This window comes from Bacteroidales bacterium (assembly GCA_014860575.1).
Classification (GTDB): Bacteria; Bacteroidota; Bacteroidia; order Bacteroidales; family JAAYJT01; genus JAAYJT01.
Window position 1 is genome coordinate 57,672 of the sequence record JACZJK010000021.1, and the last position, 57,671, is coordinate 115,342.

Annotated in this window: 46 protein-coding genes and 1 tRNA gene (1 of these 47 only partly in view); 15 read left to right on the forward strand and 32 right to left on the reverse strand. The window is 42.8% G+C overall.

Annotation, left to right across the window (positions count from 1 at the left end):
* Positions 1-126: 126 nt before the first annotated feature.
* The 6 genes from IH597_05955 to IH597_05980 form a co-directional block, all read right to left on the reverse strand.
* On the reverse strand, positions 127-663 hold the full coding sequence (locus IH597_05955) for a hypothetical protein (GenBank protein MBE0661994.1): 537 nt from the start codon (positions 661-663) through the stop codon (positions 127-129).
* On the reverse strand, positions 663-2,855 hold the full coding sequence (locus IH597_05960; protein MBE0661995.1) for a bifunctional (p)ppGpp synthetase/guanosine-3',5'-bis(diphosphate) 3'-pyrophosphohydrolase: 2,193 nt from the start codon (positions 2,853-2,855) through the stop codon (positions 663-665). Before IH597_05960 ends, IH597_05955 begins: the two co-directional genes overlap by 1 nt.
* 195 nt (positions 2,856-3,050) lie before the next feature.
* Positions 3,051-4,061, reverse strand: coding sequence for a flotillin-like protein FloA (gene floA, locus IH597_05965; protein ID MBE0661996.1), 1,011 nt, complete (start codon positions 4,059-4,061; stop codon positions 3,051-3,053).
* Between the two features lie 6 nt (positions 4,062-4,067).
* Complete coding sequence (locus IH597_05970) at positions 4,068-4,535, reverse strand: NfeD family protein (protein ID MBE0661997.1); 468 nt, start codon at positions 4,533-4,535, stop codon at positions 4,068-4,070.
* Between the two features lie 217 nt (positions 4,536-4,752).
* Positions 4,753-5,547 (reverse strand): M48 family metallopeptidase, encoded by a 795-nt coding sequence (locus IH597_05975; protein MBE0661998.1) that lies wholly within the window; start codon positions 5,545-5,547, stop codon positions 4,753-4,755.
* A 21-nt stretch (positions 5,548-5,568) separates the two neighbouring features.
* Positions 5,569-5,841: an ATP-dependent Clp protease adaptor ClpS gene (locus IH597_05980; protein MBE0661999.1), complete on the reverse strand. Its 273-nt coding sequence runs from the start codon at positions 5,839-5,841 to the stop codon at positions 5,569-5,571.
* 210 nt (positions 5,842-6,051) lie between these two features.
* Here IH597_05980 and IH597_05985 point away from each other — a divergent pair, with 210 nt between their 5' ends.
* Complete coding sequence (locus tag IH597_05985) at positions 6,052-6,708, forward strand: CoA pyrophosphatase (GenBank protein MBE0662000.1); 657 nt, start codon at positions 6,052-6,054, stop codon at positions 6,706-6,708.
* Here the strand turns inward: IH597_05985 and IH597_05990 are convergent.
* From IH597_05990 to IH597_06005, 4 genes are all read right to left on the reverse strand, one after another.
* Entirely contained in the window at positions 6,702-7,115 is a 414-nt protein-coding gene (locus IH597_05990) for an OsmC family protein (GenBank protein MBE0662001.1), read from the reverse strand. The two genes, IH597_05985 and IH597_05990, sit on opposite strands and share 7 nt — an antisense overlap.
* 151 nt (positions 7,116-7,266) lie before the next feature.
* Positions 7,267-9,666 (reverse strand): TonB-dependent receptor, encoded by a 2,400-nt coding sequence (locus IH597_05995; GenBank protein ID MBE0662002.1) that lies wholly within the window; start codon positions 9,664-9,666, stop codon positions 7,267-7,269.
* A gap of 174 nt (positions 9,667-9,840) precedes the next feature.
* Positions 9,841-10,224 carry a hypothetical protein gene (locus IH597_06000; GenBank protein MBE0662003.1) on the reverse strand — a complete coding sequence of 128 codons (384 nt, stop codon included), beginning with the start codon at positions 10,222-10,224 and terminating at the stop codon, positions 9,841-9,843.
* Between the two features lie 242 nt (positions 10,225-10,466).
* On the reverse strand, positions 10,467-11,381 hold the full coding sequence (locus IH597_06005) for an NTP transferase domain-containing protein (GenBank protein MBE0662004.1): 915 nt from the start codon (positions 11,379-11,381) through the stop codon (positions 10,467-10,469).
* Positions 11,382-11,514: 133 nt separating this feature from the next.
* Here IH597_06005 and IH597_06010 point away from each other — a divergent pair, with 133 nt between their 5' ends.
* Entirely contained in the window at positions 11,515-12,435 is a 921-nt protein-coding gene (locus tag IH597_06010; GenBank protein MBE0662005.1) for a radical SAM protein, read from the forward strand.
* Between the two features lie 88 nt (positions 12,436-12,523).
* Here the strand turns inward: IH597_06010 and IH597_06015 are convergent, their stop codons facing one another.
* The 10 genes from IH597_06015 to ffh all read right to left on the reverse strand — a co-directional run bounded on the left by IH597_06015 (position 12,524) and on the right by ffh (position 22,510).
* Complete coding sequence (locus tag IH597_06015; protein MBE0662006.1) at positions 12,524-13,000, reverse strand: nucleoside deaminase; 477 nt, start codon at positions 12,998-13,000, stop codon at positions 12,524-12,526.
* A gap of 12 nt (positions 13,001-13,012) precedes the next feature.
* A complete protein-coding gene (locus tag IH597_06020) occupies positions 13,013-13,711 on the reverse strand; it encodes a leucyl/phenylalanyl-tRNA--protein transferase (protein MBE0662007.1) in 699 nt (232 codons plus the stop codon).
* 295 nt (positions 13,712-14,006) lie between these two features.
* A complete protein-coding gene (locus tag IH597_06025) occupies positions 14,007-14,222 on the reverse strand; it encodes a hypothetical protein (protein MBE0662008.1) in 216 nt (71 codons plus the stop codon).
* Entirely contained in the window at positions 14,209-14,586 is a 378-nt protein-coding gene (locus IH597_06030) for a phage holin family protein (protein MBE0662009.1), read from the reverse strand. Before IH597_06030 ends, IH597_06025 begins: the two co-directional genes overlap by 14 nt.
* A gap of 23 nt (positions 14,587-14,609) precedes the next feature.
* Positions 14,610-14,894, reverse strand: coding sequence for a YtxH domain-containing protein (locus IH597_06035; protein ID MBE0662010.1), 285 nt, complete (start codon positions 14,892-14,894; stop codon positions 14,610-14,612).
* Positions 14,895-15,142: 248 nt separating this feature from the next.
* Positions 15,143-17,317 carry a PAS domain S-box protein gene (locus tag IH597_06040; protein ID MBE0662011.1) on the reverse strand — a complete coding sequence of 725 codons (2,175 nt, stop codon included), beginning with the start codon at positions 17,315-17,317 and terminating at the stop codon, positions 15,143-15,145.
* Between the two features lies 1 nt (position 17,318).
* Entirely contained in the window at positions 17,319-19,265 is a 1,947-nt protein-coding gene (locus IH597_06045; GenBank protein MBE0662012.1) for a PD40 domain-containing protein, read from the reverse strand.
* A gap of 54 nt (positions 19,266-19,319) precedes the next feature.
* Positions 19,320-19,952: a 7-carboxy-7-deazaguanine synthase QueE gene (locus tag IH597_06050; GenBank protein MBE0662013.1), complete on the reverse strand. Its 633-nt coding sequence runs from the start codon at positions 19,950-19,952 to the stop codon at positions 19,320-19,322.
* A gap of 169 nt (positions 19,953-20,121) precedes the next feature.
* On the reverse strand, positions 20,122-21,000 hold the full coding sequence (folD, locus tag IH597_06055) for a bifunctional methylenetetrahydrofolate dehydrogenase/methenyltetrahydrofolate cyclohydrolase FolD (GenBank protein MBE0662014.1): 879 nt from the start codon (positions 20,998-21,000) through the stop codon (positions 20,122-20,124).
* Between the two features lie 169 nt (positions 21,001-21,169).
* A complete protein-coding gene (ffh, locus tag IH597_06060) occupies positions 21,170-22,510 on the reverse strand; it encodes a signal recognition particle protein (protein ID MBE0662015.1) in 1,341 nt (446 codons plus the stop codon).
* Between the two features lie 257 nt (positions 22,511-22,767).
* Here ffh and IH597_06065 point away from each other — a divergent pair, with 257 nt between their 5' ends.
* Both IH597_06065 and IH597_06070 read left to right on the forward strand, forming a co-directional pair.
* Positions 22,768-23,583, forward strand: coding sequence for an ion transporter (locus IH597_06065; GenBank protein MBE0662016.1), 816 nt, complete (start codon positions 22,768-22,770; stop codon positions 23,581-23,583).
* Positions 23,584-23,700: 117 nt separating this feature from the next.
* Positions 23,701-24,936 (forward strand): threonine ammonia-lyase, encoded by a 1,236-nt coding sequence (locus tag IH597_06070; GenBank protein ID MBE0662017.1) that lies wholly within the window; start codon positions 23,701-23,703, stop codon positions 24,934-24,936.
* Between the two features lie 50 nt (positions 24,937-24,986).
* On the opposite strand, the gene IH597_06075 is transcribed toward IH597_06070, so the two are convergent.
* Positions 24,987-30,155, reverse strand: a complete 5,169-nt coding sequence (locus tag IH597_06075; GenBank protein MBE0662018.1) for a DUF4397 domain-containing protein — start codon at positions 30,153-30,155, stop codon at positions 24,987-24,989.
* A gap of 340 nt (positions 30,156-30,495) precedes the next feature.
* Here IH597_06075 and IH597_06080 point away from each other — a divergent pair, with 340 nt between their 5' ends.
* Positions 30,496-31,728 carry an MFS transporter gene (locus IH597_06080; protein ID MBE0662019.1) on the forward strand — a complete coding sequence of 411 codons (1,233 nt, stop codon included), beginning with the start codon at positions 30,496-30,498 and terminating at the stop codon, positions 31,726-31,728.
* 98 nt (positions 31,729-31,826) lie between these two features.
* On the opposite strand, the gene IH597_06085 is transcribed toward IH597_06080, so the two are convergent.
* The 3 genes from IH597_06085 to IH597_06095 all read right to left on the reverse strand — a co-directional run bounded on the left by IH597_06085 (position 31,827) and on the right by IH597_06095 (position 34,028).
* Positions 31,827-31,900, reverse strand: a tRNA-Met gene (locus IH597_06085).
* A 59-nt stretch (positions 31,901-31,959) separates the two neighbouring features.
* A complete protein-coding gene (locus tag IH597_06090) occupies positions 31,960-33,093 on the reverse strand; it encodes a saccharopine dehydrogenase NADP-binding domain-containing protein (GenBank protein MBE0662020.1) in 1,134 nt (377 codons plus the stop codon).
* Positions 33,090-34,028, reverse strand: coding sequence for a DMT family transporter (locus IH597_06095; GenBank protein ID MBE0662021.1), 939 nt, complete (start codon positions 34,026-34,028; stop codon positions 33,090-33,092). The genes IH597_06090 and IH597_06095 overlap by 4 nt, the downstream gene beginning before the upstream one ends.
* Positions 34,029-34,418: 390 nt before the next feature.
* Between IH597_06095 and IH597_06100 the strand changes: the two genes are divergently transcribed.
* From IH597_06100 to IH597_06135, 8 genes are all read left to right on the forward strand, one after another.
* Complete coding sequence (locus IH597_06100; GenBank protein ID MBE0662022.1) at positions 34,419-34,886, forward strand: sigma-70 family RNA polymerase sigma factor; 468 nt, start codon at positions 34,419-34,421, stop codon at positions 34,884-34,886.
* 15 nt (positions 34,887-34,901) lie between these two features.
* Complete coding sequence (locus IH597_06105; protein ID MBE0662023.1) at positions 34,902-35,423, forward strand: hypothetical protein; 522 nt, start codon at positions 34,902-34,904, stop codon at positions 35,421-35,423.
* A 26-nt stretch (positions 35,424-35,449) separates the two neighbouring features.
* On the forward strand, positions 35,450-36,505 hold the full coding sequence (locus tag IH597_06110; GenBank protein MBE0662024.1) for a DUF4097 family beta strand repeat protein: 1,056 nt from the start codon (positions 35,450-35,452) through the stop codon (positions 36,503-36,505).
* A 266-nt stretch (positions 36,506-36,771) separates the two neighbouring features.
* Entirely contained in the window at positions 36,772-37,353 is a 582-nt protein-coding gene (gene nrfH, locus IH597_06115) for a cytochrome c nitrite reductase small subunit (GenBank protein MBE0662025.1), read from the forward strand.
* Positions 37,354-37,516: 163 nt separating this feature from the next.
* Positions 37,517-38,992: an ammonia-forming cytochrome c nitrite reductase gene (gene nrfA / locus IH597_06120; GenBank protein ID MBE0662026.1), complete on the forward strand. Its 1,476-nt coding sequence runs from the start codon at positions 37,517-37,519 to the stop codon at positions 38,990-38,992.
* Positions 38,993-39,051: 59 nt separating this feature from the next.
* Positions 39,052-40,032 (forward strand): lipoate--protein ligase, encoded by a 981-nt coding sequence (locus tag IH597_06125; GenBank protein MBE0662027.1) that lies wholly within the window; start codon positions 39,052-39,054, stop codon positions 40,030-40,032.
* Positions 40,033-40,111: 79 nt separating this feature from the next.
* Complete coding sequence (locus IH597_06130; protein MBE0662028.1) at positions 40,112-40,921, forward strand: DUF1338 domain-containing protein; 810 nt, start codon at positions 40,112-40,114, stop codon at positions 40,919-40,921.
* A 286-nt stretch (positions 40,922-41,207) separates the two neighbouring features.
* The gene (locus IH597_06135) at positions 41,208-44,153 is read left to right on the forward strand and encodes an FAD-binding protein (GenBank protein MBE0662029.1); all 2,946 of its coding nucleotides are present in this window, start codon (positions 41,208-41,210) and stop codon (positions 44,151-44,153) included.
* A 115-nt stretch (positions 44,154-44,268) separates the two neighbouring features.
* On the opposite strand, the gene IH597_06140 is transcribed toward IH597_06135, so the two are convergent.
* From IH597_06140 to IH597_06175, 8 genes are all read right to left on the reverse strand, one after another.
* Entirely contained in the window at positions 44,269-45,186 is a 918-nt protein-coding gene (locus IH597_06140) for a ribonuclease Z (GenBank protein ID MBE0662030.1), read from the reverse strand.
* A gap of 116 nt (positions 45,187-45,302) precedes the next feature.
* Complete coding sequence (gene rpsA / locus IH597_06145; protein ID MBE0662031.1) at positions 45,303-47,288, reverse strand: 30S ribosomal protein S1; 1,986 nt, start codon at positions 47,286-47,288, stop codon at positions 45,303-45,305.
* A gap of 426 nt (positions 47,289-47,714) precedes the next feature.
* Positions 47,715-49,649 carry a membrane protein insertase YidC gene (yidC, locus tag IH597_06150; protein MBE0662032.1) on the reverse strand — a complete coding sequence of 645 codons (1,935 nt, stop codon included), beginning with the start codon at positions 49,647-49,649 and terminating at the stop codon, positions 47,715-47,717.
* Between the two features lie 104 nt (positions 49,650-49,753).
* Positions 49,754-51,370 carry a CTP synthase gene (locus tag IH597_06155; protein ID MBE0662033.1) on the reverse strand — a complete coding sequence of 539 codons (1,617 nt, stop codon included), beginning with the start codon at positions 51,368-51,370 and terminating at the stop codon, positions 49,754-49,756.
* A gap of 187 nt (positions 51,371-51,557) precedes the next feature.
* Positions 51,558-51,920 carry a response regulator gene (locus IH597_06160; GenBank protein MBE0662034.1) on the reverse strand — a complete coding sequence of 121 codons (363 nt, stop codon included), beginning with the start codon at positions 51,918-51,920 and terminating at the stop codon, positions 51,558-51,560.
* A 175-nt stretch (positions 51,921-52,095) separates the two neighbouring features.
* Positions 52,096-53,571: a glyceraldehyde-3-phosphate dehydrogenase gene (locus IH597_06165; protein ID MBE0662035.1), complete on the reverse strand. Its 1,476-nt coding sequence runs from the start codon at positions 53,569-53,571 to the stop codon at positions 52,096-52,098.
* A gap of 199 nt (positions 53,572-53,770) precedes the next feature.
* Entirely contained in the window at positions 53,771-54,634 is an 864-nt protein-coding gene (locus IH597_06170; GenBank protein ID MBE0662036.1) for a sigma-70 family RNA polymerase sigma factor, read from the reverse strand.
* A gap of 138 nt (positions 54,635-54,772) precedes the next feature.
* On the reverse strand, positions 54,773-56,257 hold the full coding sequence (locus IH597_06175) for a trypsin-like peptidase domain-containing protein (GenBank protein MBE0662037.1): 1,485 nt from the start codon (positions 56,255-56,257) through the stop codon (positions 54,773-54,775).
* A gap of 301 nt (positions 56,258-56,558) precedes the next feature.
* Between IH597_06175 and IH597_06180 the strand changes: the two genes are divergently transcribed.
* Both IH597_06180 and IH597_06185 read left to right on the forward strand, forming a co-directional pair.
* On the forward strand, positions 56,559-57,347 hold the full coding sequence (locus tag IH597_06180; protein MBE0662038.1) for a diaminopimelate epimerase: 789 nt from the start codon (positions 56,559-56,561) through the stop codon (positions 57,345-57,347).
* 1 nt (position 57,348) lies between these two features.
* Positions 57,349-57,671, forward strand: partial view of a GNAT family N-acetyltransferase gene (locus IH597_06185; protein ID MBE0662039.1) — the 5' portion only. Its footprint extends 229 nt past the window's final position; 323 of the gene's 552 nt are visible here — the first part of the coding sequence; it begins with the start codon at positions 57,349-57,351; the stop codon falls past the right edge of the window.

Below are 57,671 nucleotides of genomic sequence, written 5' to 3' on the forward strand. Positions count from 1 at the left end.
GGCTGTTATCCGCGTTCAGGTGGCTGCCTTTTATCCCTGGCTTGGTCGAACAAAGGTATGTCAAACAGGGTAGGGCTGTCAAGACTTTTTTGCCTGCAAAAGCGCACAACTTTCAAACGGCTGTTATTAACAATTGTTAAGAACTTCTATTTCCTTTAGAATCAATACTCCTTTGCGAGTGCCGACAAATATTGCGCTGATTAATGCCCCAGCCTGGGCTGCTTGACGTGTGTCTATCGTGGCAATGCTTTCCTCTTGACTTGGTCCGACTGCAATAAACCTTGTAATACTGCGTCCTTTTCGGTCAGTGAATTGTTCACTTCCAATCACGTGAAATAAGTATCTATTCCCGGCTTCGTAATAAGGATGCGCTGGTTCGAGGTAAATTTTTCCTGAGCAATTGATTTTGTCAACAAGGCATTTTATGGTAGTCCCAGGAATAATACCATAGCCGTCATAATATTTTGCAGTCATTAGTATTCGGTTCCCCTGCAGACTTTCCAGCAAATAGTACACGTTCTCTCCTGGTATTTGCATTAGCTTCAGTACTTTGAAGCTGTGCCACTCACCTTCGGAAAATGTTTCAGTGAAAATATGTATGCTGCGGGCATTGCGTTTCCCTGAAGGTAATTGTTGAGTTTGATCCATTTTAATATTCAGCATCACAATGCAACTGCTTTAAGAACTCCTTTAACCTTGGCAATACGGTGCAATAATGAATCGAGGTGTTTCTTATCGCCGACAAAAACCTTGATTACACCTTCAAAATTGCCGCCTTTCGAGTCAAGCGAAACGGATCGCATATTTACTTTCAGGTCATCGCTGATGATGCGGGTAATATCGTTGAGAATACCAAGACGATCGGTTCCCGATATATGGAGTTCAGATACTTTTCCTGATGATTCTTCGCGTTTGACCCATTCTGCTTTTACGATGCGGTAACTGTATTTTTCGCGCATCTGTAATGCATTAGGGCAATGAATGCTATGAATTTTTATGCCTTCGCTCACTGTAACAAAACCAAAAATATTTTCCCCTACAACAGGCATACAGCATTTGGCTAATTTGTAATCCGCAAAGCCCGGGCTTCCTTCAATTAACATTGCATACTGGTGAACTGCTTCGGAGCTTATCTTTTTAGCGATTTTTTCCTTGATCTTGTCGCGTAATTCAAAATCAGGTTTTGGTTGTGACCCCAGCAATACAATTTTGATATCGGCCACATCAATTTTATCTTCAGCGATCCATTGATATAATTCGAGGGGCTCATTTGTAGTGAAGTGCGACATGAGTTTATTGAGCACCTCATCGTTGAACGGCAGATCAAGCTGGCCTAATTTCCTTCGCAAAATATCCTTGCCCTCCTCGCTTCGATTGAAGCGGGCTTCGCGCAGGTAGCGTTTGATTTTGTTCTTTGCACGGCTGGTTACGACCCAACTCAGCCAGTCGAGATTTGGTTTCTGATTACGCGAAGTAATAATCTCTACCTGGTCTCCATTTTTGAGAATATGCCTGATTTGAACCTGCTGGTTATTTACACGGCCACCTGCACATTTTTCGCCTAATCCGGTATGAACCTCAAACGCAAAATCCAGCACGGTAGAATCACGCCGCAGTTTTTTCAGGTCGCCTTGAGGAGTAAACACAAATATATGCTCTGCCGCTTCCTTATCAGTTGATGATGCTGGCTGCGAACTCACTTCATCAGGTGGTTTCTCAAGCATCAACCGAAGGTGGTTGAGCCATTCATCTGTTTTGTTTTGTTTTGACGAACCTTTATACATCCAATGCGAAGCATGGCCTTGTTCGGCATTTTCGTCCATGCGCTGGGTTCGGATCTGTACTTCAACAAAGCGTTTTAACGGGCCAATCACTGTGGTATGCAGTGATTCATAACCATTTTCCTTGGGTGTGGTCACCCAGTCGCGCAAGCGTTTCGGATCAGGTTGGTAAAGGTTCGAAACCAGGGAGTAAACTTTCCAGCAATCCGATTTTTCGTTTTCGAGTGTGTTATTAAGAATAATGCGTACGGCAAAAAGATCAAAAACCTCTTCGAATTCCACGCCCTGATTTTTCATTTTGGTCCAGATAGAAAAAATGGATTTGGTTCGCCCTTTAATAGAAAACTTAAATCCATTTTCAAGCAAGATGCGACGGAGTGGCAAGGTGAAACCATTCAGGTATTCTTTGTGTTCTTTTTCTGTTTCTTTCAGTTTGTGGGCAATGGATTGATAAATGGCTGGCTCAGCATAACGCATTGAAAGCTCTTCAAGCTCGGTTTTTATTTTGTATAGACCCAGGCGATGAGCCAAAGGAGAATACAGGATTGAGGTTTCTGCTGATAGGCGGGCTTTGTCATCGGCATGCAACACTTCAAGATTTCGCATATAGTGGAGGCGGTCAGCCAGCCGGATCATGATCACGCTTACATCATCAGTAATGGTAAGCAGCAGGCGGATAAAATTTTCGGCATGTAATGAAACCTTGTCGGTTCGCAGCCTGGCTATTTTACTGAGTGTTTCAAGCATTTGCCTGATTGCCGGGTTAAACGTTTTCTCAATTTGTCCGGGTTTTATATCGGTATCGTTAAGTACATCCTGAAGCAATGCGCCGATAATGGATCTGATGCCAAGGCCAAATTCAGAAGATACAATTTTAGCGACCTCAATGGAATGTATAAAGAAAGGCTCACCGGTTTCACGCCTGAAATCTTTATGAGCATCAAGCAAAAGTTCAAAGGCCTTTCTCAATTGTTTTACATCACCCTGTTGAAGATAAGGCTGGGTGATGTATAGCAACTCCTTGTATTTGCTGATAATCTGAGGAGTGTATGTTGGTTCAGATTGTTGTTCCATAGCCTGTTTATACAATGCAAAGGTAGGACATTTGGGAGGCTATTGCGTTCGGCCGGATACGGTTTGAGTAATCAAAACAGAATTCGCATCAAGTATACCCTTAATACACAAAAAAGATGAAGGGTCAGCATTGATGCAGACCCTTCGCGCCATGAAAACACAAAATAAGCCATCAGGCTTATAAAGTGCCTTTAATTACTTTTTGTTGTTGTTGTCGTCTTTCAGCTTTGCTCCGGTTGTGGGGGGTTCTGAAATTGACTCACGCATTTTTGTATCGGCCTGGATGTTCTGGAATTTATAATAATCCATGATTCCGAGATTTCCGCTACGGAAAGATTCTGCGATAGCCAGTGGAATTTCAGCTTCAGCAAGAATAACTTTTGCACGGGCATCCTGTGCTTTAGCTTTCATTTCCTGTTCTACGGCAACAGCCATTGCACGGCGTTCTTCCGCTTTGGCCTGGGCAATGTTTTTATCGGCATTGGCCTGATCCATCTGGAGATAAGCGCCTATATTCTTGCCAACATCAATATCGGCAATATCAATGGATAGAATCTCAAATGCAGTACCGCTATCGAGTCCTTTTGCCAACACAGCTTTTGAAATGATATCGGGGTTCTCAAGCACTCTTTTATGCGAATCGGCCGAACCAATTGAGGAAACAACACCTTCGCCAACACGGGCGAGAATTGTTTCTTCGCCGGCGCCACCAACAAGTTGTTTGATATTTGCGCGCACTGTGACCCTGGCAGTGGCAATTAACTGGATTCCATCCTTTGCCACAGCAGCTACCTTTGGAGTTGTAATAACCTTTGGGTTAACTGACATCTGAACAGCTTCGAACACATCACGTCCTGCGAGGTCAATAGCGGTTGCCATTTTAAAACTCAGGTCAATATTGGCTTTATCGGCTGAGATCAGTGCGTTGATCACCTGTTTAAGCCGGCCACCGGCAAGAAAGTGGGCTTCGAGGTCGTCGCGGTAAACGGTAAGCCCGGCTTTTGTGGCAGCAATCATGCTGTTGACGATAACGGTAGGAGGAATCTTTCTCCAGCGCATGAGCACAAGTTGCAATAAAGAAATGCGCACACCGGAAACCAGGGCTGAGAACCAAAGACCCACCGGAATGAAATAAAAAATTATCCACAGGCCAAACAGTGCGGCCACGCCAATAGCAATAATGATCAGGAAATTAGGATCGTCCATGTTTAATCAGGTTTTAGGTTTTACAATTATTTTACTATGATCTACGCTGATAACCACGATTTTTGTTTGTGGTTCAATATATTCTCCAAGAGAATCAACTTCGTAAAATTCACCATTAATGATCGCTTTTCCCACCGGGGCAAGCCTGGAAACTGTTGTTCCCTCATCTCCGGCCATTACTTTGTCCAATTCGATAGTATTTACTCTTGAATTTACTTCAGTGCTGAGCATTACTTTATTCCATGTTTTTGACTTTAAAGCCAGAACCAAAAGCAATATCGTGAACAATATTGCACCGAGCAGGAAGTAATGACCTTCAGGTGTACCGTGGCTAGCATAGGCCTGCCATACACTCACACCAATTGCTACGAATCCAAGTATTCCAAATACGGTAACTCCCGGAACTACAAGGATTTCAAGCAGCATAAACAATAGGCCGGCGAGAAGGAAAATGATGATTAGAGTCCAGGACATGGGGGAGGTTGTTCAAAGTTCAAGGTTCAAGGTTCAAGGTTCAAGGTTCAAGGTTCGGAGTTCAGGATTCAAGATTCATAATTGGTAATTGGTAATTGGTAATTCGTAATTCGTAATTCGTAATTCGTAATTCGTAATTCGTAATTCGTAATTCGTAATTCGTAATTGGGTTACTTGGTTGAGGAAACAAATGTACGTTATTAATCACTTCAAAAGTCTAGTTGGGTTTTTTATAATATTTCATAGCTTCGGGCAGAAATTCCTGAATAGCTTTCACTCGGTCTTCACTGCCTGGGTGAGTGCTTAAAAATGTGGGTGGTGTGGGCCCGCTAATTTTGGCCATTTCCTGCCAGAACTCTAAAGTTCGTTCGGGATTATAGCCTGCCATTGCCATGAATATCATTCCTAACTTATCAGCTTCATATTCATGCTGACGCGAGTAAGCAAGGGTTCCTAACGTGCCGCCGATTCCGTATGCCAGCATAAATATATCCTTGGTTTCCTGCGGTTTTTCACTCAGTGCGACATCAAGTGTGACTGCTCCCAGCATCAATGCCATTTGCTGGCTCATACGTTCGTTGCCATGATTGGCAACTGCATGGGCAATTTCATGGGCCATCACAACGGCAATACCTGCTTCATCTTTGGTGTAAGGGAAAATCCCGGTATAGAATACTATTTTACCTCCCGGCATGCACCAGGCATTTACTTCATCGTTTAGAACCGTGTTAAATTCAAAGTCAAAAACGCGGTTTTGAATTTTTGAATCCTTGATATAGGTGATTACTGCATCTGCAACCCGGTCACCAACCTTATTCACAAGCATGGCATTTGGATTGTCAGGAGGTAAAACCGGGTTTTCGGCTAAGAACTCACTGTACGAAGTCAAACTCATATTAATGAGCATGTTTTCCGGAAGCAATTTTAACTGACGCCGGCCACTTAATGGCACAGTGGAACAAGAGGCAATAAAAAGTGTTACCAACAGAAATGCAATTTTCTTATGAACCATTACCATAGTATTTTCAATTTGTTAGGTGATGGAAACAGTTAGCCCACGCAGTGAAAGTTGATCGTGCTGAGGCTTCAATTCGTACCAGGTTCCCATACTGATAGTGCATTTTCCTTTCAGGTGTGTGATGAGTGCACATTGTTCAGCCTGTTCCGCATCGTGACGACAGATGTCAACCAGACTTTTAATGACAAAGTCAAAGGTATTATGATCATCATTAAACAAGATCAGATCCTTCTGATCAGATTTAATTTCTTTAGTCTGCCCGGTATGCTGCGGATTCTCGGAAGACATTTTCATAAGATTTGGTTTCTTTGAGAGTGTAAAAATATATAATTTCCATTCAACATAAACGCGGGTGTCATAATTTTTTAGCTTCATAGTATGGCTTTGTTAAGGTGTGTTGATTTACTCTTTTCAATGACTTAAAAAAGCCTTAAATTCCCAGGTTCAAGTGCCTTTATCTTTCCATTAACTTTATCTTCGCAAACTTGTTGATTGTTTATGGAACTTAAAAAACTTGGTTTAGTTCTAAAGAAACGATTGGAAAACTCCTTGCCAGGACAGGATTCGCATTGGAAAATGCTGCCGATTGAGCGCAGGCCGGCAATGAAGTATATTGATGGAAATCCGGTCCCCAGGCCCAGTAGCATACTGATCCTGCTTTATCCAATGGGTAATTATTTTGGAACAATTCTGATCAGACGAACCCAGGATCTGAGTGTACATAGCGGACAAATCAGTTTTCCCGGTGGGAAACAGGATCCAACCGATCTATCACCCGTCCACACCGCATTAAGAGAGGCGGAGGAAGAAATTAACCTGCAATCCGGAAGGGTTGAAATACTCGGTAAATTGAGCCCGCTTTATGTCAGTCCAAGCAATTTCGAGATCACACCGGTTGTTGGTTACATTGATGATCCGGGCAAGCTCACAGCAAATCCAACAGAGGTGGACGAAATCATTGAAATCCCTTTGAACGATCTGGTGTCGTTTCGCACCAACGTTGATATTTCGGTTCGCGAGTTTCTGTTAAAACAAGTTCCTTGCTTCAACATTCATAGCAATATTGTTTGGGGCGCCACAGCCATGATCCTGCAGGAACTATTGGATGTGCTTGCAGATATTCAGGAGCCAGGTCCGACAATCAATAATTATTGAACCACGATTTCAAAAGTCAACTCAGTTGCTTTAGCCATCATTGCTGACACGCCGCAATATCTTTCCTGTGAAAGGTTGACCGCTTTTTCAAGCTTTTCCATAGGAAGATCTTTGCCGGTGAATATGTATTTCACATGAAGGTTTTTATAAACCTTAGGATGTTCTTCAGTGAGCTCTCCTTCAACATCAACATGGAATGAGTCAGGTTGAACACGCATTTTCCCAAGCATTGAAACAACGTCCATGGCTGTACATCCGGCCAGCGCCAGCAGCAATAGTGGCTTTGGGCGCGGTCCCTTATTTTTACCGCCAACAGATTCGTCGGCATCAATAATTATTTTGTGGCCGTTGATTGTTGATTCAAACGACATGGCTTCGTTCCAGTTCAGGCTTATGCTTTGTTTCATAATATTAAGATTTGGGCAAAATTAGTGAAAATATTATCTTGCCAAGATGCTAAGAATGTTTAGAGGTTTAGAGGTTTAGAGGTTTAGGGTGTTTAGAGTTAAGGAAGTTTAGAGAGATGAGCATTTAAATTAGTGACTTAGACTGTAAGGATCAGAACAAATTATTTCCGAATTTAAAGCCTACATAAACCATGCGGGGCGCCGATGGGCCATACACATAGCTTGGATCGCGATCAATACCATAATCAAAATCGGATTGGTAAGAATTGAGCAGATTTTTCATACCAACATAGAAGTTCATTTTTGTTTCATTGATCCTGAGGTTGTAGCTGAGCTTCAGCCCTAAATCCAAAAACTCCCTGCTTTGCCTCAACTCACCATCTTCAGGATTTTCGAGATCAGGGCCAAAGTATGGCACCAGCATACTCCCTGTGTGCGAACCACTGGCTGAAACCGACCAATTTCTATCAAGCTTCCAATCAACCGAAAAGAATCCATAATTATTGGGCGTTCTGAGGAAACTATTTTCATCAAACTCCTGGGCTTCTTCATACCTGCTCGATTGAATATTATAACCTGCTGTTAGATTAAATTTCTGCCAGGGACTCATGTTTAACTCAATATTAACACCTTGCACGGTTGCAGACTTTTCTGAATTGCCTCTAAAATATGTTACAGTTCCAGCTTCATCCGGTTCGCCAAACTCAATATTGAACGGATTGGTCAATTGTGTATAAAAGCCTTCAACCAAAAGGCCAACGCTGGTTTTTCTGATCATTTTATTGAAATCCAGCGAAGCCGTCAGCCCATTGCTGTTTTCCTGTTTCAGGCCGGGTTGGTTTTGATACATAACCTTTCGCGAACCTGAAGCAGAAAGATGCAGGTCTTCATCAAAAATCTGCGGGGCCCGGTAGCCGCGTGCATAACTCAACCGTCCCTGAAGATATGGGCTGATCGTGTAAAGAAAACTGATTTTAGGAACGAAAACGCCTCCGGTATTGCCAGCATCATCGCTTACCTCATTGTTTATCTGATAATAATCAAACCGGCCTCCGGCTGAAACCTTCAAGCGCTCAAAGTTGCGGTCGTATTGAACATAAACACCAGAGGTCATACTGTTTTGTTTTGCCAGAGTTCTGTTTTCAACTTGAGGGATTGAGATGATAGAGTCGTTTTCGATGATGGCATTGTCAACATCGGGATAACCCAGTTTCTGGTCGTTGAGTTTACCAGCAGTAAGATCGGCTCCAAAAATCAGTGTTCCGTTATTTACATCGGCCCTGTAGTTGGCACCGGAATTCATGGTTATATCTTCGGTGTAGCCGTAATCAGCGAGTGAACGTTCAGCTCCATAATATGAATCGCGCTCAATATGCTGTGCTGAAACAAACATTGAAACCATATCCGACTCGCGCAAAAACTGCTCGAAAGTTAATCCGCCTGTAGTAATGCGATGGGCCAGAGATTCTGCGATATCACTTTGGTGTACCGGATAATCGAAACGATTTCCTCCACGGCGATACTCATTTACACGAAAAAAGTCCGCTGTCAGTTTGCTTCTGTTGCTCAACCTCTGATAAACGCGGGTTCCAAAAGTTGTGTTTTTAAGCAACACCAACTCTGTGAACCCATCATCATTGGCATCGAAAGGCTCGCGGTTGCGCGAAAACCCAAAGATTGACAAGCCGGTTTTATGGTTGGCTGAAACAACTGAAACATTTGCATTCAGGCTTCTGTCAAGTGCAGGGCCTGCCGCCTCTTTAAGCCCGGTTCCTACCATGCCAATGTCAGAACCTATTTCATACACATTTGAAACCGGATCTTTAAGTCTGAGGTTTATGGTTCCGGCAATAGCATTGCTTCCATACAATACTGAACTGCCGCCACGCACAACCTCTACACGATCAATCATATTAGCTGGGATTAATTCAAGTCCGTAAACTGCAGCCAGCCCACTGAAAATGGGTCTTCCGTTTATAAGTATCTGCGAGTAAGGCCCTTCAAGCCCATTGATGCGAACCTGGTTAAAGCCACAATTTGAACAATTTGTTTCCATCCTCAGCCCGGGTGTGTAATTAAGGCCTTCGCCGAGAACCAATGCCTGAACGTTCGAAAAAAGCAATGGAGTCAGGCTGCTTGTAATGGTTGGGGATTCGCTGCGCCGCTGTGCATATCTGCTGCCTGTGACCACTACCTCATCAAGGCGCAACATATCTCTTTCAAGCTCAAAATCAGCTTCAATGGTTTTGCCTTTTTCGGTGGTAATTAACTTTTCAATGGTTTTATAACCTGTGTAACTTGCCTGTAAGATGTAGATGCCAACCGGGGCATTGATAATTGTAAAATGCCCGGTTTGATCTGTTGTTGTGCCAATGGATGTTCCTTTGATCCCGATGCTGACAAAAGGAAGGTGTTCGCCTGTTTCAGCATCCAGCACATGACCGAAAATATTAGCGTCAGTCACCGGCCGCGTACCTGGCCCAGGCTCCACCGCAAAAAGTGTTTGTATGGATAGATGAATCAAAAATAATAGTAAGAAAAGGTTTTTCATTGTAAAATATTATTAGTGGAAGTTTTATACGATTTATTATAAGCTGGTTTGAATGCAGCTTGCTTGCTGAAGCTTTGCAATATCACCTGTTCTTACAAGATTGATGATTAACCAACAATCATGTAAGAAATAAAATACAAGGTGGATTGTTTCAGAACCGGAAAACTGAATAAATCAAATACTAAAAACCGCAGGGGGAGCACGCAATGGTTGCAAGGAAAGATATAGTTGCCGGAGAAAAGGAAATCGGAATCCTGATAACCACAAAACGGCATAAATGCCGAAAACAAATACCATAGCCAACGAGGCAAAAGCAATGAGCAAAGCCAGACCTGCAAGTTGCGCAAGAATAAAGTGTTCAAATTCTGAATGCTTGTGGTTGCTTAGTGGATTTCCCGGATTTTCCGCTTTATTATAAGGATGTGAATGTTTTATGACAATGCCATTATTCAAAACATGGTAATGCCAGTTTGATAAATGATTCTGGAATAAGAGAATCGCAACGGGAATCATTGCCAGGATTAAAACCCTCGAAATAATATTTTTCTTGAGCATCATGATTGTTTGCTTGTGATCTTGCAATTCGTAAACATGATTATAATGTCAGGCAATAATTAAACTATTAACCAAGATAACGGGAAAATGTTGAACATGTGCAATGCATATGCATGGATTGGTTTCTTAAAATCTGCGATTCCAACAAAATTTTGGACGAACTGATCGTATTGTTAAAGCAAAACAGATCCCTGCTAAAGTCATCATCTGGATGCTTCAGCAAAATTTCTGACAACTAGTTTACATCAATCTGCAATCCCTGACCATAAATCGGCTGGGTAAACACCCTGTGATGTAAGTTGCTGAAGCTGTTGCACAGCATATTCGCGATCTTCACGATAGGTAACTCCAAACCATTTGGCGGAACTTTGCAAGACTTTTACAATAGCCTGATTTGATTTTATTAAGTCGTTCACGACAACAGGAATGTAAAACTCGCCTTTTAAGGTTTGGGCATTATGTTGGATAAAATCATCAAATGAGGTTTGAAGATGGGAAAAGAATCCGGGTGTAAATCCCCAGCAATTCATTGAAACAATGGTTTTTGGATCCAGAATGTGAGCAATGCCTTCATCATCAACGTAATTGATTGTGCTCCCATTACCGGCAATTTTGGTTCGCTCTGTGATGCTTTGCAGTTCGAGGTTGTCATCGCTTTCGCAAATTCCCCTCGAGACCGTTCCATTTTCAGAAAGGGTGTTTTCAAGCTGATAGCCTACCATTGCATAATTGCCTTCAGAAGCGATTTTCAGATGATCACATAAAACATGAAATGCATCAGCGCCATAAAAATCATCGGCATTGATGACGGCAAATGGTTCTTTAACCACATCTTTGGCCATTAGAATAGCATGGCCTGTTCCCCAGGGTTTAACGCGTTCAGGATGTACTTTTATTCCTTCCGGGACTTTTTCAATTTCCTGCAGCACATAATCCACTGCAATATGAGCGCTAAGTTTCTTCATCAAAGTTTCCTGGAACTCTTGTTCCATACTTTGCCGGATCACAAAAACAACTTTCCCGAAGCCAGCCCTTTTGGCATCAAAAACAGAATAATCTATGATGGTTTCACCACCGGGACCAAGTTTGTCGAGCTGCTTGAGCGAGCCATAACGGCTGCCAATTCCTGCAGCCAGTATGAGTAGGGTAGGCTTTGTCATTGAAGAAGAAGTTAAGATTTAGTGAAATTGCGCGGGGCAAAAATAGCGTTTTTAAAACACCTGGCAGATTATGATCGGTTTCACAGCCATTCGCTACTTTTGCGCGAATAGAAAATTAACATTTGAATTTCTTATGCCCGGTTTAGCAGCATTGGATGCTTGTTGCTCCTGCCCCCGATTATGCAATGCAATGCGTGATAATGGTGAAACAGGATATTGTAATACAGATAACAGATTTCATATCAGCAGCATTTGTTTGCACCACGGTGAGGAACCCACTATTAGTGGGCCTAATGGTATTTGCAATATTTTTTTTAGCCGTTGTAACTTACAATGCATTTATTGCCAGAATTACCAGATCAGCACTACCGGATCTGGTGTTCAGGATGCGGTCCTCTCCCTTGATGAAATAATTAACAAGGTTGAGCAATATCTCGATAATGGCTGCACCCACGTGGGATTTGTTTCACCCTCGCATGTAATCCTCCAGGTGAGAGAGATTATTGGTGCTTTGCACAAGCGTGGCAGACAAGCAGTTTTCGTATATAATTCAAACGGGTACGACAGTGTTTCAACAATTAAAAGTCTTGAAGGGATGATTGATGTTTATCTGCCCGACCTCAAGTATATGGATACTGAAATAGCTGAAGCCTATTCCGGCGCAAAAGATTATCCGCAAATTGCTTCGTCAGCGCTAAGGGAAATGTATCGCCAGAAAGGAAGTACGCTCATTTTGTCGGAAGATGGTTGTGCATTGTCGGGTTTGATTATCCGCCACCTTGTTTTGCCTGGCCATATTGAAAATAGCAAGGCTGTGCTCAAATTCATTGCCCAGGAATTATCTCCTCTGATCCATGTTTCATTGATGTCGCAGTATTATCCCATTCCACAGGTAGAAGACCATCCAAATCTTGGACGTTTGCTTAATCACACGGAATATCAGCAGGTAGTTGATGAGATGGGATTACTTGGAATATTCCGGGGTTGGATTCAGGATATTGAAAGCCATGACAACTACAGGCCTGATTTTGACAAGAATCATCCGTTTGAATGAAAATGGATCGTAGAATGGACCTGAAGCTTGGTTCAGACTACTATCATGTTGTGTAAACTTTAGCAAGTGCTAATTCAACCTAAAGAACTCAATAGGGAATTTTATTTCCACTTTCCTTCCATTTCTCAAATGCCTTCAAAGAATTTTCATGAGCAATGTGCTGTGTTAGTATTTGCCGTTCTTTTAGTGGGGAACAAATCTCTTCATAGATGTGTGCATCGTCAAAACCTGATTTTGCAGCATCTTCGCGGGAAGCGGCAAAATAGATTGCCCTGGGCCGTGACCAGTAAATTGCCCCAAGGCACATAGGGCATGGCTCGCAACTGCTATAGAGTTCGCAGTCTTTTATTTCGAACCACCCGAGGAATTCACATGCCTTACGGATAGCAACAACCTCGGCATGGGCTGTTGGATCGTTGAGCGCTGTAACCATATTTACACCCCTCGCGATGATTTCACCATTACGAACCACCACGGCACCGAAAGGCCCACCGTTGCCGCTATGTACATTATCTGCGGCCAGCCGGATGGCCTCGTCCATAAATTCTTTGCTGTACTTATTCATCTTCGTGGTTCTTTAGCTATTTAATTCAGGCCCAAATTTAGTCCATTTACCTCTGATTGTTTCAAACTTAAGGGCTTGGTTCAATAAATCCAGAAATTTGGCCCTTGCCAGGGATTTTGCGCCCATGCTTTTGAGATGGCTTGTTTCTTGTTGAACATCAATGAAATGGAAGTTAAGTTGTTTCATTAAACGGGTAAGGAAAACCAGGGCAATCTTTGAAGCATCTGTTTTCTGATGAAACATTGACTCGCCAAAGAAAGCCCGGCCCAGGCTCACACCGTATAATCCTCCAACCAATTCATTGTCATTCCAGGTTTCAAACGAGTGAGCGTAACCCTTAAAGTGGAGTTCGCTATAAGCTTCTATCATTTCCGGTGTGATCCAGGTACCCATATCGCTTCTATGCCCATTTTCAGCGCAACGCTTTATAACTTCCTCAAAAGCAGTGTCAATGCGAACTTCAAATTTCTTTTTGTTGAGCCTTTGGCGCAGGCTGTGCGAAATGATGATGTCTTCAGGAAATAAAATCATCCGAGGATCGGGCGACCACCATAAAACAGGATAAGGTTCTTCATACCAGGGGAAAATACCCTTCGCGTACGCCAATAATAATCTTTCGGAACTCAGGTCTCCACCAATGGCTAAAAGTCCATCCTCATCAGCTTCAGTAACATCAGTAAAAGCAATAGAGGAAGATAAAAATTGAGGCATTGAAATAGTTTATTTTTATGGCTCAAATATATGAAGAATGCGCCAGTAGAGAATCTGGCGCACTTTAAAAGCTTAAAAATCTTGACTAAAGTATGAATCTTTCACTCCATTTTTAGGTTGGAAAAGCTTATGTTCCGGATTGGTTTCAACGATTGTCTTAGAAATTGTGACTTTATAATAGTGCTTTTAAAAAAGCGACTGCTTTGATGAATCATCCTGAATTTATATTGGGTAAAGAAATCAACACATAAGTCGTCAATATGTGGTATGAATGCCACCATTGAATGAATTGTGGCTATTTGCCAAATATGCGCATTAAGAGTCTTTTTAGATACCTGGTTAAAAAGGATTGGCCATACATCACCAAATTGGGAAGTGTAAACAATCGTCTTGTAAACCTTAACTGCTGTGACAGTTCAAGTTCGGTGCGAAGAGCCAGGTAGCGAAATCTTTCTTTCTCAAGCTGTAATTCGCGCAGGGATCGGATTTTAGCGGGTCTAATTCTCTTCATCACTATCTATATTTTTTTCTTCGAAAAATATCTCTGACAAATGGCTTATGACTGCGCCAAGAAACAACCGTCGCCTAAGAATTAGGGTCAGCAGACCCACAATCAGATAAAACCCGGCAACACATAGATAACCCAACGCCTGGCTTTGCAGCAACTCGCCTACCCAAAGGGCTGCAGCGAAGGAGATAAAGATGAGAAAAAGCATAAACAGCGTCAGAAGAAAAACGGCTGCAATAATCAGTGAAATAATTCTAGCCGTTTTTTCCATGACTTCCAGCTTAACCTGTGTAAACCGGATATCGAAATATCTTCTGATGCTGTTTATCAGGTCAGTGATTGACTGACTGAAAAATGATTTTGCCATAGGGTCTGATGCTTAGAATCGCTTTACTTTGCTGCTTTCCTCACTTCAGCTTCCACGGCCTCAACTTTTTTTTCGGCCTTTGAAAATTTGGATTTCACATCATTAACACTTTCATTAACGTAGTCTTTGAGGTCATCCACTTTCGCAGAGAAATCCTTTTCAAGGTCATCCTTGATCTTTTTTGCCTTTTCAGTTACTTTTTTCCTGGTTTCACTTCCCTTGTCTGGGGCTAATAAAACGCCAGCTAAAGCACCGGCTATTGCTCCAGAAATAAATCCGATTAAAAAATTTCCACTTGAACTTTTCATAATTTGTAGTTTTTAAGGTTAACATCAAAGGTTCTTTTCAATCTATGTAATTGATAGATTATTAAAATATACAAGAACTTTTTTCAAACGAAGTTCAAATATACAATTTTTAAGCCAAATAGCCAAGCCGAAGAATGTAAAAGAATAGGGTAAGAATAAGAAAATAGTCCTATTTGCCTGAAATACTGAGATGTAGTAAGACGAGAATAACTTGTAATATTATTATCAAACTATTTGATTGTTTGATATTATTCGGGTTGAGAAACTTCCCTGACCAACGAAGCCATTCCAATTATATTTTCTGATTCATTGTAGAGGGGAGTATTAAACCATTCACAAAGTATTTTTTTCCCTTCCCTGGTAAGGCAGCGATTTACCGTACGGACAGGCTTTCCGCTTTGGATGATCTTAGGGAACAATCCAAGCACTTCATCTCTAAGCTCGAAAGGGACAAGCTTTTCAACCATGTTTTCAACCATGGCTTGTGTTTTATTGTAACCGAATATTTTTTGTGCAGCCGGGTTCCATTCAATTACTTCAAATTTATTGTCCCATTCAATGTAACCCATGGGTGTATTTCGCAGATGTTGTGATAATCTTGACTGAGAATGCTTCAAGGCTGATTCAATATTCTTTTTCTCGGTGATATCGCGGTCAACACCGCGATATCCAATAAAACCTCCCTTGGCATTATAGATGGGAATTCCACTGGTTTCCAGGAAAACTTTTCGTCCATTTTTATGTAGGGCAATATTCTCCTGGTTTTTGAACGATCTTTTCGATAGGGCCATGTTTTTGAAGAACTTAACGACTTGTTTCTTATTTTCAGGATCTAAAAATTCGCTGAATGATCTGCCGATAACCTCTTCTGTTTTATAGCCGAGTAGTGATTCGCAAACGGGGCTAACATAAGTGTAAATTCCTTTAGCATTTACTTCCCAAATCCAATCGCTGGTATTTTCCACAAGTGATTTAAACCTTTCATTGCTTTCCCAAAGGTCATCTTCAGCTAATTTACGTTCATGCACATTGCGGGTTATGCCATGTATTCCGATTGGGTTACCTTTGGCATCAAACAAAAAATTGAAACTAACTTCGCCCCATACAAGTTCCCCACTCTTATTCTTATGGAGCATTTCAAAAATGACCGAATGCTCACCAGGCTTCCGCTCACCACTTTTAAGCATTGCTAATTCTTCACTGAATGTCTCTTTGACTTTTTTCAGTGATTCGGGTGGGATCCTTTCTTCGACCGGCATCGCAAGATATTCCTCAGCGGTAAAGCCCAACTGCTTGAAAACAGATGGGCTCATGTAGGTGGTGTGAAGATTCATGTCCATTGTCCAGATCACATCATTACTGCTTTCAGCAACTAATTTTAATTGCTTGTTGGCGCTTTCGAGCTCGAGCGTGCGCTCTTCAACAAGCCTTTCGAGGTGTTTGCTGTTTTCAATAATCTTTTGCTCAGTTTCCTGATAGTTGAGAATGTTGGCAAAAAGACTTGCAGCGATGTTTAAAAGCTCGAGAGTGTCGTTGTTAACCATTTTGCGATCGCGAACCATATCAAAACCCAGGAAACCTATAAGCCGGTAATCGAAAAACATGGGTACAGCAAATAAAGACTGGATATTCTGCCGTAAAAAAATCTCCTTTTCGTTTTTAGCCAATTCGGGTAATTCACTAACATCGGGTATGATAATGGGCCTGTTTTTCTTAAGGTTGTTCATCCACCAAGGAAAGTCAGAAGTTGTAAGTTCCTGAAGTTCATTAATTACTGAAGTAGTGTTCTCGGTAACCGATTCGTGCGTATTGCTCATAGTGCGCATATCGTCATCAAAAAGGAATACATACGAACGGTCGGCTCCGATAAAGCTTCCAATGCTTTTTAGCGAAAAAACGATTTGATCATCAATATCAGCGAGCCGAATGTTGATGAACGAACTAGTAAGGTTCAGGATAAGTTCTTTGAAACTGTATAGGAAAGCAATGCGCTGATGATCGCGTTTTTTGCCGGTTATGTCAATGACAATACCTTCATAAAACAATACATCATCATTATCATCTTTGTAAACTTTAGCATACTCTTCAACAATAATTTCTTTTCCATCATTACAAACCAGGATAGATTCCTTTGCAAAAACTTCTCCTTGTTCTTCTATTTCCCTCATGAATTGCAGTCTGGCTTCAATGTTTTTATGCGTTTTGCTCAGGTCAATGCCTTCAAGATCATCAAGATGGTTACATCCTATGAGAGCTAAAAAAGCAGGATTGGCAGTGAGTATTTTTCCATCGGGTGTGGTTCGGTAAATACCAATCGGAAGCCTGTTAAAAAGGTCAATGTATTTTCTTACAATATCCTGGTTAACAGAGGAAGCGTCCTTCTTGTCACTCATCCTGGAATTGAGGTTGTCAGGCTTAATCATATCATTCGTTTTTATAATTCACTATTCTAAATTCTGTTCTGCGGTTATTTGCTCTGCCCTCTGGGGTTGAGTTAGTATCCACCGGACTTTTGTCGCCCATGCCCGTATATGAAATCCGGTTTTCTTCAATGTTTTTATCAACCAGGTAATTAAATACCGCTCTGGCCCTATTATTTGAAAGTTCAAGATTGTAGTTAACGGTGCCGGTATTGTCAGTATGTCCAAGAATTTCGAGTCCAATTCCGGGATTTTCATTTAAAAGATCTACAAGTAAATTGAGTTCAGCCAATGACGAACTTTCAAGCTCATAGGAATTATGTGCAAAGAAAACATTTTTTAGGATAACTGTCTGACCCAACTCAACGGGTTTTAAGAAAATATCCAAAATAACAGGCTCAACGATGCCAGTTACTGTGTCAAGTGGGAAATGATGTGAGTAAAACAGGTATCCTTTGCGGTTCACATTAAGGGCATAGCTTTTACCGGTTGGCAATACAAGCAAGAACTCTCCATTGCTGGCATCAGATATTGATTGAATATACAGGCGGCTGGTTTCCAAATCAATCAAGTCAATGTTTGCATCAAGTGGCTTTAATGATGTGCTACTGCGTACAATACCTTTAAAATAAGAAACCTGCAATGGCTTTATGTTTTCATGCAATTCAAACTTATAGATGTCATAACCCCCCTTTCCCTGTGGCAGGCTGCTTGAAATATAGCCATGCATTCCCTGAGGATCAATGATAATATTGATTTCATCTGAAGTGGTATTGATGGGATATCCAAGGTTCATCGGTTCTGACCACGACAAAGTCGGTTGAAGGCGACTGATAAACAAGTCGGCTCCACCCAGCCCGGGATGACCTTTTGAAGAAAAATACAGGGTTTGGCCATCAGCATGAATATACGGTGACATTTCATCTTCAGCAGTGTTAATTACATCGCCCAGGTTTTCCGGCCTGCTCCAGGTTCCATCGGTTTGCAACACACTCTTCCAGATATCCGAACCGCCAAAACCACCTGGGCGGCTGCTTGCGAAATACAACGTTCGCCCATCCGATGACAGTGAAGGTTGTGATTCCCAGGACGAACTGTTTATTATTGGCCCCAGATTCTGAGGTTCTGACCATAAATCACCCTGTCGTTTACTATAGTAAAGATCGCAACTTCCGAAACCATCAGGCTGATGGCAGGAAGTAAAGAAGATGAATTTATTATCGTATGAGAGAGCAAGAGCACCTTCGCTGACCGAGTTTGCTGTGATAAACCGCAAGGGTTTGGCTTTTTGCCAGTTATAATTTTCAAGTTGAGAAACATAAAATTCTTCCCTGAACTGTTTGAGTGATCTGGGTTCCTGATTTGGAGTTCTGACAGTAAAAATCAAACTTTGCCCATCGGCAGATATTGCGTTTACGTATTCATCATTTTCGGTGTTGATATTGTGGCAAAGATTCACCGGTTCAAAAAGTACCGGCCTGCTTTTCAGTTCAAGAGCTTGCTCCGCCAATTCGATGCGTTTCTGCACAAGCAATTTCTCATCAGCGGACAATCTAAAGCCAGCATAGTATTTGAAACTGCTGAGCGCTTTGTCGTATTGACTCGTGTTGTAATAAAGGTTTCCAAGAATATAATTCGCTGGAGGAAAGTGGCTGGGATTTAAGTTAATGGCTTTTTCGTAGTATGTAATCGCTGAGGACTGATCTTTCATCTCCAACGAAATGTCACCTGCCAGCAGGTATGCCTCAATAAATTTATTGTCAGAACGCAACGCCTTTGATACACTGATTAGCGCCTGGCAGAAATCACGTTTTGTGTAAGAGTCTATGGCATTTTGATATGAACGGGCTGCTTTGCGGGAGGATGTCAACCGCTTCACTTCCTGCGGATGAACGTCAAAAGCGAATGCTGACAAAATACCGAAAATGAGGAGGATTTTTTTGATGCACATTTCCCTGCGAGTAAAATTGATGTGCACAAGATACAACAATTCAGGTTTCACAAGCTATGGAATTTCCATATACTTATGGCTTTGTAAAGAAATCATCCACCTGGGATTGTTTTTAACGTACTCGATTGTAATCGGCAGCGATTTGCTTTTCAGGCTCCACTCGGGCTGCAGATAAAGCAAAGTGGATGCAGGCACCTGACTGGCCAGTTCTTCGGCAAAGCTGAAATATGTTTCATCAAGTACAACTACTTTAAGTTCGCTGGCATTTTGAAAGAGTTCTGGTTGGACCGGGATGTCTTTTTTGGGTGAGAGGCAAATCCAGTCCCATTCACCGCTCAGCTTATCCGAACCTGAGGTTTCAAGAAAAAGCCTGACACCTTGTTCGCGAAAAGTTTTGCATAAGAGATCAAGGTTATACATCAGGGGTTCCCCGCCAGTTACTACAACAGCCCGTGAGGGGTATACCATTGTCCGTTCCAGAAGTTCATCAATACTGCGTAAAGGAAACATGGCTTCAAACCACGATGCTTTCACATCGCACCAATGACAGGCATTATCGCAACCTCCAATGCGAATGAAATAGGCCGGTTTGCCGGTATGATGTCCTTCGCCCTGGATGGTGTAAAAATCCTCCATCACCGGAAGCCATTCACCCGAAATCACCCTTGGATCGTCTTTTATTTGCATAATTAATTAATTGTGGATTCAAAATTCAAGATTTAAGATTCGTAAATCTACAAATGACAGCAATTTTGAATTTGAAATTTTGGGATTTGGGTTTTTAGCTTTAGATTTTGGACTTTGTACTTTGGTTTTGGGTCTTGGGGCTTGAGACTTGAGACTTGGGGCTTGGGCCTTATTTATAAATTTCCTTTTTAGCCGCTTTGAGCGTGTTTTGAAGCAAGCCTACAATTGTCATTGGTCCGACCCCACCCGGAACCGGAGTAATGAAGGATGTCTTGCTGGCAACTTCATCAAATTTTACATCGCCAACCAGGTGATAATCTCCTTTGTCATTGTCTTCGATCCGGTGAATGCCGACGTCAATTACAACAGCGCCTTGTTTGACCATTCCTGCTGTTATAAACTCTGGTTTGCCGATTGCGGCTATAAGGATATCAGCCTGACTGGTTATTGATGGAAGATCTTTGGTTTGGCTATGACAAAGTGTTACTGTACAGTTTCCCGGTTTATCCTTTCGGGAAAGCAGCAGACTCATTGGTGTACCTACTATTTGGCTCCGACCAACTATAACACAATGTTTTCCTTCGGTTTCAATTTTGTAGTGCTCGAGCAATTGCAAGATTCCAAAGGGTGTAGCAGGCAGGTAGGAGGGAAGGTTCTGAACCAGACGGCCTGTATTAAGCGGGTGAAAGCCATCTACATCTTTGGCGGGATCAATCCGTTGAATTACTTTCGAGGAAGAAATATGCACAGGCAGGGGTAGCTGAACGATGAAACCATCAACATCTTCATCTGCATTCAGGAAATCAATAACTTCCAGCAATTCTTTTTCACTTATGGTTTCGGGATAGCGATACACCGATGAAGTGATTCCAACACTTGCCGCTGCTTTTTCTTTGCTTCTGACATAAGTCATACTTGCCGGGTCCTCACCAACAATAACGGCAGCAAGGTGCGGCGCCCTGATCTCATCGTCAATCATTTTGGCTACAACTGCTGCAATCTCTTCTTTTTTCTTTTTGGCTACCGCCTTCCCATCAATTATTTTCATAGTTTATATTTTATTCCCTTTCAGAATCCTTTCATGTAAAAGTTAGCAGTTGGCAGTTAGCAGTTGGCAAAAACCCCGTACTGTATCACTCCATCACTCCATTACTCCACCACTCCAATCAACCATTTCACCACTCCAACCAATTAACCAATTAACCAATCACCACCCCCTACCTTCGCCTTCCCTTTTGCTGCTGCATCATCTTCATCATATTCCGGGCGCCTTCACCTGCAACAGCTTTCATCATTTTGCGCGTATCTTCAAACTGCTTCACCAATCGGTTCACCTCCTGTATATCATTTCCACTTCCAATGGCAATCCTTTTACGACGGCTTCCATTCAGAACCGCAGGATCACTCCTTTCCTGCGGTGTCATGGATTGTATGATGGCTTCAATTCCTTTGAATGCATCATCACCAACATCAAGATCTTTTACTGCTTTACCCATTCCGGGAATCATAGCCATTAAATCTTTCACATTGCCCATCTTCTTGATCTGCCTGATTTGCGAAAGGAAATCATCAAAATTAAATTGATTTTTAGCCAGTTTTTTTTGCAGTGAGCGGGCCTGATCTACATCAAACTGTTCCTGTGCGCGTTCAACAAGCGATACTATATCACCCATGCCAAGGATACGGTCAGCCATACGTGAAGGGTGGAAAACATCAATGGCATCAAGCTTTTCGCCAATGCCAACAAACTTGATGGGTTTGTCCACAATTGACTTAATTGAAAGAGCTGCGCCACCACGTGTGTCACCGTCAAGTTTGGTAAGAACCACCCCATCGAAATCGAGAAGGTCGTTAAAAGCTTTTGCTGTATTTACGGCATCCTGACCGGTCATCGCATCCACAACGAAGAGAATTTCATGCGGGTTCAGTGCCTCTTTCAGGGCTGCGATTTCACGCATCATTTCGTCGTCAATGGCGAGGCGGCCGGCGGTATCGACAATCACAACCTGATGGCCCATCGTGCGTGCATGGGCAATGGCTTTCTTTGCTATTTTTACAGGTTCGCGGTTATCTTCTTCTGTGAAAACCTCAACGTTGATCTGGCCTCCAAGAACTTTTAATTGTTCAATGGCAGCCGGTCGGTAAACATCGCAAGCTACAAGCAATGGTTTTTTGCCACGTTTTGACTTGATATGACTGGCAAGCTTGGCTGAGAGTGTCGTTTTTCCAGAACCTTGTAGCCCGGCAATCAGGATTACCGATGGGTTTCCTTTCAGATTAATGTCAGTGCTTTCACCGCCCATCAACTCCGCAAGTTCATCATGCACAATTTTTACCATCAACTGCCCCGGCGAAACAGCTTTGAGCACGTTCTGCCCCATGGCTTTTTCTTTCACCGTATCAGTAAACTGCTTGGCGATCTTAAAACTAACATCGGCATCAAGCAGTGCACGGCGCACATCTTTTAACGATTCGGCAACATTGATCTCCGTTATATATCCCTGGCCTTTGATGATCTTGAAGGCAGATTCCAGTCTTTCGCTTAGGTTTTCAAACATAATCAGTAAAAAAATTAGATCGGCAAAATTAAGGATTAATCCTGAATGGGCATGATAAAGCAAAAGCCGCTTGACAGAATGTGAGCATCATCAGCATACTCCCTGTGCCATGAATGTATTATTTGCAACTTTCCTCTCGAAATATTGTCGGTGCGCTGCACATTAGAATCTCAAAATGATCGGATCGTGTGGCTTATAACAGATTTCAGAAAAATCATTAAGTTTACCGTCCTGTTTTACAACAAAAAAATAAAAATATGCGTCCTGATCCAACACCAGCATGGCGTTCGAAAATGTATGATGTAATTTTTGAAGCCGATACTTTTGAAGGCAAACTATTTGATGTGATTCTCCTGATAGCAATTGCCGGGAGTATTATCATTGTTTTGCTTGAAAGCGTTAAGGGAGTCCGTATCAGAATTGGCGAAACTTTAAGAGTGATTGAATGGACTTTCACTTTCCTCTTTTCCCTTGAATATATACTTCGCATCATTGTTGTAAGAAGACCACGGGAATACATTTTCAGCTTTTACGGTATTGTTGATTTTGTTGCCATAATCCCGACTTATCTCGCGTTCATATTTGTTGGAGCTCAATCACTGTTGATTTTTCGTGCTTTACGTTTACTCAGAATTTTCAGGGTGTTTAAAATGGGAAGGTATGTTAGTGAGGCCAAAGCGCTTGCTATGGCCCTTCAGGCCAGTATAAGAAAAATCCTTGTTTTCTTTGCAACTGTGTTGGTGTTGGTTCTGATCCTTGGCTCAATTATGTACCTGGTTGAAGGCGAAGATCATGGATTCAGCAGCATACCCATGGGCATCTATTGGGCTATTGTAACGCTGACAACAGTTGGTTTTGGCGACATCGTTCCACTTACTGTTGCCGGAAAACTGATAGCAAATTTTACAATGCTGCTTGGTTATGCCATCATAGCCATTCCGACCGGGATTGTAACAGTAGAAATGGCCAGAACCCGTACCATTAAGGTTTCGCGAAAAGTTTGTGATAATTGTGCCACAGCTGGACATGATATCAATGCCAAATACTGTAAACATTGCGGAGAAGAGTTGTAAGTTCTTCCAATAAGCTCTGGTTATTGTTATTCGATCCATATTCTCAGGCTTGGCAAATAACCCTTTTGCTTTGGGAAATACTACCTTTGCAGGCTGTTGAATACAATCCTGATTTCAATGACAACAACAAATCAAACCCCGGAACTCCCGCATTTATCAGATATCATCAAAGCCCAGTCTGTTTTAAAAGGCGTAGTGAAGAAAACACCGCTGGAGCCCAGTAAGTCTTTTTCAGCCATGTCGGGTGCAAAGGTTTTTATGAAGCTTGAGAATCTGCAATCCACAGGTTCTTTTAAGGTTCGCGGAGCATATAACAGGATCAGCAGCCTTTCAAGTGAGGAACTCAAAAATGGTGTAGTATGTGCATCAGCCGGCAATCATGCGCAGGGCGTCGCATATGCAGCAACAAAACTGAAAGTGAAAAGCACTGTTTTTATGCCCGTTTTCACTCCACCGTTGAAGGTTATTGCTACCAAAGCTTATGGTGCGGAAGTTATACTAACAGGTGATAATTTTGACGATGCGCTCGCCGCTGCAATGCAACACCGCCAGAAAAGCGGAGCTCATTTTATTCATCCTTTTGATGACCCATTTATCATAGCAGGACAGGGTACTATTGGCCTGGAGATATTCGATCAATTGGAAACAGTTCAGGATGTTCTTGTTCCTATTGGTGGTGGTGGGCTTATAGCTGGCATTGCCATTGCACTTAAGAATCTAAATCCAGAAATTCGTATTATTGGGGTGGAAGCAGAAGGTTCACAATCAATGAAGCTTTCGATTGAGAACAATCAGGTTACGTCCTTGAAATCCGTTCACACCATTGCTGATGGTATTGCTGTTAAAACACCTGGTCATCTGAATTTCAAGGCAGTAAAAGAATTGGTAGATGAGATCGTGATTGTAAATGATGCCGAAATTGCCCGGACAACTTATCTTTTATTGCAGCGGGCGAAGATTCTTGCTGAACCGGCAGGTGTTGCTGCAATGGCAGCGGTGCTGTATAAAAAAGCAAAAATAGAAAAGCGAATCGTTGTGCCTGTTATCTGTGGAGGTAATATCAACATGGGATTGCTTCAGCAGGTGCTGGAAAAAGGGATGATGGATGAAGGTTTGCGCGCAAGAATTCAGGTTTTGATCCCAGACCAGGCAGGTGAGCTTAAATCCATTGTTTCGATCCTGGAAAAGGTCAGGGCCAATATTTTCGATATTTCTCATGAACGATCCATCACTTCTGTTCCAGTCGGTTTTGTGATGGTAACAATAACATTCAACCTACAAGATATTAATCAACTGGATACAATAAAAGAGTTGCTGGATTCCAGGCATATGAAGTACAAAGTTCTCAAATAAAAAAAGCGGCCCTTGCGGGCCGCTCTTCCCAAATAACCATCCTAAGCAACTTATCTTGAGATGATCAGTTTTTCAATATAGTTCATGTTGTCCGCTTCCACCTTGAGGAAATAAATCCCTTTTGGCACATAGCTGACATCAATTCTATAGTTGTTGATTGAGTATTGAAACCCTAGATCTGTAGCATTGATAGTCTTACCAAGTAAATCGAGCATCTCAATTTTAACATTACCTGGGTTATTCAAATTCATATTTAAAGTTACGAACTCACCGGCAGGATTCGGGAAAAATGTCAGTGCTTCGCTTCCTGAAATTTCTTCCACGCCTAATGGATCAGAAATTGGTAGAGCGATTAAATCTCCACCATTGGCCAGGGCTACATATAATCCAAAGGAGGGGCCATTGCTATTCTGACCCGGTGTTAAGAAGCCTGAAGCCAATACTGTTAAAGCCTCACCGCTAAGTCCCAGACCTGCGAGTGGTGTATAATATGAGGCTACTGTTACAGTGCCTGTTTCATCTCTGACATCAATTGTGTAGTTGTTTACAGGTAGCTCAAGGTAACCAGCAAAGTCGCCATAAGAGAAGGTGAAGAGTTCACCTGCGCCAACGCCAGTTTCCCAGATGCTAACGGTTGGGGCATCGGTTGAGCCGTGGAATACGAGCACGTCAGTATTCGAAGCCGAAGTTGATGTTTCGCGACCCATATCATACACGTAAAGGTTGAATGGTTGGTCAGGGCTGTAACCGCTTGCGGAAACAATACCATTGGCTACTACAACGTAAGTTTCTCCATCTGCAAAGGTCACATCAGCTTCAAATACATTGGGAGTTGGACTTGTGCTACCGGGGCCGGTGATAGAGATCGTAATAGCAGTCTCGGCAGGAACATCAACAAAAGGAGTGGCAGTGCGGAATTCAAAGTTCTCAAGAAGTTTAACATCATTTGCCCACACATCAACCACTGCTGCGGCAGCATCGGCTGAGTTGTGAATTACTTGCAAGCGAGCACTTGGACCTGTGTACAAAGGCAACTCAATTAGTTCGCCACCATCAGCTAAGGCAACAAACAACCCAAATGCAGCGCCATTACTATTCTGACCGGGGTTCAGGAAGCCTGAGGCTACAACTGATAATGCTGCACCATCAAGACCTAAGGCAGCCAATGGAGCCTGGTAAGCTGCTACGGTTACAGTTCCGGTTTCATCCCTTACTTCGATAATATAGTTGTCAGTTGGAAGTTCAAGATAGCCGGCAAAATCGCCATAAGAGAATGTAAAAAGTTCACCAGCACCAACGCCGGTTTCCCAAACGCTTACTGTGGGTGCATCGGTTGAGCCGTGGAAAGCCAATACATCGGTGTTGGAACCTGAAGTTGCTTCTTCGCGGCCCATTGCATTCACATAAATGTCGAAAGGTTCTGCCGGGTCATAACCGGAGGCACTCACGATTCCGTTAGCGACTAAAATATAGGTCTCATCGGCTTCAAGGGTGTAGTTTTGGGACCAGATGGGATTTTCGGGGCTGGTGCTTCCGGGCGCCTGAATGGCGATGGTGAACTCTTCACCGGCTGGTGCATCTATAAAAGGTGTAGCTGTCCTGAATGCAAAGTTCTCGATCAGCTTGGTGTCGTTCAACCAAACATCAACCACTGCTGCGGCTAGATCGGCTGAATTGTGAATTACTTGCACACGAGCGATAGAAGTATTACCAATCGAAGGTAACTCAATCAAATCACCACCCTCGGCTAGAGCAACCCAAAGACCAAATGCAGGGCCATTGCTGTTGTTGGCCGGATTCAGAAATCCTGAAGCAATGATTGTCGCTGCATCACCTGATGATAGAAAACTTCCCAGCGAAGCTTCAAATGTTGCTAATGTATTGGTACCAGATTCATCTCTTACTTCTAAAAGGTAATAACCATTAATGATAGATAAATAATCAGCAAACTCGCTGTAGGAAATGTTATTAACCAGTTGAATTGGATTTGTTTGCCAGGTGTCATAAATGTCAACCGTAGGTGCATCTGTTGCTCCATGGTGAATTAAAACATCAACAAAATACTCATAAATACCTTCCTCGCGACCCATATCATAAACTGCTATGTCAAAAGGAATTGAAGGATTATATCCTGAAGGACTTACTATACCTTCAGCCACCAGAATATAGGTTTTACCGGCGGCAAGGGTGTAGTTTTGCGACCAAATAGGATTTTCGGGACTTGTGCTGCCAGGACCCTGAATGGCAATTGTAAACTCAACGTCGGCGGGTGCATCTATAAAAGGAGTAGCTGTTCTGAATGCAAAGTTCTCAATCAGCTTGGTGTCGTTCAACCATACATCAACCACTGCAGCGGCGGCATCGGCTGAGTTGTGGATAACCTGCAAACGTGCAGTTGGCTGAGTATATGCAGGAAGTTCAACCAGATCGCCACCAGCGGCAAGAGCAACAAATAAGCCAAAAGCAGGGCCGTTGCTGTTGTTTGCAGGATTAAGAAATCCTGATGCAATAACTGAAAGCGCTTGCGCTTCAAGGCCTAAAGCTGCCAAAGGAGCCTGGTAAGCTGCTACGGTTACTGTCCCGGTTTCGTCGCGCACTTCAATAATGTAATTATCAGTTGGGAGTTCAAGGTAACCGGCAAAACCGCCATAGGAGAAAGTAAAGAGTTCGCCAGCGCCAACGCCGGTTTCCCATACGCTTACAGTTGGGGCATCAGTTGATCCATGGAAAGCAAGTACATCGGTATTGGACATTGAGGCTGCTTCTTCACGGCCCATATCATACACGTAAAGGTTGAATGGCTGGTCAGGGCTGTAACCGCTTGCGGAAACAATGCCATTGGCTACTACTACGTAAGTTTCTCCATCTGCAAAGGTCACATCAGCTTCAAATACATTGGGAGTTGAACTTGTGCTTCCGGGACCGGTAATAGAGATCGTAATAGCAGATTCGGCAGGAACATCAATAAAAGGAGTAGCAGTGCGGAATTCAAAGTTCTCAAGAAGTTTAACATCATTTGCCCATACGTCAACAACGGCTGCGGCAGCATCGGCTGAGTTGTGAATAACCTGCAAACGTGCTGTTGGCTGAGTATATGCAGGGAGTTCAACAAGATCGCCACCAGCGGCCAATGCTACAAATAAACTAAAAGCAGGGCCGTTGCTGTTGTTTGCAGGATTAAGAAATCCTGAAGCAATAACTGAAAGCGCTTGCTCTTCAAGGCCTAAAGCTGCCAAAGGAGCCTGGTAAGAAGCTACGGTCACTGTTCCGGTTTCGTCGCGCACTTCAATAATGTAATTATCTGTTGGGAGCTCAAGGTAACCGGCAAAAGCGCCATAGGAGAAAGTGAAGAGTTCACCAGCGCCAACACCAGTTTCCCAAACGCTTACCGTCGGGGCATCAGTTGATCCGTGGAAAGCAAGTACATCGGTGTTTCCCATTGAGTTAGCTTCCTCACGGCCCATATCATAAACATACAGATTAAATGCCTGGTCAGGACTGTAACCGCTTGCGGAAACAATGCCATTGGCTACTACTACGTAAGTTTCTCCATCGGCAAAGGTTACATCAGCTTCAAACACGCTGGGTGTGGGGCTGGTGCTGCCGGGGCCGGTAATAGAGATCGTAATAGCAGTTTCGGCAGGAACATCAATAAAAGGTGTAGCTTTGCGGAACTCAAAGTTTTCAATCAATTTTACTTCATTTGCCCATACGTCAACAACGGCTGCTGCTGCATCGGCCGAGTTGTGGATCACCTGCAAACGTGCAGTTGGCGGGGTATATACAGGAAGTTCAACCAGTTCGCCACCAGCGGAAAGTGCAACAAATAAGCCAAAAGCAGGGCCGTTACTGTTATTTGCAGGATTAAGAAATCCTGAAGCAATAACTGAAAGCGCTTGTCCTTCAAGACCTAAAGCTGCCAGAGGAGCCTGGTATGCGGCTACGGTCACTGTTCCGGTTTCGTCGCGAACTTCAATAATGTAATTATCTGTTGGGAGTTCAAGGTAACCAGCAAAATCGCCATAGGAGAATGTAAAAAGTTCACCAGCGCCAACACCAGTTTCCCAAACGCTTACCGTCGGGGCATCAGTTGATCCGTGGAAAGCAAGTACATCGGTGTTTAAGGCAAAAGCAGCAAATCGTTTTCCCATATCATAAACATATAGGTTAAAAGGTTCAACAGTTGAGTATCCGGATTGTGAAACAATACCATTTGCAACCACAACATAGGTTTCACCACTTTCAAAAGTTACATCAGCCTGAAAAACATTTGGTTCAGGACTAACACTGCCCGGGCCTGTGATCGAAATAGTCACAGGTACATTTCCGGGAACATCAACAAAAGGTGTGGATGTGCGAAATTCAAAGTTTTCAATTAATTTAACATCATCTGCCCATACATCAACTACCGAGGCAACTGCATCAGCAGAGTTATGTATGATCTGTACTTTTGCGGATGTGTAAACCGGCAATGGGATTAATTCTCCGCCAGTAGATAAAGCTACATACAGTCCAAATAAAGGCCCGTTGTTGTTAGACCCGGGCGATAGAAATCCTGAAGCCAGCACGGTTAACGATTGACCGGCTAACCCTAGCGTTGATAAAGGAGCTGAATATGAGGCTACTGTCACAGTACCTGTCTGATCCCTAACTTCGAGTATGTAGTCATTTACTGGCAAATTATAATAGCCGGCAAAGTCTCCATATTCAAAATTCCCTGCAAGCATGCCATAATTCTGCCCGGTTTCATAAATGCTTACTGTTGGTGCGTCAGTTGAACCGTGAAATGCCAGCACATCGGTGTTTGTAGCGATGGCTGAGGCTTCACGTGCCATTGGATATACGCTTAATCCAAAAGGAATTGCCGGGTTATAGCCGGTGGATGAAACAATTCCGCTTGCTACAACAACATAGGTTTCGTTGGCAGCGAAGGTAACATCTGCATTAAACGCGGCTGGTGATGCGCTTGTGCTTCCCGCAGCCGTTATTGCAATTGCCAGGTTAACTCCGGCAGGAACATCAACAAAAGGTGTTGCTGTGCGAAAACCGAAGTCTGAGATAAATTTTGAGTCGTTAACCCAAACATCAACCATTGATGCAGCAGCATCGGCTGAGTTGTGAATAATCTGAACACGCGCAGTTCCTTGCGCGTAGGTTGCTGACGAGAACAATAGCATTAGCGTCAGCATTGAGCTTAAAATAATTCTGGTAGTTTTCATTGTCATTTAGGATTGGTTAATTTTTCGATTAATTTTGAAGTTGCTTAGATGACTGTAACGGTACTTAAACTGCAGATTTGATTATTTGTTCAACTATTAAGCTTTATAAGTTAAACATTTAACATTTTATTAACATTATTCTGACGAAGGAATTTACAAGAATGATCAAAATTAAATTTTGTAACAATTTGAATAATAGATAATAGATCCTACATGTTTAATCTTGTTATAGTTTTTCCAGGCTTTATTTTTTGTTTCATAATAGTTAAACAGTTCAAGATTTTAATACCCTTAGTTTTGCACGAATTATTTTTTCACAAGAAAAAAATAGCCTAGCTCAATGATTCCCGGCTTATCAACCTTCATGCTCATTTTCCGATCCTTACGGCATCGGAATTACAGGCTGTTCTTTGCCGGTCAGAGTATTTCGCTGATGGGAACCTGGATTCAGAATATAGCACTGGGATGGCTGGTGTATCGCCTGACCGGTTCTGCAATATATTTGGGTGTGATTGCATTTGCCGGACAAATTCCTTCTTTGTTCATCACGCCATTGGCCGGAGTTTATGCCGATCGCTTCAACAGAAGAATCACGCTGTTGATTACACAATCACTTGCCATGCTTACTTCCATTGCGCTGGCCATCATGGTTCTCACCGGCATAGCAGAAATTTGGGTGCTGATGGTTATGGCTGTAATTGCGGGCGTCATCAATGCTTTTGATACTCCTTTCCGTCATGCCTTTGTGCTTGAACTGGTTGTTGCGCGTGAGGATCTATCAAATGCAATAGCCCTAAACAGTTCCTTATATAATACCGCGCGTTTTATCGGCCCGCTGATTGGTGGTTTGTTAATCAGCCTGGTAGGGGAGGGTTGGTGTTTTATGATCAATGGGATTAGTTTTTCGGCGGCCATTATCAGTCTGCTGATAATTAAGGTGCTGAAGTTTGAACCAGCTAAACAAACCGGGAGCTTGTTCAGGCAGCTAAAAGACGGACTGAGCTATTCATGGGATTATAAACCTGCCCGGCATCTGCTTTTGTTGATTGCAGTTTGCGGTTTTGTCGGGCTTCCTTTCCAGGCTTTGATGCCGGCATTTGCCAGCGATGTGTTAAACGGTGGAGCGGCTTTGTTGGGAACCCTGACCGGTTCGTTGGGTGCTGGAGCGTTGACAGGTGCACTTTATCTTGCTTCAAGGCAGCGCATGAATGCCCTTCCAATAAATATATTTATTGCATCCTTGATGTTTGCTGCGGCGCTGGCATTATTTTCACAATCGCAGGTGATTCTACTTTCAATGATTGCTCTATATATCACCGGCTTTGGCATGATTGTCATGTTCAACGCCACCAATGCCCTCTTGCAGGCCATCTCAGATGAGGACAAACGCGGAAGGGTTATTTCGCTTTATAGTCTGACATTTATGGGCATGACTCCGTTGGGAAACCTTCTGGCAGGTTTCATAGCAGAATACAGCAGTGTGGCCCAAACCGTTTTGATTGCTTCAGCAATATGTCTGATCACCGGACTTTTACTCAGGCAGAAGATTACGAGGATAAGGGAATTGGTGTAGCAAATTCTTTAGTAACTAACTGCCATAACCGAAATTTCGGAATTGTATCAGAAAAGAACTTAACAAAAAAAGGCTGCTATTGAGCAACCTTTTTCTTGTAGCGAGGATGGGAGTTGAACCCATGACCTTCGGGTTATGAATCCGACGCTCTAACCGCCTGAGCTACCTCGCCGCTTAACGGGTCGCAAAATTAAAAAAATATTCTATTCAGCACCCTTAAATGCTGAAATCTTATTCCCAGCTTCGCTTTTCAGTATATATTACACCTCTTTTATATTGCTCATCCAGCATAAACTTAACACAATCAGGTCGGCGGCCTATGAACTCCGGTACATGCACACCATGAGTGTTGTACAGCCCCGAAGCAATCAATCTCAATGCAGCTGTTGCGGCATAACCTGTTGTGCGCGCCATACTGTGAACCCTGGTTTTACGATTGTATTCGTCGCAGAGTTCCCATTCAATCACAGTTTTCACTCCGTCAACCTCTCCGCGTGCAATGATCTTCATTACCGTCAAATCCTCTTCGCCTTCGTTCAGTTTCCATTCTTTAAAAAGTAGTTTTGAGGTAAAATCCAGCGGACTGATTTTCTTTTTGCCAATATCAATCTTCGTGGTACTAAGAAATCCTGCGTGGCTCAGCACTCTCATCAATTCTGCATGCCCACGGTATCGCATCGTTTTTTCAGCCATTTCAGGAACATCAAGTGTATTGACCAGCGAGCGCAAACCATCACTGTTAAAGGCTTCGAGGGTTCCCACTACGGGCATTTCCATTAATTCGGGTTCGGAAAGTGCCGGCATGATCACAATCTTTCCATTGCGAACCAAACGCGCCGGGCGGGTGTATTCTTCAAGCACATCGGCAGGTGAGAAAACTGCTTTGTATTCCCAGGGCCAGGTTCGAACCTTTGGCAAGCCACCCACGTAAATTTCCAACTTCTCGTAGCGATCAAATATATGGCCGGCGTAACCAGCCAGCAAGTTGCTCATACCGGGCGCTACTCCCATATCGCTGATGATGCAAACCTGCTTTTCTTTGGCTAGCTGATCGAGGATCATCACATCTTCGGGCATAAATGCGATATCAACTGTATCAACTCCGGCTACGATTGCCGCTTCCAGGGCTTTGAATCCGAGGTAGCCTGGAACTGCATTTACTGCATAATCAGCGCCAGCAAGAAGACTGAAGATTGTTTGCTGATCCGAAAGGTCGGCAAGAACAGTCTTGATTCCTGCCTGTTTTTCAAGTTTGTTTAACGAAAATGGATTGATATCCACGGCGGTGACTTCAAAATCACCAGCCAAATCCAACGCAATAGGATTTCCGACAAGGCCTGAGCCCAATACAACTACTTTCTTCATTTAGATTTCTTTTCTTTAGTAAACGTAATATAGCGGTATGCTGACACTATACTCATTTTCCGCTTATACTGCGACAAAGCCACACCAGCCAACACCATAAATATTCCAGCCAGTTTGGGCGCATCAAACTTTTCACCGATAAAAAAAAATGAAAAAATGGCTGTAAACACTGGAATTATATTGGTGAAAATATTTGCGCGGCTGATTCCAAGCTGCTTGGTTGTGATTGTATAAAACACAAACGCAAGCGAACTGGCGAAAAAGGCAAGTAAGAGCAGAGAGCTTATAAGTCGCTGATCAGGAACTACTGTCAAAAATTTCTTAAAATCCATTAACAGGAACAACGGTAAAAAATACCAGATGCCGATAAAATTTTGTGTGAACACTATCGTCAGGGCTGAGTAGTAGGTAGTTAATTTCTTCAGTAGAACAGAATATCCGACAGCCACTGCAATGGCGAGGGCCAGAAAACCAACACCCGCCGGCGATGCTGCCATGCTCATGTCGGGCTTGATCAGCATGATAAGTACACCGAAAAATGAGATGATCATACCGGCAATAGTCGCTTTGCCCAATTTTTCCTTTAAAACATATATGCCTGCGATGGGTGTAAACAATGGGATGGTGGAAATAATCACTGAACTGATGGCTGGCGACGTAAGCTTTAGCCCGAAGTTTTCCCCGATAAAATAGAGGAATGGGTTTAACAGTGATGAAAGCAGCAATAGCTTATAGTGCTCTTTCCTGATTTTCTCGTTTTTCTTCCATAGTTTAATAATGATCCACAAAATGGTGGTTGAGATTATCAGACGTAGGAAAACCGTGGTGATGGGATCGTAATATTCAAAAACAATGGTTGACCAAATAAATGACATGCCCCAGAACAGCATGGCCAGCAAAGCAAGCAGATAAACAAACCAGGGTTGCGAATTCACGAATTAATGAATGATTTCTAAGGCGGCAAAGATATTCAATTAAATTTGGAAGTTGGAAGGCTGAAGTCCGAAGTCGGAAGCCGGAAGACCCAAGTTTGAAGACAGAAAACCGAAAACTGAATACCAATTACCGAATACCGAATACCGAGTATGCTCAAACAGCCCTAACAAGGCATATATTTTACTATTTTCTAAAAAATATCTACCAATTCTGTAACATTGTAAAAACTGCTTCGTCATTAAAACAAAATTACAGCGCCAGTGGAAACGCAAACCATTAACATCCATCATGAGCTGATCAAAGCCTGCCTGAAACGATCGGATGATCCGGCCGGGAAAGCAGAAAAACGAAAAGCGCAATACGAACTGTATAAATTATATTATAAAGCCATGTACAACACTGCCCTGCGCATAGTCAACAACACCGGAGAAGCGGAAGACATCATGCAGAATTCATTTCTGGATGCTTTTAGCAAGCTGGAAACCTGGCATGGAACAGGCACTTTTGGTTCGTGGCTTAAGCGGATTGTAGTAAATAATGCTGTGGATGCCATAAGGCAGCAACGTGAATTCAGACTTCTAACGGATGATGAACTGGAAATTCCGGACTTCGGTACAAATGATTCTTATGACGACATTGAAGCCAGGGTAGAAGAAGTTAAAAATGCCATGAAACAATTGAGTCATGAAGACCGCATCATCTTGTCGCTTTTCCTTCTCGAAGGCTATGACCACGAAGAAATTTCGGGCATACTCGAAATCTCATACAATGCTACCCGCACCCGTTATTCACGTGCCCGTCAAAGACTCTGCAATATTTTAAAAATGCAGCAGGCGCACAAGTTCAATTATAATTAATACGGAGGAAGACAGATGAAAAACTTAGAAGACAATATCCGTACAAACCATCATCTCTTTGATGATGCCGAGCCCATGGAAGGCCATTTCGAAAGGTTCGCACAAAAACTTGACAAACAGGCTAATAAAAAGCCGGTTGTTCTTCGCTTCAGCTTTATTTGGAGGGCAGCTGCTGCTGTGTTGATCCTGGTTGCGGTTTCAGTTTTATACAATCAAATCAATGATCTGAACCTGATCAAGACAACACAAAGCCAGGAGTTGCCGACTGAACTTATGGAAGCTACAAATTATTATGCAAATCTGAACCGTGAAAAAATCAGCCAGCTCGATGCAATATCAGCTGAGGATCCTGAAATCAAAGAAGTGGTTAGCATTGCTTTGCAGGAAATGGAAGCCGTTGACAGCAGCTCGGAAGAACTCAAGGAAAAGTATATCGAAACCAAAGATGACCGCGTAATTGATGCCATTATCACAAACTACAGGGTTTTGGGCGATTTACTCGATCATATTATTCAAAAAGTAAATGAATCTCGTTAATCAATTTAAAACAAATTTTCAACGCCATGAAAACAACAAAAACAATCAGTTCACTCATCCTGACAGCCATCTTACTACTATCTGCATTTGTTGGCTTCGCACAGGAAGCATCCAAAACAATCAATAAAAGCTTTATGGTAAATAAGGATGCGACACTGTCCGTAGATAACCGCTTCGGGAAAATCCATTGCAATGTGTGGGATAAAAATGAAATTGCCATTGAGGTGGAGATCACTGCCATTGCTCCAAATCAGAAAATGGCAGAACAAATGGTAGCAAATGTGAATGTTGACATCAACGGCAACGCCAGCAAGGTGACTGCTGTCACATCAATGCAGGACAAAACTTCGACCAACGGGAAAACCTCAATAAATATTGATTATACCATCAATATACCGCGAACGCTCAATCTGCAGTTATCAAACAAATTTGGTGATATTTACCTCGATGAGAATACCAGGTCAAGCCAGATTCTTCTTGAATACGGCAACTTGCAGGTTAATAATCTTGCCGGCGAAAATCATCAGCTCACCATGAAGTTCAGCAAAGGAAGATTGGGCAAGGCCGAAAACCTCAACCTGGATATGGGCTATTCTGAGCTGACTTGTAATGAAATCACTGACCTTGTGATTGATTCAAAATTTTCGACATTTGAAATAGAAAATGTTGGCAGCATCCGTCATGATTCACAATATGACACCAATCGTTTTGGTGATTCTGAATCATTTACTTCAGTAGCGAAGTTCAGTACGATCAACATCGGGTCCGTAAGCGATTTGCTTGACCTTGATGTGCGTTATGGTGGGGCTACCGTGAAAGAAATAGGCCCGAAGTTCAGCTATGTAGTTGTCAATAACAGCTTTGGCAATGTTGATCTTCGGTTCGATCCTGAAATCAGCTTTATGCTTGATGCTGAAAGTAGTTTTGGGGAAGTTTCATTTCCGCGCAGTTCTGATGTTGTTGTGGAGGAAGTTTCTTTTACCGGCAAAACCTACAAAGGCACTGTTGGCAAGCAAGGCAAATCAAGCCGAAAGGTTACCATCACAACCCGCAATGGTGATGTGAACCTAAAACTGAAATAACAAATAAAAAATCCTTCTATTTTGTTGTCAGCCTGGTATCCTGCAAGATGCCAGGCTGTCTGCTTTTACTATTGATAATTTTGTTAGGTTTAAATTTCGTTTTACTAACATATTAGGGAAAGTTCTGTAATTTGATTGTCTATTAATTTTTATCCTGAAGCCATTTTATATTGCACAGCAATTAAATCTTGATTAATTTTGTCAATCAATGTAAAAGAATATAAGTACCCGATTACTGGTATAAGTTTAATTAATAGCACCGGCCTATGATACTGAGGAAATTATCACCACCACCGGCCTGGCGAATCCCGGTTATCATTGCACTTGGAATATTTTTCGGGATTGCATTTTTGGCTGTGCATGTTTCACGAGCGCCTTCGTATTTGTCGAACAAACCCGAAACCTGCATCAATTGCCATGTTATGTATCCGCAATATGCTTCGTGGTCGCATAGCAGCCATCGTGAGGCGGCCACTTGTAGCGATTGCCACGTTCCGCACGACAATATTTTCAGAACCTATTATTTTAAAGCCAGCGATGGCGCAAGGCATGCGACAATCTTTACCGCCCGTCTGGAACCGCATGTGATCCAGATCAAGAATGCCGGAAAAAACGTGGTTCAGGAAAACTGCATCCGTTGTCATCAGGATCTGGTTGAAATGACCCAATTAGTTGAAGTAACAGGCCGTTCGGCAAGAAAGGGCGAAGGAAAAGTTTGCTGGGATTGCCACCGCGAAGTGCCGCACGGAACAGTAAAAAGCCTCGCAGCAGCGCCTCATGCATTGGTCCCACGACTGCCTTCAGTTTTCCCCGATTGGCTTGAAAAATACCTGAAAAGAACAGAATGAACGGCACTTCGTCAAGGTTAGTTTCAGTAACCCGGAACCTGGAACCCGGAACGAAAAGCAGCAGCAGAAAGCAGTAGGCAAAACCTTGAACCTTGAACTTTAAACTTTGAACAAGAAACCGCAACCCGCAACAAGTAAACACCAACAATAAAATCCTTCAACCATGGCAAGCATCAAAGAATTATCAGCGAAAAAACCCTGGCTCAACTGGGTGATTTTTGTGGCAACCATCGTGGTTGTTTTCCTGCTCGGACTTTTAGCTTCCTCCATCGTGGAGCGCCGCAGTGAATCACAGTTGTACTTCCAGATGACAAGTGAAATTCCTGAATGGGAACCCAGAAACGAAGTCTGGGGTCAGAACTTTCCACGCCAATACCAATCCTATGTGAAAACTGCCGATACCAGTTTCAGAAGTAAGCATGGCGGTTCTGCCAAAATAGATTACCTCGAAAAATATCCTGAGCTGGTTGTTATGTGGGCGGGCTATGCATTTGCACGGGATTACGATCAGGGACGTGGCCACTATTATGCTGTAACGAACATTCAGAAAACCTTACGAACCGTTCAGCCACAGCCGGCTACCTGCTGGACCTGTAAGAGCACGGATGTGCCGCGCATGATGAACGAGATCGGCGTAGCTGAATTTTATAAATCAACCTGGGCTGAAATGGGTTCTGAAATTGTTAATCATATTGGTTGCCAGGATTGTCACGATCCCAAAACAATGAACCTGCGTATTACCCGTCCGGCCTTGGCTGAAGCATTTGAACGCCAGGGTAAAAATATTGAAGAGGCAACCCATCAGGAAATGCGATCCCTTGTTTGTGCACAATGCCATGTTGAGTATTATTTTAAGGGCGAAGGAAAATACTTAACATTTCCCTGGGATAATGGTTTTAGTGCCGAAGACATGGAAAGCTACTATGATTCCTATGATTTTACTGACTGGACTCACGCCCTCAGCCGCGCTCCCATGCTCAAAGCACAGCATCCGGATTATGAATTATACATGACCGGAGTGCATGCCGATCGTGGCGTTTCATGTGCCGATTGCCATATGCCCTATAAACGCGAAGGTGGTTTGAAATTTACTGACCATCACATAGGAAGTCCGCTAAATAATATTTCAGGCTCCTGCCAGGTGTGCCATCGGGAAAGTGAAGCCAAGCTGCTTGAAAACGTTTATGATCGCCAGGCCAAGGTTTCTGAACTACGCAGGATCACAGAAAAAAACCTTGCAAGGGTTCACATAGAGGCAAAAATTGCATGGGATAATGGCGCTACTGAACAGGAAATGGCTCCCGTGCTCACTTTAATCCGTCATGCGCAATGGCGCTGGGATTGGGTAGCGGCTTCCAATGCAATGGGTTTTCACTCACCTGCAGAATGCCTGAGGGTACTTGGAACTTCTATTCAGAAATCAAATGAAGCCCGAATCCTTCTGACGGAAATTCTTGTAAAGCGCGGCGTTGAAGTGCCTGTGCAACTGCCTGATATCAGTACAAAGGAAAAAGCACAGCAATTTGTTGGTTTACCAATGGAAGAAATTCGTAACCAGAAAAACGACTTTTTGCAAAATACACTTCCTGAATGGCTGAAGCAGGCCGCAGAACGTGAAAGTAAAATGGGAATTCTTTAAGACTATGTCGTTTAAATAAAGTGAAAGGCTATTTTTGCATTTTTCCAAAAATAGCCTTTATGCTTTGTATACTAAGAACCGAGACCAATCCTTATTTTAACATCGCTGCCGAGGAATACGTTCTTCGCGAATTTACCCAGGATTGTTTCATGCTGTGGCAAAACGCGCCTTCAGTCATCGTTGGCAAACACCAGAACACCCTGGCCGAAATTAATTACGATTACATTACTAAGAACCGGGTGAAAGTGGTAAGACGCATCAGTGGCGGGGGAACTGTTTTCCATGATCTGGGAAACATCAACTTCAGTTTCGTCATGAATGGTGAACCCGGTCAACTGGTTGATTTCCGAAAATTTACCCAGCCCATTCTGGATGTGTTGGCTGCACTCGGAATTGAAGCGAAGTTCGAAGGCCGCAACGATTTAACCATTGATGGGAAAAAGTTTTCCGGCAATGCCGAGCATGTTTTTAAGAACCGCGTACTTCATCACGGCACATTATTGTACGACGCCAAAATTGCCGATCTCACCAGTGCTTTGAACGTTGATCCTGATAAGTTTCACGATAAAGCCATCAAATCGGTTCGCAGCCGGGTTACAAACATAAGTGAGCATTTGCGCGAACCACTACCCATTCAGGATTTTATCTACCTCGTAATGAAGCACGTTACCGGCATATATCCGGAAGCGCGTTTGTATGAGTTTTCTGATAAGGATCGCAAAGGCATCCTTGAATTGGTTCGAACCAAATATGCAACCTGGAATTGGAATTTTGGATACTCCCCGCAATATAATTTTAAAAGATCAATCCGAACCCCTGGCGGAAAAGTGGAGTTTAACTTCGATGTACAGAATGGGATCATAAAACAAGCTGCCATTTACGGCGACTTTTTCAGCCATGCAAGCATACAGGAACTTGAACAGGCGCTCACAGGCATCCCTCATCGGGAAGATGAAGTACTTCAGGCGCTTGCTAAATTTGAGATCGGAAAGTACTTTAAAAACATTTCAATCGAAGAATTGATTCCGGCGCTGTTTTAACACCTCGAGTCATTAGCGTTACCAGTGAACATTTAGCATGGGGCGCTGTTATTGAAGCAAAAATTTAGTAACAATCCCCATGAAAGAAGCTCAGAAAATTTTCGACCGGCTTTGGAGCGATTATACCGCCCAAAACCCCGAAGCAAAAAAAGTTTATGACCTGTTTGTTTCCGGAGGCGAAGAAGTGCTGAACGACCATATTGCCTTTCGCACTTTTGACGATCCCAAAGTAAACATTGATGTTTTTGCCCGTCCGTTTATTGAAGCTGGTTACGAATACCGCCAATCTTATAAATTTGAGCAAAAGCGTCTGAACGCGAAACATTACGAACACAAGACCTTCCGCAATGCACCACGGGTGTTTATCAGCGAGCTGATTACAAGCGATTTTTCACCTTTCCTGCAAAATACAGTTAAAGAAATTCTGTCGAAAGTCACGCCTGAATTATCCAAATCGGATGAGTTGGTTTTTGCCGAAAATGTCTGGGGACAGCCTTCCTACGAGGTTTACGAGAAACTGCGTGAAGAATCGGAATACGCAGCCTGGGTGTATGTGTATGGCTTCCGTGCGAACCATTTCACTGTTAGCATCAACGGCCTGAAGAAATACAACACGATTGAAAAAGTCAATCAGTTCCTGAAAGATAGCGGTTTTCTGCTCAACGATTCAGGCGGTGAGATAAAGGGTACGCCCGCCGAATTACTCGAACAAAGCAGCACCAAAGCCGGATTTTTACCAGTTGATTTTGTGGAAGGCAGGTATGAGATCCCATCATGTTATTATGAATTCGCCCGCCGATATCCCGATACCGATGGCAGGTTGTATTCCGGGTTCATCGCCAAATCGGCCGATAAGATTTTTGAAAGCACCGATTTTTATAAAAAATAATTATTGCAAAACGCAGAGGCGTAATGCATTGCGTCTCTGCGTGCAATGCAGCGCGTCTGCCAGGCCAAATCAATACAATCATGCTCCTACGGAGCGTTTTTGATTTTTCCGATTTTTTTCTATCAACATCTGGCTTCTACGGAGCCTGCCTTGAACCTTGAACTCTTTAATGCTACCAACATCCGGCTCTTACGGAGCCAATCTTGAATCTCGAATATGGAATTTTGAATATTTCCCGCATCTACATTATCCCTAACTTTGAGGCTTCAATGAATCAGAATATCCGATGAAGGTTCCGCATAACAAACTCACCGAACTCGCTAGCAAACTCAAGGGCGATTTATTTACTGATTATCCTTCCCGACTCCTTTATGCAACCGATGCCTCGGTTTACCGTGAGGTTCCTCTTGCGGTTGCACGCCCCAAGGACAAAGAAGATATCCGTACACTCATTCATTTTGCACGAAAGTTTAATACCTCATTGATTCCACGTACTGCCGGAACATCTTTGGCCGGTCAGGTGGTAGGGGAGGGCATTGTTGTCGATATTTCCAAACACATGACGAAAGTGCTGGAGATTAACAGGGAAGAAAAATGGGTGAGGGTTGAACCAGGTGTGATCCTGGATGAAATGAATAAATTGCTTGAACCGCTGGGATTGTTTTTCGGTCCGGAAACCTCAACTTCAAATCGTTGCATGATTGGCGGAATGCTTGGAAACAATTCCTGTGGCGCTCATTCGCTGGTTTATGGCAGCACCCGCGATCATACACTTTCAGTCAAAGCCCTGCTGTATGATGGAACCGAGGTGGAATTTGGTGCATTGAACCAATCGGAGTTTGAAGAAAAGTGCGAAGGCTCAAATCTTGAAAACAGCTTATATCGCCAAATTCGGGAAATGCTCAGTGCTAATGTGAACCAGGAACAGATCCTCAAAGGATTTCCTGAAAAAATTATCAAACGCCGCAACACGGGTTACGCCATTGACTTACTATTGGACTGCGAACCATTCACATCCAATGGCCCGGATTTCAATTTCAGCCGCTTGCTGGCCGGCTCAGAAGGAACGCTGGCATTTTTTACTGAAATCAAACTTAACCTGGTTCCACTGCCACCAAAAGAAAAGGCGCTGGTTTGCGTGCATTGCTTAACATTGGAAGAAGCTTTCCGTGGCAATCTTGTTGCGCTTAAGCATGGCCCCGTTGCTGTGGAACTCATGGATAAGGTTATTATTGAGCAAACGGCCAACAACATCGAACAGCGCAAGAACCGTTTTTTTATTCAGGGCAATCCTGCTGCTATCCTGATTATTGAGTTTGCCTGTGCCACACAGGAAGATTTGATGGATAGGATCACAAAAATGGAACAGGCCATGCGGGAACTTGGCTATGGCTATCATTTTCCGGTGATCCGTGGCAAGGATATCGGAAAGGTTTGGACTTTACGAAAAGCTGGGCTTGGATTGCTTTCCAACATTCCAGGCGATGCAAAGCCTGTTGCAGTGATTGAAGACACCGCAGTGAACCCGGCCTTCCTGCCGGAGTACATTGCTGAATTCCAGGAACTGCTCAAACGATTTAACCTTGATTGTGTGTATTACGCCCATATTGCCACTGGCGAACTACATCTGCGACCTGTTTTGAACCTGAAAGATCCGGAGTATGTGGAACTTTTCCGCAAGCTTGCCTATGAAACAGCATTACTTGTTAAGAAATTCAAAGGCTCGCTCAGTGGCGAACATGGCGATGGACGGCTTCGTGGTGAGTTTATTCCTTTGATGATTGGTGAACATAATTACAAATTAGTACAATCCGTCAAGGAAATGTGGGATCCACACAATATTTTCAATCCAAAGAAGATTGTCGACAATCCGCCCATGAACACTTCACTGCGTTATGAACCCGGCGCTGAAGTCAGGGAACCGGAAACTATTTTTGATTTCTCGGATACGCTGGGCATACTGCGCGCTGCCGAGCAATGCAATGGTTCAGGCGATTGCCGGAAAACGGAAGTGATTGGCGGAACAATGTGTCCCAGTTATATGGGCACACGAGACGAGTATACGACCACCCGTGCCAGAGCAAATATTCTTCGTGAATTCCTAACACGATCAAACAAAGCAAATCCTTACGATCACCAGGAAATTTACGACATCATGGACCTTTGCCTTTCTTGTAAAGCTTGTAAAGCCGAATGTCCGTCAAGTGTTGATATTACAAAATATAAAGCCGAATTCCTGCAACATTGGTACGATGCCAATGGGATTCCCCTGCGAACCCGCGCTATCGCTTATATTACTTCGCTAAACAAGCTGGCGATGATCTTACCGGGTTTGTATAATGGTTTTGTGAAGAATAAATTTACCTCCGGTTTATTAAAGAAATTCCTTGGTTTTGCAACGGATCGCAGCATGCCATTGCTTGGCAAAACCACTTTAAAACAATGGGCAAGACGAAACACCCCCAAACTTCAAAATCCAATTGGTAAGGTATTTTTGTTTGCCGATGAATTCACGAATTATAACGACATTGAAACCGGAAAAGCAGCCATTCGCCTTTTAAGTTTGTTGGGCTATGAGGTTGTGATCCCAAAACATGTTGAAAGTGGACGCACATTTTTAAGCAAAGGATTGCTGCGAAGCGCCCGGAAAAAGGCTATTGCCAATGTGACTATGTTGAAAGATATAGTCAGTGAAAATACCCCCTTGATCGGTATTGAGCCATCAGCCATTCTGACTTTCAGGGACGAATATGGAGATTTGCTCAATGGTGAATTGAAAGAAAGCGCCAAAGCGCTGGCAAAAAATGCCCTGATGTTTGATGAGTTTATTATGCGCGAAGTGGAAGCAGGAAAGATAGATTCAAGCATTTTTACTTCAGAACCCAGACATGTAAAGCTGCACGGCCATTGCCATCAGAAAGCGCTTTCTACAACCGGACCCACCAAAGCCATGCTTTCATTGCCGGCAAAATACAAGGTTGAGGAAATGAAAACAGGATGTTGTGGTATGGCGGGCTCTTTCGGCTACGAAAAAGAGCATTATGATCTTTCAATGAAAATAGGGGAGTTGGTGTTGTTTCCTGAAGTTCGTAACTCTGATAACGAAACGATCATTGCTGCACCCGGCACCAGTTGCCGTCACCAGATCAAGGATGGAACCGGAAAAACCGCTTTGCATCCTATTGAGGTATTGTTAAACGCAGTCTCAAAAGGCGATATTTTGTCATCCTGAACGCAGTGAAGGATCTATACTTGTCTGTAGATTAGATTCTTCTCCGCCGCGGCGAAGAAGAATGACAAAAACGACTAACCACAAGTTTGGAGAAAGCCTAAGGTTCTAAGAACCTTCATTCTGATACGACAAAAACCGCTCCTTCTGAAGCAAGATAGGTGTCTTTAAAAATACTTCTTGCTTCTTTCAATAAAGGTTGAAGGTCGTCGTAGCGTGCTGAATAATGTCCGATTACCAGTGTTTTAACGTTGGCTTTCATGGCGAGCGATGCTGCCTGAATGGCGGTGGAATGGAACTTGTCGCGCGCCATCTCAAGCCGGTCATGCAGAAATGAGGCTTCATGATAAAGAAGATCAACATCCTTAACTATCTCATCCAACGATTCCTGAAAAATTGTATCTGAACAGAATGCGAAGCTGCGGGGTGGCAGCGGATCAAGCGTAAGTTGTTGGTTCGAAAAAAACTTGCCTGACTCGTCAGTGTAATCCTTTCCCTTTTTAATCAACGGAATCTGCTCAACCGGAATCTGGAGTTTGCCGACTATTCCGGGTTTCATTTTCCTGTCGCGGGGCTTCTCCCTGAAAAGGTAACCGCAGGTTGGAATACGATGCTTCATGGGAATGGTTGTGATTTCAAGGAGCTCGTCTTCGTAGACCAGTTCTGCTTTCTCAGTGTTCACAACATGAAAATGAACAGGGTAAACCAATTTTGTTTCTGAAGCCTGCAGTTGAATGTTGATGATAGCTTCAATCCCTTCTGGCCCGTAAATGTGTAAGGGTTGATCACGGCCAAAAAGGTGGTAGGTCATTACAAGGCCAATAAGTCCATAGAAATGATCGCCATGCAAATGACTGATCAGGATATGATTGATCTTACCGAAGCGTATATTATATTTCCGTAGTTGCATCTGGGTGCCTTCGCCGCAATCAGCCAGAAACAAACGGTGCTGGTGATTGATCAGCTGAGCAGTTGGATGCCTGCCGGGCATGGGAGTAGCTGAATTACTACCGAGAATGGTTACCGAGAAGTTCATAGTGTTGCTAAGTTAATTCAAGCTTTGCAAATATACCGACATTCTTAGCATTTTCTGTAAAATAAAAACCGCCCCCAAATTGGGAGCGGTTTTTTCGATATAGCGCAAAAGAGATCTTATTCTACGTTGTCTTCTTCATCTTTCTTTGCCGCTTCCTTTGCCTTTGCTTTCTTGCTTGCCTTTTCTGATTCTTCCATATCTGATCTCAGATTGGCCAGCGCTTCAATATCGCCAAGCGTGGTTTTTTCCATGTTCTCATTCATGCGGCGAACAGTGCGGCGTGTGGATTCTTCTTCACCAACAGCCTGCGACTTTTCTTTCGAACGTTCAGCAGCAACTGCATCCTGATAAACACGACTGTGCGATATGATGATCTTCTTGTTTTCTTTTGAAAACTCTATGACCTTGAAATCAAGTGTTTCGTCAATTTTTGGGGTCGTATTATCTTCTTTAACAAGATGACGCATCGGTGCGAAACCTTCAACACCGTAAGGCAAGGTTACTATCATGCCTTTGTCAGCCGTATTAAGGATAGTTCCTTTGTGAACCGAACCGGGTGAGAAAACGGTTTCGAAAACATCCCAGGGATTTTCTTCAAGTTGTTTGTGTCCGAGGCTGAGCCTGCGGTTTTCAGCGTCAACATCAAGCACAATCACCTGCATCTCTTCACCTACTTTGGTGAACTCAGCCGGGTGCTTGATCTTTTTCGACCACGAAAGATCACTGATATGGATCAGACCGTCAACGCCTTCTTCGAGTTCAACAAAAATGCCGAAGTTGGTAAAGTTCCGAACCACTGCCTTGTGTTTTGAATTGAGCGGATATTTTGCCTGGATATTTTCCCATGGATCAGGAATAAGTTGTTTGATACCCAAAGACATTTTGCGATCATCGCGGTCGAGGGTGAGAATAACGGCTTCTACTTCGTCACCAACTTTGAGGAAATCCTGTGCTGTACGCAAATGCTGCGACCACGACATTTCTGAAACGTGGATCAAACCTTCAACGCCAACTGTGATTTCAACAAAAGCGCCGTAATCAGCAAGCACAACAACGCGGCCTTTCACAGTGTCGCCAACTTTGAGATCGGCATCCAAAGAATCCCATGGGTGTGGTGTAAGCTGTTTGAGCCCAAGTGCAATACGTTTTTTATTTTCATCGAAATCGAGGATCGCAACTTTGATTTTTTGATCAAGCTCTACGATTTCGTTTGGATGATTGATGCGACCCCATGAAAGGTCAGTGATATGAATAAGGCCATCAACACCACCAAGGTCAACAAATACACCATAAGATGTAATGTTCTTGACCATTCCTTCGAGAACCTGTCCTTTTTCGAGTTTTGCAATAATTTCAACTCTTTGTTGTTCGAGCTCATCTTCGATAAGGGCCTTGTGCGAAACCACCACATTCTTGTATTCATGGTTGATTTTCACAACCTTGAATTCCATCACCTTGTCAACGTACACATCGTAATCGCGGATTGGCTTCACATCAATTTGCGAACCGGGAAGGAAAGCTTCGATGCCAAAAACATCAACAATCAAACCACCTTTGGTGCGGCATTTTACATAACCTTTGATGATTTCGTCTTTTTCGTAAGCCGCATTAACGCGTTCCCATGAACGGAGAATGCGTGCTTTTTTATGTGAGAGGATCAATTGGCCGGTTGTGTCTTCCTGGCTTTCAACATATACTTCGAGTTGGTCGCCAATTTTAAGTTCTGGATTATATCGTACTTCGTTCACCGGAATAACGCCATCACTCTTATAACCAATATTTACAACAACTTCGCGGTTGCTTATAGTTACAACAGTCCCATCAATTACTTCATGTTCAACAATTGAACTGAGGGTTTTATCATAGATGCCTTCTAAACGGTTGCGTTCAGTCTTTGAATAGGATTCGTGCTTTTTACTTGTGATATCCCAGTCGAATGCAGGGGGTTCAGAACTTTTTGCGGCAACAGGTTCGGCTTCAGTTTCAACTTCGTGTTTTCCTTCCTGTTCAGTTTCCTGTTCGGCTTGTTTCTCAGCTTCGGCAATTACTTCTTCGTCTTTTTGCTTTTCGGCTTCGGGTTCTAAGGTTTCTTCTGATTCCATTTCCGACTCTTCATCAGAAACTTCTTCGTCATTAGTTTGGTCAGCAGTTACATCTTCTTCCGTTTCTAAAGCGTTGCTTTCAGTTTCAGTTTCTGCATCTTCGTTGGATGTTTCCGGGGTTTCGGCAACAATGGCGGGTTGTTCTTCTGTTGTGTGATCCTGTGGTTCAACAGTGTTTTCGTCTGTTACCTTTGTGTCTTCTGATGATTCGTTTTCCAATTCATCATTGACTTTTTGTTCTTCAGTCATTGAATAGAGCTTTGTGGATGCTTTCGCAGCCGGGTTAATACTATGTTAATTATACTATTTTTAAGGGAAATCCGGCGATGAGCCATCGTTCCATAAAAATGGGTGCAAAGGTAGAAATAAAATTAAATACTTTTAAACCTCGCAAACAATAAAATTGACAGGTTAGGTAGGAAGAAATCAACGTTTTCCGGGGCTATAACCTCTCTTGCGCGCCATCTCTTCCAACCGCTTCTGAAATCCCGAAGTCTTTACCGGCTTCTTCTTATTTTCCATAATCTTTTTATGGATTTTATCTTCGTCAATTACGCGACGGATCAGGAACATCTGTGCAAATGTGATAAGGTTGGTTAACATGTAATAATAACTCAACCCTGCAGAATAGTTGTTAAAGAAACCGAGGAACATTACCGGCATCAGGTACATCATCATTTTCATACCGGGCATTTGTGATGCACCTGTATCCATCATTTTGCTGTTCACATAAGTGTAAGCTACGGTTGAAATTGCCATGAGTAAAGTAAACAAGCTTACATGATCGCCGTAAAAGGGTATTGTAAATGGCAAATCCAGCACTGAATCGTAGGTTGAAAGGTCATGTGCCCAGAGGAAAGGTTGCTGTCTGAGTTCTATAGAGGAAGGGAAAAACCTGAAAAGGGCAATGAGAATTGGAAACTGAATAAGCATCGGCACACAGCCCGACATTGGGTTCACACCAGCCTTTTTATACAATGCCATCAAAGCTTGCTGCTTCTTCATGGCATCTTCTTTTTTTGGGAATTTCTTATTCATTTCCTCGACTTCTGGTTTTAGCACCCGCATTCTTGCCTGAGAAACATAAGTTTTGTAGGTGAGCGGAAATAAAACGGTTTTCAGGAGGATGGTAAGAATGAGTATGATGATTCCGTAATTCAGATTAAAACTTTCAAGAAAGTTGAAAACAGGAATCACTGCGAAGCGGTTCAGCCACTGCATGAGGAAAAAACTCCATCCAAGCGAAATTTGACGCTCGAGACGTAAATCATATTTGCGGAGGATACTGTACTTGTTCGGTCCCAGGTAAATACTTAGCGGAACTGAATATTGAGCACCCGCCTGGTAGGGAATGCTGATATCAGCCTCCATGGATTGAAGGTAGCGGTCATCAATTGAATTTTCATCCACGAATGAGTTTACTTCAGCGCTGATGAAGCTCTCGTTGGCAATGAGGGTAGTATTAAAAAACTGTTGTTTGAACGCTATCCATTTGACCCTGGTTTTAAGCGATTCGCTGTCATCTTTGGTTTCGGACAATTCGCCCATGTCCTCACTGATGTAACGGTAATGTATTGTACTGACATTGCGTTCGTTTTTCAAATCCTTTTCCTGACGCTGCAGCTGGTTTTTCCATTCAAGTTCGAGGAAGTTCGTATTATCATCGATGATATTGTTCATGCCGACAAAATTCAGATTAAGGCCGGTCATGTAATCATTGCCTTTGAGGGTATATTTGAATTCAATAAAACTTTCTGATGCCGATTGAGTTGTATCATTGCCGGCATAGGCACGCATTCCAAACTGAATTTCATTGTCACCGGTTACAGATATCAAACTATCGCCCTCGGATTGGTCATCATACCAAAATGGTTTGAAATACAATGATTCCGTTTTTATAATACGATTATTGGAAAAGAACACCAGGCCAAAGGCAGACGAATCAGGGTGCAAGAGTTCCAATGGCAAGGTGTCGTGGGTGCGAAATTCACGAAGTTGGGCTGAGACAATGCGCCCACCTTTGGATGAAATACCGAGTCGGAGCAAGTCGCTTTCTATGTGGAAGATTTCCTCAGTTCCGGTAGCGGAAACGGCGAAACTACCATAGCGGTCGAGTAATCCTGCTTTAATTGCTGTAGCGTTTTCTTCGGTTTCAACTGGTGTGGTTACAACAAGTTCTTCCGGGATAATTCTTTCAGCTTTAATTGCGCTGGCTTCCTCTTGTTGCTGGCGTACGACGGCAATGGAATCCATAACGCGCTGTTTCTCTGCAAGTTCTTCTTTGGATGGCGTCATCCAGATACTGTAAGCGATGAGCATGCCGAAAATAAGCACAAGCCCGATAATATTCTCTTTGTTCATTTAAGGTAGTTTACAAGGAATGGAAATAGGTTTTGAGCCGCAAAGATAGAAGTTTTGCCTGAACACAATCAAAACTAGTTCAATCAGAAAATTCATGGAATGGATTACACGAGCTTGCCAGAGTAATTTAAGCAAGCCTGAACAAAGCTGACAAACAAAGGATGAGGCCGCGCTACTGTGCTTTTGTATTCAGGGTGAAACTGAATACCAATGAACCATGGATGGTTTTTGAGTTCCATAATTTCAACGAGGTTATCCTTGGGATTGATGCCACTGGCAACCATACCAGCTTTTTCAAAATCAGCGAGGTACTTATTGTTGAACTCGAAACGATGACGATGTCGCTCCGAAATCATATCATTTTTATAGATGGTTTTCACTTTCGAACCATCAACAAGTTTGCAGGGGTAAGCGCCCAACCTCATCGTTCCGCCTTTTGAGCAAATACCTTTTTGTTCCTTCATCAGGTCAATTACAGGAAAAGCAGTCTGTGGATTCATCTCAGTAGAATTTGCTTCTTCTAAACCGAGTACGTTTCTTGCGAACTCCACAACGGCACATTGCATTCCAAGACAAATTCCTAAAAATGGAATATTGTTTTCACGTGCGAACCCAATCGCCTTTATTTTGCCTTCAAAGCCACGCTCGCCAAACCCGGGTGCCACGAGTATTCCGCTCAATCCCTTTAAAGTTTCATCAATCTCACTTTCATTCAATGTCTCGGCATGGATCATCTTAAGCTCAACCTTGGTTCGGATAGCAGCTCCGGCATGAATAAAAGATTCAATGATGCTTTTATAGGAATCCTTTAGTTCAACATACTTGCCTATCAACCCAACACTGATTGTGCGCTCAGGATTCTTAAGCTTATAGATAAACTCTTCCCATTCATTCAGTTGCGAAGGATTTCCGGCTGGCATCATCATTTTTTGCAACACCACCTGATCGAGTTTCTCCTCGCGCATAAGTAGTGGTACATCATAAATGGTGCTTGCATCAATGGCTTCAATTACGGCATTTGGAAGGACGTTGCAGAAGAGCGCGATTTTATTTTTTATAGCCTGGTTCAGGGGGTGTTCAGTTCGGCAGACAATAATATCGGGCTGTACTCCAGATTCGAGGAGGGTTTTTACGGAATGTTGGGTGGGTTTTGTTTTAAGCTCGCCTGTGGTTGCCAGATATGGAACAAGGGTGAGGTGGATTACCAGGCAACTGTTGCCTAGTTCCCAACGCATTTGTCTCACTGCTTCGATATAGGGCAATGATTCAATGTCACCAACGGTACCACCAATTTCGGTTATCACAAAATCGAAGTCACCGGTATTACCAAGTAATTTTACCCGGGCCTGTATTTCGTCAGTGATGTGTGGGATTACCTGAACAGTTTCTCCCAGGTAGTCTCCGCGCCTTTCCTTACGGATTACTGATTGGTAGATGCTTCCGGTAGTAACATTATTTGCCTGAGAAGTAGGAACATTCAGGAACCTTTCATAGTGGCCCAGGTCAAGATCGGTTTCGGCTCCATCATCAGTAACATAGCATTCACCATGTTCGTAAGGATTAAGAGTCCCCGGGTCAACATTAATGTACGGATCAAGTTTTTGGATCGTAACACTGAAGCCCCTTGATTGAAGAAGTTTTGCAAGAGAGGCAGATATTATCCCCTTACCCAGAGATGAGGTGACTCCACCAGTCACAAAGATATATTTGGCTTGATTCATATTTTTGGCCAGACTTTTTAAGAAGTTGCAAAGTAATAACTATTAAAGGTTCTTACGGTAAAAAGCATGAAAAAATGTTGATTAAAAATTAAAAACCCGGTTAAAACCGGGTTGTAATATGCTGACAATAAATGCGATCAACACTATCAGATTTGTTGATCCAACTTTTTGCGATCAGTTGTTGTGTTCAGGCTGTTTTCACGCATGAGCGCGATACAGCATCATAAATATCTTTCCTGGTAAAGGGTTTTGGAATAAAATCATTCATTCCTACTTCCTCTGTTTTTTCACGAAAACAACTGTCAGTGTATGCTGTAATTGCGATGATAGGTGTGGATTTGTCGTAGCTCCTGATCTCCTTGGTTGCTTCAATACCATCAAGTACGGGCATATTGAGATCCATAAAAATCAAATCGTATTTTTCGTTGCGCGACGCCTCAACAGCCTCTTTACCATTGCTTACAATTGTGCATTCCCATTGCTTTAGGCGGATCATGACTTCCATGATTTGTTGATTGATCGGGTTGTCCTCAGCCACGAGAATTTTCATAGTGTCAATTTGGTACATAGCGAAATGCAGGTTATTGTTATTTGGAAATAAATACTCCTTTCCTGATTGTTAATCCTAAAAACGGTAAAAGGTAACAGTTTTGTTGAAAATATTTTTTACGATAAGTGAAAAAGGCAGGAAACTTATCCTGCCTTGCCTTCTAACTTGTTTATTACTAATAATATCTGTAACTCTTTACCTGCGATATATGCTTGGCCAGTCGCGTTACCTGGCACGTATAGCCGTACTCATTATCGTACCAGGCATAAAGAACAATGCTTTTTTTGTCTTTTGAAACCTGAGTTGCCGGACTGTCGTAAATACAGGCGCAAGAATCGCCAATGCAGTCGGTTGATACAAGTTCATTGGAAGTTGAATACCTGATTTGTTCAATGAGCGGGCCTCTTAATGAGGCAACGCGCATGATCTCATTCACTGCTTCAACACTGGTTTCTTTGCCAACTTCAAGCATCAGAATAGCCAGGGAAATGTTTGGGGTAGGAACCCTGACAGCATTGGCCGTAAGCTTGTTGGCCAGGCTGGGGATTGCTTTCACGGCAGCAGATGCAGCACCGGTTTCCGTGATAACCATATTAAGAGGCGCTGAGCGGCCACGCCTTGTCTTTTTATGAAAATTGTCAAGAAGGTTCTGGTCATTGGTATAGGAATGTACTGTTTCAATATGACCCTTGATGATCCCAAGTTCCTTTTCGATCACACTGAGAACAGGCACAACAGCATTTGTTGTACATGAGGCTGCTGAGAATATTTTCTCCCCATCATCGCCAAGCTTACAGGTTTCCTGGTTCACACCATAAACGATATTTGGAATATCACCTTTGCCTGGTGCGGTGAGCAAAACCATATCAGCTCCCGGACATTTTAAATGACGGCTCAGATTGGCCCTGTCGCGGAAAATACCTGTATTGTCAATGATCAGAGCATCTTTGATCCCATGTTCTTCATAATTAAGTTCGTCGGGATGCGATGCCGATAACATCTTCACTACATGACCATTGATATGAAGCGAATGATCATCAATGTCTTCAACTGCTATTCCATAAAATACTCCATGAACTGAATCCTTACGAAGCAAGGACGCGCGTTTGCGAATTTCTTCGGGTGAATTACCCCGAGTAACAATAGCCCTTAGCCTTAATTGACTGCCTCTTCCTGAGTTCTGAACAATTTCTCGAGCCAATAAGCGACCAATCCTTCCAAAACCGTATAAAACCACATCCTTGGTTATGCTGCTTCGAGGTGGTACATTTATAATATGCGACAGTTTATGGTTCAGGAAGGCATTCATATCACTGCTGAATTTTTCCTTTTCCTCGGTCCATTCCCGGTTCAAACGGCCAATATCAATTCTTGCTGGGGCCAGGTTCAAATCAACCATGGCCCTGGCAATGAGCAGTGAATCATGGATAGTTAGCTCTTTCTTGATAATGTTTTCTGCGTATGAATGCTTATGAAGAATTGAATTGGCTCCGCGATCGAGCAACTGGCGACGAAGGAAAATGAGTTCAATGTCTTTATCGTACCACAACTTCCCAATTACGTCAATAAATGAGTTGGCTGCTTTTTGATCATTAATCCAATTCGTAAGGGTTGACTGATAGTGATCGTTGTTTTCGTGGGGTTTTTTCATAACAGGTAAAAATTAGTCGGCTTCATAATATTGACAGCAAATTTGCCCTTGCTTGCAACAATGGTCAAAAATATAAATTTATCCTTTTGATGGTAGGGTCGCGTAATTATTTTTCAAAAATCTTATTGGATAATTGAAGTTTGGATAAAATAAAAAACCGTTTCGGTAAGAAACGGTCTCTATTGAAATTTTAAAGCTATTAACCTAGATAATTTTTGAGGAGTTTGCTGCGCGAACTTTGCTTTAGCCGCCTGATTGCTCTTTCTTTAATTTGCCGCACTCTCTCACGGGTGAGGTCAAATTTCAACCCTATCTCTTCGAGGGTAAGGCCGTGACTTAAACCGATTCCGTAGTACAAGTATAGTACGGACCTTTCCTTCTCGGTAAGCGTAGAAAGTGAGCGTTGAATCTCTTTTAGAAGTGATTCTTTTATAAGGTTTTCATCGGTGCCTTCTGCATCTTCATTGACAAAAACATCAATATATTTTGTGTCCTCGTCTTCGGTAAGCGGGGCGTCCATTGAAATATATCTCGTTGTGATCTTGAGCGCTGCATCAATTTTTTGTTGCGGAAGTTCAAGCGCCTCAGCAATTTCCTCAGCCGAAGGTGGTCGTTCAAACCTTTGCTCAAGCCGGTTGGATTCTTTTTTAATTTTACTTAGCGAACCCACCTGGTTCAGCGGAAGCCTTACAATCCTCGATTGTTCGGCGAGCGCCTGCAAAATTGATTGCCTGATCCACCAAACTGCATAAGAGATGAATTTAAACCCGCGGGTCTCGTCGAAACGTTGAGCTGCTTTGATCAAACCCAAATTGCCTTCATTGATAAGATCAGGGAGGCTGAGCCCCTGGTTTTGGTATTGCTTTGCAACCGAAACCACAAACCTTAGATTGGCCTTGACAAGTTTCTCCAAAGCTATCTGATCGCCCATTTTAATACGTTGAGCGAGTAGCACTTCCTGTTCAGCATTGATAAGTTCTTCGCGACCGATTTCCTGTAAGTATTTATCGAGCGAGGCTGTTTCCCGGTTAGTGATGGATTTAGTTATCTTTAACTGCCTCATTGTATTCTTAATTAGTTATAAGTTAAAACGTTTGACTCTTTAATAATGTTTCGCAAACCACTTTTATTGCTTATGTTTAAGACCGATTATATTGTGAATCAAACGCCGCATCAAATGATTTATTTGGTCTAAACCAAATTACATACCAAATCCATAATAGGCTTTCATGCGATTGGGGTAAATTCCTTCCACCAGAACTCCGCCTTTCTTCTCTTTCAAAAGGTTCTCAACATCTGAGTTTGTGTTTACAAGATTATTATCAATTTTGGTGATGATAAAACCGTCACGTACACCGGCATCGTTCAAAACGCCTTTGCCAAGTTTAGTGACCTGTACACCATTTGTAATCCCAAGCTGCGCTTTTAATTCCGAAGACACCGGTTCAAATGAAGCGCCAAGAATTGACAATACCTGTCGTTCTTGCTTCTGGACCACCGCAGTTTGCCCTTCACTGTTGCGAAGTACAACGGGCATAACCTTGTCTTTATCGCCTCGACGCACAAGAAGTTCTACTTCGTCACCCGGACGATGCACGCCGATAATTTCGAGCAATTCACTGGTGCTGTTAACATGCATTGTATTTACTGAAAGTATTATGTCTCCTTCTCTGATTCCGGCAGCTTTGGCTGCTCCATTTTCAGATACCCCTGCTACATAAACACCACGAACCTCTGAAAGTCCTTCTTCGCGTGCGAACCTTCCGTCAATCTCACGGATGGAAACACCGATGAAAGCCCGCTGAATGGTTCCAAAACGCTGAAAATCATCAACTACCTTTTTAACAATATTAACCGGAATTGCAAAAGAATAACCAGTATAATATCCTGTTCCGCTGGCTATTGCAGCATTTATGCCAATTAGCTCACCTTGAAGGTTTACCAATGCCCCTCCGGAATTACCACGATTCACAGCTGCATCCGTTTGTATGAACGACTCAATCGCTGTGCCATCAGGATTTACAAGGATATTGATATTACGTGCTTTTGCACTTACAATACCAGCAGTAACGGTTGATGTAAGGTTAAATGGATTGCCGACTGCCAGCACCCATTCTCCAATCTTAACCTCGTCAGAATTGCCAAATATAATGTAGGGTAAATTTTTTGCTTCGATTTTTAAAACGGCAAGATCGGTGGTGGGGTCAGTACCTATTACCCGCGCCTCGAAAGTAGATCTGTCGTTGAGGGTGACTTCAATAAGTTCTGCTTCCTGCACAACATGGTTGTTTGTAACTATAAATCCGTCACCAGAAATGATTACTCCACTTCCGGAAGCAACAATTGGTCTGGATTGTGGGTTTGAGCGCTGCGGCCGGTCACCAAAGAAATCATGAAAATCGAAAAAGAAATGATCATAAACAGAGCTTTTACGCGTGTATTCGGTTCGTATATGTACCACTGCATTGACTGTAAGTTCAGCCGCCCCAGTGAAATCGGGGAAGAGCTGTGCTGAATTTGCAGACGACATGCTGGCATAATGCGCCGGAAGTGCTGATGCCTGTTCTTCAATCCTTGTTTGTGGAATTTCGGTTGGCTTTTGATTGTTGCCTGCAATAAAGAAAACCGAAGCACCAATAAGTCCTCCGGTAATTCCAATCAATAAATAACTTACAATCTTCTTCATGGCTTCTCAATTTTTATTTTCAACAATTTATTCAGCAGTTTTGTTTCTATGGTATTTCAGTAGTTTAAAGCAAATACAGAACTTGTTTTGGTTCGTACGTACATAGCAAAAATCATTCCTGCATTTGCGTTTGTATTCTTATGTCAGCAGCTAATATGCTGGGAATACGAACGCTAAGGCATGACCGCAAGTATAGTTTCCACTGTTAAAAAAAGTTAATCGTAGTTTAGCTGACAATTACTCCTTCCGAATTGCTTAATTTTGTTCAAAATCCGACTGCTTGTCAGATAAAAAGCTGCTTATGAAAATTCTATTCAGTAAATATCACGGAACAGGAAATGACTTTATTATCCTCGATAACCGTGATGGATTGATTGGCCTTGTACCCGAAACGATTGCAAGACTTTGCGATCGCCACTTTGGAATAGGCGCTGATGGGTTGATTATTATCGAACCTTCTGACAAGAGCGAAGTTCTTATGCATTATTACAATGCAGACGGAATTGAAGCGGGCATGTGCGGAAACGGAGGGCGATGTGTTGCGGCCTGGGCTTTTAGAAATGGTATAACCGATAAAGAAATTATCGTTCGAGCAAACGATGGTGATCATTCAGCCAAAGTAGAGGAAACTGGTGAAGGCCTATACAATGTTGAATTGAGCATGACGAATGTTCATACTTACAAAAAGTTCGAAGATGGTTATTTTGTTAACACAGGCGTTCCACATTTTGTTAAACCCGTGGATGATCCGGAACTGATTGATGTAGTAAATGAAGGCAGGATTTTGCGGTTCGACAAACGCTTTATGCCCAATGGGGTTAATGTGAATTTTGCACGGATAATAGCTGGTAAAATCAAGGTAAGGACTTACGAAAGAGGTGTTGAAGATGAGACATTATCTTGTGGAACCGGGGTTACTGCAACAGCAATAGCCGGAATGCTTTCTTTAGGTTCTGAAATTAATGAATGGGAGATTCAGACCAGGGGTGGAATTTTACAGGTTTATGCTAATTATAAGAATCTTGTTTTTAGTGATATTATCTTGAAAGGGCCTGCGCAGTTTGTGTTCGAAGGAGAAATTATTTTATAAAATGATTGGAGACAAAGTTAGTCTGAGGGCTGTTGAGCCCACCGACCTTGAATTGCTTTATGAGCTGGAAAACAATCCCGAATGGTGGCATTTGAGCAATACTGTTGCGCCATTTTCGCGGTTTATTCTGGAGCAATACATCATGAATGCCCACCTGGATATTTATTCAACCAAACAATTGCGATTGATGATTGATGCAACCACAGATCAGACATTACACACGGTTGGCACAATTGATCTGTTCGAATTTGATCCTGTGAATATGAGAGCCGGGGTTGGAATTCTGATCGCAAAAGCATGGCAGAAAAAGGGAATTGCTTCTGA

What these genes read in the sequence shown, in the direction of transcription:
- IH597_05955 (MBE0661994.1), bottom strand. Translation starts at nt 663, where the DNA reads ATGCTGAATATTAAAATGGATCAAACTCAACAATTACCTTCAGGGAAA.
- IH597_05960 (MBE0661995.1), bottom strand. Translation starts at nt 2,855, where the DNA reads ATGGAACAACAATCTGAACCAACATACACTCCTCAGATTATCAGCAAA.
- floA (MBE0661996.1), bottom strand. Translation starts at nt 4,061, where the DNA reads ATGGACGATCCTAATTTCCTGATCATTATTGCTATTGGCGTGGCCGCA.
- IH597_05970 (MBE0661997.1), bottom strand. Translation starts at nt 4,535, where the DNA reads ATGTCCTGGACTCTAATCATCATTTTCCTTCTCGCCGGCCTATTGTTT.
- IH597_05975 (MBE0661998.1), bottom strand. Translation starts at nt 5,547, where the DNA reads ATGGTTCATAAGAAAATTGCATTTCTGTTGGTAACACTTTTTATTGCC.
- IH597_05980 (MBE0661999.1), bottom strand. Translation starts at nt 5,841, where the DNA reads ATGTCTTCCGAGAATCCGCAGCATACCGGGCAGACTAAAGAAATTAAA.
- IH597_05985 (MBE0662000.1), top strand. Translation starts at nt 6,052, where the DNA reads ATGGAACTTAAAAAACTTGGTTTAGTTCTAAAGAAACGATTGGAAAAC.
- IH597_05990 (MBE0662001.1), bottom strand. Translation starts at nt 7,115, where the DNA reads ATGAAACAAAGCATAAGCCTGAACTGGAACGAAGCCATGTCGTTTGAA.
- IH597_05995 (MBE0662002.1), bottom strand. Translation starts at nt 9,666, where the DNA reads ATGAAAAACCTTTTCTTACTATTATTTTTGATTCATCTATCCATACAA.
- IH597_06000 (MBE0662003.1), bottom strand. Translation starts at nt 10,224, where the DNA reads ATGATGCTCAAGAAAAATATTATTTCGAGGGTTTTAATCCTGGCAATG.
- IH597_06005 (MBE0662004.1), bottom strand. Translation starts at nt 11,381, where the DNA reads ATGACAAAGCCTACCCTACTCATACTGGCTGCAGGAATTGGCAGCCGT.
- IH597_06010 (MBE0662005.1), top strand. Translation starts at nt 11,515, where the DNA reads ATGCCCGGTTTAGCAGCATTGGATGCTTGTTGCTCCTGCCCCCGATTA.
- IH597_06015 (MBE0662006.1), bottom strand. Translation starts at nt 13,000, where the DNA reads ATGAATAAGTACAGCAAAGAATTTATGGACGAGGCCATCCGGCTGGCC.
- IH597_06020 (MBE0662007.1), bottom strand. Translation starts at nt 13,711, where the DNA reads ATGCCTCAATTTTTATCTTCCTCTATTGCTTTTACTGATGTTACTGAA.
- IH597_06025 (MBE0662008.1), bottom strand. Translation starts at nt 14,222, where the DNA reads ATGAAGAGAATTAGACCCGCTAAAATCCGATCCCTGCGCGAATTACAG.
- IH597_06030 (MBE0662009.1), bottom strand. Translation starts at nt 14,586, where the DNA reads ATGGCAAAATCATTTTTCAGTCAGTCAATCACTGACCTGATAAACAGC.
- IH597_06035 (MBE0662010.1), bottom strand. Translation starts at nt 14,894, where the DNA reads ATGAAAAGTTCAAGTGGAAATTTTTTAATCGGATTTATTTCTGGAGCA.
- IH597_06040 (MBE0662011.1), bottom strand. Translation starts at nt 17,317, where the DNA reads ATGATTAAGCCTGACAACCTCAATTCCAGGATGAGTGACAAGAAGGAC.
- IH597_06045 (MBE0662012.1), bottom strand. Translation starts at nt 19,265, where the DNA reads ATGTGCATCAAAAAAATCCTCCTCATTTTCGGTATTTTGTCAGCATTC.
- IH597_06050 (MBE0662013.1), bottom strand. Translation starts at nt 19,952, where the DNA reads ATGCAAATAAAAGACGATCCAAGGGTGATTTCGGGTGAATGGCTTCCG.
- folD (MBE0662014.1), bottom strand. Translation starts at nt 21,000, where the DNA reads ATGAAAATAATTGATGGGAAGGCGGTAGCCAAAAAGAAAAAAGAAGAG.
- ffh (MBE0662015.1), bottom strand. Translation starts at nt 22,510, where the DNA reads ATGTTTGAAAACCTAAGCGAAAGACTGGAATCTGCCTTCAAGATCATC.
- IH597_06065 (MBE0662016.1), top strand. Translation starts at nt 22,768, where the DNA reads ATGCGTCCTGATCCAACACCAGCATGGCGTTCGAAAATGTATGATGTA.
- IH597_06070 (MBE0662017.1), top strand. Translation starts at nt 23,701, where the DNA reads ATGACAACAACAAATCAAACCCCGGAACTCCCGCATTTATCAGATATC.
- IH597_06075 (MBE0662018.1), bottom strand. Translation starts at nt 30,155, where the DNA reads ATGAAAACTACCAGAATTATTTTAAGCTCAATGCTGACGCTAATGCTA.
- IH597_06080 (MBE0662019.1), top strand. Translation starts at nt 30,496, where the DNA reads ATGATTCCCGGCTTATCAACCTTCATGCTCATTTTCCGATCCTTACGG.
- IH597_06090 (MBE0662020.1), bottom strand. Translation starts at nt 33,093, where the DNA reads ATGAAGAAAGTAGTTGTATTGGGCTCAGGCCTTGTCGGAAATCCTATT.
- IH597_06100 (MBE0662022.1), top strand. Translation starts at nt 34,419, where the DNA reads ATGTACAACACTGCCCTGCGCATAGTCAACAACACCGGAGAAGCGGAA.
- IH597_06105 (MBE0662023.1), top strand. Translation starts at nt 34,902, where the DNA reads ATGAAAAACTTAGAAGACAATATCCGTACAAACCATCATCTCTTTGAT.
- IH597_06110 (MBE0662024.1), top strand. Translation starts at nt 35,450, where the DNA reads ATGAAAACAACAAAAACAATCAGTTCACTCATCCTGACAGCCATCTTA.
- nrfH (MBE0662025.1), top strand. Translation starts at nt 36,772, where the DNA reads ATGATACTGAGGAAATTATCACCACCACCGGCCTGGCGAATCCCGGTT.
- nrfA (MBE0662026.1), top strand. Translation starts at nt 37,517, where the DNA reads ATGGCAAGCATCAAAGAATTATCAGCGAAAAAACCCTGGCTCAACTGG.
- IH597_06125 (MBE0662027.1), top strand. Translation starts at nt 39,052, where the DNA reads ATGCTTTGTATACTAAGAACCGAGACCAATCCTTATTTTAACATCGCT.
- IH597_06130 (MBE0662028.1), top strand. Translation starts at nt 40,112, where the DNA reads ATGAAAGAAGCTCAGAAAATTTTCGACCGGCTTTGGAGCGATTATACC.
- IH597_06135 (MBE0662029.1), top strand. Translation starts at nt 41,208, where the DNA reads ATGAAGGTTCCGCATAACAAACTCACCGAACTCGCTAGCAAACTCAAG.
- IH597_06140 (MBE0662030.1), bottom strand. Translation starts at nt 45,186, where the DNA reads ATGAACTTCTCGGTAACCATTCTCGGTAGTAATTCAGCTACTCCCATG.
- rpsA (MBE0662031.1), bottom strand. Translation starts at nt 47,288, where the DNA reads ATGGAATCAGAAGAAACCTTAGAACCCGAAGCCGAAAAGCAAAAAGAC.
- yidC (MBE0662032.1), bottom strand. Translation starts at nt 49,649, where the DNA reads ATGAACAAAGAGAATATTATCGGGCTTGTGCTTATTTTCGGCATGCTC.
- IH597_06155 (MBE0662033.1), bottom strand. Translation starts at nt 51,370, where the DNA reads ATGAATCAAGCCAAATATATCTTTGTGACTGGTGGAGTCACCTCATCT.
- IH597_06160 (MBE0662034.1), bottom strand. Translation starts at nt 51,920, where the DNA reads ATGAAAATTCTCGTGGCTGAGGACAACCCGATCAATCAACAAATCATG.
- IH597_06165 (MBE0662035.1), bottom strand. Translation starts at nt 53,571, where the DNA reads ATGAAAAAACCCCACGAAAACAACGATCACTATCAGTCAACCCTTACG.
- IH597_06170 (MBE0662036.1), bottom strand. Translation starts at nt 54,634, where the DNA reads ATGAGGCAGTTAAAGATAACTAAATCCATCACTAACCGGGAAACAGCC.
- IH597_06175 (MBE0662037.1), bottom strand. Translation starts at nt 56,257, where the DNA reads ATGAAGAAGATTGTAAGTTATTTATTGATTGGAATTACCGGAGGACTT.
- IH597_06180 (MBE0662038.1), top strand. Translation starts at nt 56,559, where the DNA reads ATGAAAATTCTATTCAGTAAATATCACGGAACAGGAAATGACTTTATT.